47 protein-coding genes (2 of these 47 cut by a window edge) are annotated in these 57,671 nt (G+C 67.1%); 19 read left to right on the plus strand and 28 right to left on the minus strand.

Translation table 11 applies throughout. From position 1 onward, the window contains the following. Positions 1–918, plus strand: the 3' portion of a protein-coding gene (locus tag ABR323_RS13875) for an acyl-CoA dehydrogenase (RefSeq protein WP_439449725.1). The gene continues 1,560 nt to the left of window position 1, outside the view; only the last 918 of its 2,478 coding nucleotides appear in the window; its start codon lies off the left edge, out of view; its stop codon occupies positions 916–918. Between the two features lie 64 nt (positions 919–982). Next, positions 983–1,450, plus strand: coding sequence for a hotdog fold domain-containing protein (locus tag ABR323_RS13880; protein ID WP_439449726.1), 468 nt, complete (start codon positions 983–985; stop codon positions 1,448–1,450). 485 nt (positions 1,451–1,935) lie between these two features. Here ABR323_RS13880 and ABR323_RS13885 read toward each other — a convergent pair whose 3' ends face one another. Next, positions 1,936–2,286, minus strand: a complete 351-nt coding sequence (locus tag ABR323_RS13885; RefSeq protein ID WP_135274800.1) for a DUF1304 domain-containing protein — start codon at positions 2,284–2,286, stop codon at positions 1,936–1,938. Positions 2,287–2,362: 76 nt separating this feature from the next. Then, entirely contained in the window at positions 2,363–3,694 is a 1,332-nt protein-coding gene (locus tag ABR323_RS13890) for an NTP/NDP exchange transporter (RefSeq protein WP_439449727.1), read from the minus strand. Positions 3,695–3,980: 286 nt separating this feature from the next. Here ABR323_RS13890 and ABR323_RS13895 point away from each other — a divergent pair, with 286 nt between their 5' ends. After that, positions 3,981–5,381, plus strand: a complete 1,401-nt coding sequence (locus ABR323_RS13895) for a serine hydrolase domain-containing protein (RefSeq protein WP_439449728.1) — start codon at positions 3,981–3,983, stop codon at positions 5,379–5,381. A 126-nt stretch (positions 5,382–5,507) separates the two neighbouring features. Here ABR323_RS13895 and ABR323_RS13900 read toward each other — a convergent pair whose 3' ends face one another. Beyond that, complete coding sequence (locus ABR323_RS13900) at positions 5,508–6,266, minus strand: SDR family NAD(P)-dependent oxidoreductase (RefSeq protein WP_135274803.1); 759 nt, start codon at positions 6,264–6,266, stop codon at positions 5,508–5,510. Between the two features lie 112 nt (positions 6,267–6,378). Between ABR323_RS13900 and ABR323_RS13905 the strand changes: the two genes are divergently transcribed. After that, positions 6,379–7,272, plus strand: coding sequence for a LysR substrate-binding domain-containing protein (locus ABR323_RS13905; RefSeq protein ID WP_135274804.1), 894 nt, complete (start codon positions 6,379–6,381; stop codon positions 7,270–7,272). A gap of 120 nt (positions 7,273–7,392) precedes the next feature. Here the strand turns inward: ABR323_RS13905 and ABR323_RS13910 are convergent, their stop codons facing one another. Continuing rightward, positions 7,393–7,944 (minus strand): histone, encoded by a 552-nt coding sequence (locus ABR323_RS13910; RefSeq protein ID WP_135274805.1) that lies wholly within the window; start codon positions 7,942–7,944, stop codon positions 7,393–7,395. 183 nt (positions 7,945–8,127) lie between these two features. On the opposite strand from ABR323_RS13910, the gene ABR323_RS13915 reads away from it, so the two are divergent. Continuing rightward, positions 8,128–8,718 carry a hypothetical protein gene (locus ABR323_RS13915; protein WP_439449729.1) on the plus strand — a complete coding sequence of 197 codons (591 nt, stop codon included), beginning with the start codon at positions 8,128–8,130 and terminating at the stop codon, positions 8,716–8,718. A gap of 1 nt (position 8,719) precedes the next feature. On the opposite strand, the gene gcvH is transcribed toward ABR323_RS13915, so the two are convergent. The 9 genes from gcvH to nudE form a co-directional block, all read right to left on the minus strand. Then, positions 8,720–9,115, minus strand: a complete 396-nt coding sequence (gene gcvH, locus ABR323_RS13920; protein ID WP_012511867.1) for a glycine cleavage system protein GcvH — start codon at positions 9,113–9,115, stop codon at positions 8,720–8,722. Between the two features lie 93 nt (positions 9,116–9,208). Beyond that, positions 9,209–10,321 carry a glycine cleavage system aminomethyltransferase GcvT gene (gene gcvT / locus ABR323_RS13925; protein ID WP_135274807.1) on the minus strand — a complete coding sequence of 371 codons (1,113 nt, stop codon included), beginning with the start codon at positions 10,319–10,321 and terminating at the stop codon, positions 9,209–9,211. Positions 10,322–10,477: 156 nt separating this feature from the next. Continuing rightward, positions 10,478–10,912: an NfeD family protein gene (locus tag ABR323_RS13930; RefSeq protein ID WP_135274808.1), complete on the minus strand. Its 435-nt coding sequence runs from the start codon at positions 10,910–10,912 to the stop codon at positions 10,478–10,480. 1 nt (position 10,913) lies between these two features. Beyond that, a complete protein-coding gene (locus ABR323_RS13935; RefSeq protein ID WP_012511869.1) occupies positions 10,914–11,873 on the minus strand; it encodes an SPFH domain-containing protein in 960 nt (319 codons plus the stop codon). Between the two features lie 66 nt (positions 11,874–11,939). Beyond that, entirely contained in the window at positions 11,940–12,242 is a 303-nt protein-coding gene (locus ABR323_RS13940) for an Mpo1-like protein (protein ID WP_439449730.1), read from the minus strand. 233 nt (positions 12,243–12,475) lie between these two features. Next, on the minus strand, positions 12,476–12,802 hold the full coding sequence (locus tag ABR323_RS13945; RefSeq protein ID WP_135274811.1) for a YnfA family protein: 327 nt from the start codon (positions 12,800–12,802) through the stop codon (positions 12,476–12,478). Further along, positions 12,799–13,638, minus strand: a complete 840-nt coding sequence (mazG, locus tag ABR323_RS13950) for a nucleoside triphosphate pyrophosphohydrolase (protein ID WP_135274812.1) — start codon at positions 13,636–13,638, stop codon at positions 12,799–12,801. Before mazG ends, ABR323_RS13945 begins: the two co-directional genes overlap by 4 nt. Positions 13,639–13,651: 13 nt before the next feature. Continuing rightward, complete coding sequence (cysQ, locus tag ABR323_RS13955; protein ID WP_135274813.1) at positions 13,652–14,455, minus strand: 3'(2'),5'-bisphosphate nucleotidase CysQ; 804 nt, start codon at positions 14,453–14,455, stop codon at positions 13,652–13,654. Continuing rightward, complete coding sequence (nudE, locus tag ABR323_RS13960) at positions 14,452–15,015, minus strand: ADP compounds hydrolase NudE (RefSeq protein WP_439449731.1); 564 nt, start codon at positions 15,013–15,015, stop codon at positions 14,452–14,454. Before nudE ends, cysQ begins: the two co-directional genes overlap by 4 nt. Before the next feature lie 77 nt (positions 15,016–15,092). On the opposite strand from nudE, the gene bioA reads away from it, so the two are divergent. Further along, positions 15,093–16,484, plus strand: coding sequence for an adenosylmethionine--8-amino-7-oxononanoate transaminase (bioA, locus tag ABR323_RS13965; protein WP_439449732.1), 1,392 nt, complete (start codon positions 15,093–15,095; stop codon positions 16,482–16,484). Then, the gene (locus ABR323_RS13970) at positions 16,475–17,212 is read left to right on the plus strand and encodes a 16S rRNA (uracil(1498)-N(3))-methyltransferase (RefSeq protein ID WP_439449733.1); all 738 of its coding nucleotides are present in this window, start codon (positions 16,475–16,477) and stop codon (positions 17,210–17,212) included. The genes bioA and ABR323_RS13970 overlap by 10 nt, the downstream gene beginning before the upstream one ends. A 130-nt stretch (positions 17,213–17,342) precedes the next feature. Here the strand turns inward: ABR323_RS13970 and ABR323_RS13975 are convergent, their stop codons facing one another. The 7 genes from ABR323_RS13975 to pilG form a co-directional block, all read right to left on the minus strand. After that, a complete protein-coding gene (locus tag ABR323_RS13975; protein ID WP_439449734.1) occupies positions 17,343–17,807 on the minus strand; it encodes a chemotaxis protein CheW in 465 nt (154 codons plus the stop codon). Continuing rightward, entirely contained in the window at positions 17,804–19,141 is a 1,338-nt protein-coding gene (locus ABR323_RS13980) for a chemotaxis protein CheB (RefSeq protein WP_439449735.1), read from the minus strand. The genes ABR323_RS13975 and ABR323_RS13980 overlap by 4 nt, the downstream gene beginning before the upstream one ends. After that, on the minus strand, positions 19,128–25,793 hold the full coding sequence (locus ABR323_RS13985) for an Hpt domain-containing protein (protein ID WP_439449736.1): 6,666 nt from the start codon (positions 25,791–25,793) through the stop codon (positions 19,128–19,130). Before ABR323_RS13985 ends, ABR323_RS13980 begins: the two co-directional genes overlap by 14 nt. A gap of 100 nt (positions 25,794–25,893) precedes the next feature. Continuing rightward, complete coding sequence (locus ABR323_RS13990) at positions 25,894–27,930, minus strand: methyl-accepting chemotaxis protein (RefSeq protein WP_135274819.1); 2,037 nt, start codon at positions 27,928–27,930, stop codon at positions 25,894–25,896. 41 nt (positions 27,931–27,971) lie between these two features. Next, on the minus strand, positions 27,972–28,502 hold the full coding sequence (locus ABR323_RS13995) for a chemotaxis protein CheW (protein ID WP_439449737.1): 531 nt from the start codon (positions 28,500–28,502) through the stop codon (positions 27,972–27,974). Then, complete coding sequence (locus tag ABR323_RS14000) at positions 28,502–28,864, minus strand: response regulator (RefSeq protein WP_005410717.1); 363 nt, start codon at positions 28,862–28,864, stop codon at positions 28,502–28,504. The genes ABR323_RS13995 and ABR323_RS14000 overlap by 1 nt, the downstream gene beginning before the upstream one ends. Positions 28,865–28,883: 19 nt before the next feature. Continuing rightward, on the minus strand, positions 28,884–29,285 hold the full coding sequence (pilG, locus tag ABR323_RS14005; RefSeq protein ID WP_005418455.1) for a twitching motility response regulator PilG: 402 nt from the start codon (positions 29,283–29,285) through the stop codon (positions 28,884–28,886). Positions 29,286–29,522: 237 nt separating this feature from the next. Between pilG and gshB the strand changes: the two genes are divergently transcribed. Next, positions 29,523–30,470 (plus strand): glutathione synthase, encoded by a 948-nt coding sequence (gene gshB / locus ABR323_RS14010; RefSeq protein WP_012511876.1) that lies wholly within the window; start codon positions 29,523–29,525, stop codon positions 30,468–30,470. After that, positions 30,470–31,354 (plus strand): energy transducer TonB family protein, encoded by an 885-nt coding sequence (locus tag ABR323_RS14015; RefSeq protein ID WP_439449738.1) that lies wholly within the window; start codon positions 30,470–30,472, stop codon positions 31,352–31,354. The genes gshB and ABR323_RS14015 overlap by 1 nt, the downstream gene beginning before the upstream one ends. Positions 31,355–31,853: 499 nt before the next feature. Here ABR323_RS14015 and tsaB read toward each other — a convergent pair whose 3' ends face one another. The 4 genes from tsaB to mrcB all read right to left on the minus strand — a co-directional run bounded on the left by tsaB (position 31,854) and on the right by mrcB (position 38,156). After that, complete coding sequence (tsaB, locus tag ABR323_RS14020) at positions 31,854–32,567, minus strand: tRNA (adenosine(37)-N6)-threonylcarbamoyltransferase complex dimerization subunit type 1 TsaB (protein ID WP_439449739.1); 714 nt, start codon at positions 32,565–32,567, stop codon at positions 31,854–31,856. 9 nt (positions 32,568–32,576) lie between these two features. Beyond that, the gene (locus ABR323_RS14025) at positions 32,577–34,625 is read right to left on the minus strand and encodes an ATP-dependent DNA helicase (protein ID WP_439449740.1); all 2,049 of its coding nucleotides are present in this window, start codon (positions 34,623–34,625) and stop codon (positions 32,577–32,579) included. Positions 34,626–35,181: 556 nt separating this feature from the next. Continuing rightward, the gene (locus tag ABR323_RS14030) at positions 35,182–35,718 is read right to left on the minus strand and encodes a hypothetical protein (protein WP_439449741.1); all 537 of its coding nucleotides are present in this window, start codon (positions 35,716–35,718) and stop codon (positions 35,182–35,184) included. Next, positions 35,715–38,156, minus strand: coding sequence for a penicillin-binding protein 1B (gene mrcB, locus ABR323_RS14035; protein ID WP_439449742.1), 2,442 nt, complete (start codon positions 38,154–38,156; stop codon positions 35,715–35,717). Before mrcB ends, ABR323_RS14030 begins: the two co-directional genes overlap by 4 nt. 96 nt (positions 38,157–38,252) lie before the next feature. Here mrcB and ABR323_RS14040 point away from each other — a divergent pair, with 96 nt between their 5' ends. Further along, entirely contained in the window at positions 38,253–40,352 is a 2,100-nt protein-coding gene (locus ABR323_RS14040) for a glycosyltransferase (protein WP_439449743.1), read from the plus strand. Here the strand turns inward: ABR323_RS14040 and ABR323_RS14045 are convergent. Continuing rightward, the gene (locus ABR323_RS14045; RefSeq protein ID WP_439449744.1) at positions 40,349–41,914 is read right to left on the minus strand and encodes a hypothetical protein; all 1,566 of its coding nucleotides are present in this window, start codon (positions 41,912–41,914) and stop codon (positions 40,349–40,351) included. The two genes, ABR323_RS14040 and ABR323_RS14045, sit on opposite strands and share 4 nt — an antisense overlap. Positions 41,915–41,944: 30 nt before the next feature. After that, complete coding sequence (locus tag ABR323_RS14050) at positions 41,945–44,101, minus strand: RelA/SpoT family protein (protein ID WP_439449745.1); 2,157 nt, start codon at positions 44,099–44,101, stop codon at positions 41,945–41,947. 129 nt (positions 44,102–44,230) lie between these two features. Here ABR323_RS14050 and ABR323_RS14055 point away from each other — a divergent pair, with 129 nt between their 5' ends. After that, positions 44,231–44,764, plus strand: a complete 534-nt coding sequence (locus tag ABR323_RS14055; RefSeq protein ID WP_135274829.1) for a hypothetical protein — start codon at positions 44,231–44,233, stop codon at positions 44,762–44,764. A gap of 110 nt (positions 44,765–44,874) precedes the next feature. Here ABR323_RS14055 and hrpA read toward each other — a convergent pair whose 3' ends face one another. Then, the gene (gene hrpA / locus ABR323_RS14060) at positions 44,875–48,957 is read right to left on the minus strand and encodes an ATP-dependent RNA helicase HrpA (RefSeq protein WP_439449746.1); all 4,083 of its coding nucleotides are present in this window, start codon (positions 48,955–48,957) and stop codon (positions 44,875–44,877) included. 86 nt (positions 48,958–49,043) lie between these two features. Between hrpA and ABR323_RS14065 the strand changes: the two genes are divergently transcribed. From ABR323_RS14065 to ABR323_RS14090, 6 genes are all read left to right on the plus strand, one after another. Then, a complete protein-coding gene (locus ABR323_RS14065) occupies positions 49,044–49,592 on the plus strand; it encodes a Dps family protein (protein WP_025879374.1) in 549 nt (182 codons plus the stop codon). Positions 49,593–50,144: 552 nt separating this feature from the next. After that, positions 50,145–51,950 carry a DNA helicase RecQ gene (gene recQ, locus ABR323_RS14070; RefSeq protein ID WP_439449747.1) on the plus strand — a complete coding sequence of 602 codons (1,806 nt, stop codon included), beginning with the start codon at positions 50,145–50,147 and terminating at the stop codon, positions 51,948–51,950. A 145-nt stretch (positions 51,951–52,095) separates the two neighbouring features. Next, the gene (locus tag ABR323_RS14075) at positions 52,096–52,479 is read left to right on the plus strand and encodes a CopL family metal-binding regulatory protein (RefSeq protein ID WP_439449748.1); all 384 of its coding nucleotides are present in this window, start codon (positions 52,096–52,098) and stop codon (positions 52,477–52,479) included. A gap of 75 nt (positions 52,480–52,554) precedes the next feature. Further along, a complete protein-coding gene (locus ABR323_RS14080) occupies positions 52,555–54,366 on the plus strand; it encodes a copper resistance system multicopper oxidase (RefSeq protein ID WP_439449749.1) in 1,812 nt (603 codons plus the stop codon). After that, positions 54,363–55,397 (plus strand): copper resistance protein B, encoded by a 1,035-nt coding sequence (locus tag ABR323_RS14085; protein WP_439449750.1) that lies wholly within the window; start codon positions 54,363–54,365, stop codon positions 55,395–55,397. Before ABR323_RS14080 ends, ABR323_RS14085 begins: the two co-directional genes overlap by 4 nt. 81 nt (positions 55,398–55,478) lie before the next feature. After that, positions 55,479–55,991 (plus strand): GNAT family N-acetyltransferase, encoded by a 513-nt coding sequence (locus ABR323_RS14090; protein ID WP_439449751.1) that lies wholly within the window; start codon positions 55,479–55,481, stop codon positions 55,989–55,991. A gap of 75 nt (positions 55,992–56,066) precedes the next feature. Here the strand turns inward: ABR323_RS14090 and ABR323_RS14095 are convergent, their stop codons facing one another. Beyond that, positions 56,067–56,387, minus strand: coding sequence for a zf-TFIIB domain-containing protein (locus tag ABR323_RS14095; protein ID WP_135274837.1), 321 nt, complete (start codon positions 56,385–56,387; stop codon positions 56,067–56,069). Between the two features lie 150 nt (positions 56,388–56,537). Between ABR323_RS14095 and ABR323_RS14100 the strand changes: the two genes are divergently transcribed. Both ABR323_RS14100 and ABR323_RS14105 read left to right on the plus strand, forming a co-directional pair. Continuing rightward, entirely contained in the window at positions 56,538–57,305 is a 768-nt protein-coding gene (locus tag ABR323_RS14100; RefSeq protein ID WP_439449752.1) for a CPBP family glutamic-type intramembrane protease, read from the plus strand. Positions 57,306–57,397: 92 nt separating this feature from the next. Continuing rightward, positions 57,398–57,671, plus strand: partial view of a response regulator gene (locus ABR323_RS14105; protein WP_439449753.1) — the 5' portion only. 149 nt of this gene lie beyond the right edge of the window; only the first 274 of its 423 coding nucleotides appear in the window; its start codon is at positions 57,398–57,400; its stop codon lies off the right edge, out of view.

Consider the following 57,671-nt stretch of genomic DNA (forward strand, 5'->3'; position numbering starts at 1 on the left):
TGCCACCCGTGGGTGCTGAAGGAAATGAAGGCCGCGCAGGACCCGGACACCCGTGCCGGCCTGCAGGATTTCGACCGCAGCCTGTTCGGCCACATCCGCTACGGCATTTCGAATGCCGTGCGTTCGTTCTGGTTCGGCCTGACCGGTGCCCGCTTCGGTGCTGCCCCGGGTGACGCTTACACCCGCCGTTACTTCCGCAAGCTGGACCGTTACTCGGCCAACCTGGCGCTGATGGCCGACATCTCGATGATGACGCTCGGCGGCAAGCTGAAGTTCAAGGAATCGCTGTCCGGCCGCCTGGGCGACGTGCTGAGCCACGTCTACATGACCAGCGCCATGCTCAAGCGTTATCACGACGAGGGCGCACCGCAGGCCGACCAGCCGCTGCTGGCCTGGGCTTTCCACGACAGCGTGCACAAGATCGAGGAATCGCTGTCGGCCGCCCTGCGCAACTTCCCGATCCGTCCGATCGGCTGGCTGATGTGGGCGCTGATCTTCCCGCTGGGCCGTCGCGCAGAGGCCCCGGGTGACCGCCTGAGCCGCCGCGTGGCCGCCCTGCTGATGGCACCGAACGAAGCCCGCGACCGCCTCGCCAACGGCGTGTTCCTGACCCCGTGCGAGAACAACCCGGGTGGCCGCATCAACAGCTACCTGAGCAAGGCGATCATGGCCGAGCCGGTGGAGCGCAAGTTCATCAAGGCGCTCAAGACCAAGGGCATCGAGGCGCTGGACTTCGTCACCCAGCTGGACGAGGCCGTGGCCGAAGGCGTGATCACCCAGGACGAGCGTACCCTGCTCGAAGAGCTGCGCACGCTCACCCTGGAAACCATCACCGTGGACGACTTCGATCCGGAAGAGCTGCGCTCTGCGGGCTACTACAAGCGCGAGCAGAAGGGCGCGCAGTCGCAGGCCGCGTGATCGCAGCCACCCTGTAAACGACAACGGCGGACTTCGGTCCGCCGTTTCTTTAGGGAGACCCCCGATGTCCGCTCCACTGCTTACGCTTTACCACCGCCTGCAGCGCTGGCCCGCCGGCAACTGGTTGTTCTCGCGCGCGGTGTGCTTCAAGGCGCCCTACTTCGCCAGCATCGCCCCGCGTATCACGCGCCTGGAGAACGGCCGCTGCGAGGGCACGCTGGCCGACCGCCGCGCGGTGCGCAACCACATCGGCACGGTGCATGCGATCGCGATGTGCAACCTGGCCGAGCTGACCGCCGGTCTGATGGTCGACGCATCGCTGCCGAAGGGCATGCGTTGGATCCCGAAGGGCATGCAGGTGCAGTACCTGGCCAAGGCGCGGGGCACGCTGCACGCGGTGGCGCTGCCGGCGCAGCCCATTGTGGTCGCTGCCGAAGGCTACGCGTTGCCGGTAACGGTGAGCGTGCGCGACGGGGCGGGGACGGAAGTGTTCAGCGCGGTCATCGACATGTGGATGTCGCCGGCGAAGTGAGGTTCCCGCGAACGGCGCAGCCCCTCGTGGGTTGGTCGCTGGAAGCGGGTCATGGGTTGGGCCGGAGGGCTGGGGCCAGGCGGGGACGCCGCAAGTACGTCCCTGTAGGCTTAGCCGCGCCATCCATGGCGCGGATACCCCGCCTGGCCCCAGCCCTCCGGCCTCTGACAGTTCTCTGCGGCGTCCACCCACGGAAAAGAAAAAAGAAGAGCAAAAGCAAAAGCGGCCCAGCGGCCGCTTTTTGCTTTTCGGTGTTGCTGTTGCTGTTGCTCTTGATCTTCTTTTTCTTCTCCGTGGGCTGGCCGCGCACGGAAACTGTCAGGGGTGGGGCGGGTGGGCCGTGCAGGGGCGTTGGCGCCATGGATGGCGCCATCGAGCTTACAGGGACGTACTTGCAGCGTCCCCTGCACGGCCCACCCGCCCCGCCCAGCGCGGCTTTTGATCTAAGCGGCCAACCCACGAGGGGCTGCGCCGTTGGCCGGAAATCACACCACCGCGCGAAGAACCAACGCCAGGATCGCCGGCAGCGCCTGGATCATGAAAATACGCCGACTCACGCTGTAGGCGCCATAGCACCCCGCCACCACCACACAGGCCAGCGAGAACGTCACCAGCGCCGGCTGCGCCATCACCAGCCCCACCACGATGCCCGCCGCCAGGAAGCCGTTGTAGAGGCCCTGGTTGGCCGCCAGCACGCGCGTGGTCTCTGCCTTCTCCGGTGTATTACGGAACGTCTTCAGGCCCAGCGGGCGGGTCCACAGGAACATCTCCAGCACCAGGAAATAGACATGCAGCAGTGCGACCAGCAGGGTCAGGGCGAGTGCGATCCAATACATGGGCGGTTCCTTGGGCAGGGATGGAGAATGGCGTCAGATCCCTTTCCCTGCCGGAAAGAGATCTGACCCCGAAACATCAGCGATCGCGCGGCAGCTTCTTTTCTTCGCGCAGCACGCCGAACGCGGCGGCCGTCATGCACGCGGCAACCAGCACGCCGCCGATGAACACCACGTGCGAGCCGAACAGTGACAGCCCCTTGTGCACCCAGGTGAAGCTCAGGTCGGCACCACGGTAGACCACCGTGTCGATGGCCGCACCGGCCTTGTAGCGCCACTGGCGGTCCACGCGGGTGTAGATGGTTTCGCGTGCTGGCTTGAACAGCGAGAATTCACTGGCCCGGGTCAGCACCTGCACCACCGCCACCATCATCGGCAGCGGCGATGCGGCCAGCACCGAGAAGCCGATCAGAATGGCGAAGGCGGGAATCAACAGGGCCGGGGCTATGCCGTGGCGCGACAACAGCCAGCGGGTCAGGCTCAACTGCAGCAGCAGCGTCAGCGCGTTCACCGCCAAGTCGATGCGCGAGAAGAACGCGGTGCTGGCAGCCGGGTCGTTGAAGGCCGCGCGCACGATGCTGGCCTGCTGGTTGTACAACAGGGTACCCACGCCCACGCCGAACACCACCAGCACCGCCAGCCAGCGCAGCAGCGGCTCGCGCACGATCAGCTTCAGGCCATCCAGCACGCTGCCGCCCATCGGCTGCTCACCCGAGACCAGCTGCTGCTCGCGTTCACGCAACACCGCCCAGTGCCGCAACCGCCAGATGCAGAACAGGCAGACGACCAGGAAACCCGCAGATACCAGCATCAGGTTGGCGATGCCGACGCGCTGCGCCAGCACGCTGGTGATGAGCGGGCCAAGGAACGCGCCGACGGTGCCGGCCGCGCCTATATAGCCGTAATACGCCCGCGCCTGCGCGTTGGAGAACACGTCGGCCATGAAGCTCCAGAACACGGCCACAGCGAACAGGTTGAACACCATCACCCAGAGGAAGAAGGCCATGCCGCGCCCCGGCACGTTGCTGTCGAACAACGCGTAGAAGCCCAGCAGAGTGACGATGAAGAAGCCATACACCACCGGCAGGAACACCCGCCGCGGGAAGCGGCTGACCAGCCAGCCATACACTGGCTGCAGCACCAGCATGATCACGAACACGCAGGAAAACAGGAACTGCAGCACGAAGTCCTTCAGCGCGATGCCATGGCTGGCAAACCAGGCGATCAGTAGCGGCGGGAACACCGTTTCCAGGTCGGCCGAGGCGGCCATCGCCTCGCGCACCGGGCGCAGCACGTAGTAGCCGCTGAGCAGGCAGAAGAAATACAGGAACGACCACCATAAGGCCGGCGACTCGCGCAGCGCCGCGCTCAGGCCCCGCAGCGGCCCCCTCCTGCCCTGCACCGCACTCACGCGGTGTCCCTCGCCTGAAGACGGCGGTTGGACAGCGGCATGGCAGGCTCCGGGGGCGGTGAAGCGCGTACGTTAGCCAATGCACTGCAACATCGCCAGCAGCCGGCACGCTGAAGGCTGCAACGCAGTGTCACGGGCCCGCCCTGGCGACACGTTCGGATACACGCTTTCGGCGCGTCAAAATTCCAACTTTTTCAAAGAGATGCGCATTCATCTTCGCTTTGTTTGTGCACAAGGGAAAAGCGGCGCTAGAATCGCAATCAGCAGTCGCGCACGGGTCCAACCGATGAAAAAGAACAGCCTGCGTCGTCCGATCCGTTCGGCGGCCACCGGTTTGCTGGGCATGTTGATGCCCGTTGCCTTGTCCACCACCGCGCAGACCCCGCCACCATTGCCGCCGATGCCGACCAACATCGAGTCCGCTGCCGGCGCTGCCGTGGCCCACACCCAGCCGGCGGCCTACCGCACCGGTCTGGTACCGCAGGTGCAGCTGCCGGCGGCCGGCTTCAACGTCGCCAACATCGAATCGATGGCACAGCAGCTCACGTATGGCGAGCGCGTGCCCGGCATGGCGGTGGCCATCGTGCAGGGTGGCCGCGTGCTCAGCGCGCGCGGCTACGGCGTTACCGACGTCAACAACCCGCTGCCGGTCGACGCCCACACCGTGTTCCGCCTGGCGTCGCTGTCCAAGGCCTTCGCCGGCACCATGGCCGGCCTGCTGGTCAACGATGGCACGCTGCGCTGGGACAGCAAGGTCACCGACTATGTGCCGGGCTTCCGTCTGAACTCGCCGGAAGCGACCGATCGCCTGACCGTGGCCGACGTACTCAGCCATCGCGTCGGCTTGCCCTACAACGCCTACGACCGCGACATCGAAGGCAACGCCGAGTACTACTCGCTCACCCAGAAGCTGGCCAACACCAGCCTGAAGTGCCTGCCGGGCGACTGCTACGCCTACCAGAACGTGGCCTTCAGCCTGATCGGCGACGTCGTCTACGCCGCCTCGGGCAGCTTCTACGAGCAGTCGGTCGAGCGCCGCATCTTCAAGCCGCTGGGCATGAACGATGCCAGCCTCGGCCTGGCCGGCATCCAGGCAAGCTCGCGCTGGGCGCGTCCGCACGTGCGCAGCCGCAACGGCTGGGTGTCGCTGACGCCGAAGCCGACCTATTACCGCGTTGCGCCGGCTGCTGGCGTCAATGCCAGCGCCAGCGACATGGCGCAGTGGCTGCTGGCCCACACCGGCCACCGCCCGGACGTGCTGCCGGCGCCGCTGCTGGCCACCCTGCACTCCAGCCTGATCAACACGCCCGGCGAGATGCGTTCGGGATGGCGCCGCGAGCGCCTGCATTCGGCCGGTTATGCACTGGGCTGGCGCACCTTCGATTACGCCGGCCACGATGTGGTGTTCCATGCCGGCGCGGTGCAGGGCTATCGCGGCCTGGTCGCGCTGGTGCCGGAACGCGATCTCGGTATTGCCATCATGTGGAACGGCGAAAGCGGCCTGCCCAGCGGCCTGCTGCCGACCGTGCTCGACGCCGCCCTCGGCCTGCCGACGCAGCGTTGGCTGGACGTGGACACCGACTTCGGCAGCGACAACCTGATGGCTGAGGGCGCCAGCCCGGCGCAGCAGGACAAGCGCAAGGGCAAGGGCGCTTCGAGCAACCGTGCGGTGGCCTCGCCGCGCTGACCTGGCGGGCTCGACCATGAGTGGAAGGGCGGCCTGCGGGTCGCCCTTTTTTGTTGTTGTAGAGCAGAGCCCATGCTCGGCTGATTCAAGCAGCCGAGCATGGCTCGGCTCTACCGTTCCGCAGCGCTAGTGCGCGAAGTAGTGCATTCCTCCATCCACCGGAATCACCGCGCCGGTGATGTACCCCGCCAACGGGGAAGCCAGGAACGCGACCAGGTGTGCCACCTCCTCCGGCTCGCCGAAACGCCCCATCGGAATGTTGCGGGCGATGAACTCACGCCGGCTCTCTTCGGTGGGATGCAGCCGATCCAGGATCTGCGCACTGTTGATCCGCCCCGGAGCGATCGCGTTGATGGTGATGCCCTCGCCCGCCACGTCGCAGGACAGCCCCTTGCTCCACAGATGCAGCGCCGCTTTCGCCGGGCTCGCGGCATTCACAGCGCGCGGCTCCATCGACCCGCTGAGGTTGATCACACGCCCCCAGCCATTGGTCTGCATCGACGGCAGCACTGCCTGCGTCAGCCGTCGTGCCGCCGAGAAGTTCAGCGCCATCGCCTCGTCCCACACCTCATCTGCTGCGGCCACCCCGGCCAGCCGCGCGCCACCGGCCGCATTGACCAGGATATCCACGCGCTGCAGCGCCGCCAGCGACGCGCTGGCAATGCGCTGCACATCGTCGGCGTCGGTCAGATCGCCCAGCAGCACAACCGGTGATGGCCCACCCGCCGCCTCGATCGCGGCCGCCACCGATTGCAACGGCGCCTGCCGCCGCGCGGTGATCGCCACGCGCACACCCAGCGTTGCCAGCACCCGCGCGACACCTGCGCCGATGCCGCTGCCTGCGCCGGTGACCAGCGCGGTACGTCCTTCAAGATCCAGTTTCATGTGTTGCCCTGCCAGGTTCTGCCGGCCCATCTGGCCGTGCGGACATGCTCTTTGAGTACCCTCGATTGATAAACTCCGACGAGGTTTCAACATTCAGAACCCGGGGTGTCAGATGAACCTGCTGGAGAGCATGCAGGTCTACGTGTTGATCGTGGACAAGGGCAGCCTCAGCGCTGCGGCAGCGGCGATGGACATGTCCGCAACGATGGCCGGCAAGCACCTGCGTGCGCTCGAGGCCCGACTCGGTATGCAGCTGCTCAGCCGCACCACCCGGCGCCAGCACATGACGCCGTTCGGCGAGGACTACTACGCGCGCAGCAAGGAGATCCTGCGCCTGGTGGACGAGACCGATGCACAGGCCCAGCATCAGCAACTGGCACCTGCAGGCACACTGCGCATCAGCGCCCCGGTGATCTTCGGCACGCATGCGCTGGTGCCAGCGCTGGCCGAGTACATGGCCCGCTACCCGGATGTCCGGGTCGAGGTAACGCTGAGTGATCGCGTAGTCGACCTGGCCGAAGAAGGCTTCGAGGCAGCACTGCGCATCGGCACGCTGGCCGACAGCAGCGGGCTGGTGGCGCGACCACTATCGCCCTACCGGTTGATGATGTGCGCCTCGCCGGGGTATCTCGCCCGGCACGGTACGCCCCCTGATCTGACGGCGCTTGCCCGGCACCAGTGCCTGTCCTTCGAACCCAGCGCACTTGCGCAGTGGCTGCACGTCGACCATGGCGAGCTCGACCGTGTGCCCAACGGCAGGCTGCAGATCAACAATGGCGAAGCCCTGCGCTCGGCGGCACTGCAGGGTCTGGGCATCGTGCTGCAGTCGGCGCTGCTGCTGGCTGCGGATGTCGATGCCGGGCGCCTGGTGCAGTTGTTCCCGGAACATGGCCAGACCGGCCGGCCGATGCATGTGGTCTACGCGCACGACCGTTACCGCTCCACCCGCCTGCGCAGTTTCCTGGACTTTCTGGTCGAGCGCTTTCCACCAGCGCCGCACCGCTAGCGTCGTCCGCCAGAAAAGCAGTCGAGCATGGCTCGACTCTACAAACGGCCCCATAAAAAAACCCCCTCCCCGCTGGGCAGCCAGGGAAGGGGGTTTCAGGATGCGGCTATCGGGAAGTACTTAGATCAGCGGCGCCGGGGTTGCCGGAAGAGCGACCGGAGCGGCCTTCTTCTTGCGGGCGGCCGGCTTGCGCTTGGCAACCTTCTTCGCTGCCTTCTTCGGGGCAGCCTTCTTGGTGGCCTTCTTCGCGGTCTTCTTGACTGCCTTCTTGGCGGTCTTCTTTACCGCCTTCTTTGCAGTCTTCTTTACTGCCTTCTTGGCGACCTTCTTGGCCGGCTTGCGGGCAGTGGCCTTCTTCGCAGTCTTCTTGGTGGCCTTCTTGGCTACCTTCTTGACGGCCTTCTTCGCGGTCTTCTTGACGGCCTTCTTGGCAGTCTTCTTGACGGCCTTCTTGGCAGTGGACTTCTTGGCTACCTTCTTCGCCGCCTTCTTCACTGCCTTCTTCGCAGTGGTCTTCTTGGCGACCTTCTTCGCAGCCTTCTTCACTGCCTTCTTGGCGGTCGCCTTCTTCGCGACCTTCTTCACTGCCTTCTTGGCAGCGGCCTTCTTAGCGACCTTCTTCACCGCTTTCTTGGCGGCGGGCTTCTTCTTCGCAGCTTTCTTGGTTGCCATGGGATGGCTCCTCGTCAGTGATAGGGAGTTGAAACGCCCAGGTGGATCAAACCCGCGGATGCTGCGTGCGGGGACCGCCGGCGCGTCAGGCGCGCCGTTACGGATGCGGCAATGCCCGCCTCGATCGGCGGAGCGGGCATCGGAACAGGAGGTACCTTGCATTTCTCCGGGGGAAGCGGGGCCATGTCCACCGTCATCAGGGTCGCGGTGGTCTTGAAGGGGCTGCTTCGCATCGGACGATTGATTCTGCGCACTCGGTTGGGCAGGCAAGGTCTGCTGAGGCGAAACCTAATCACGGTTTTTTTTACTGTCAACAACCCCCGCGAAAAATTTTCACATCCGCACCGTCCGCGATGGCGCCTGCACGGTCGCCACACCACGCCTGCAACGACCGCCGAAGCGCCGCACGCGCACGTTTCGCGCAACAGCGGAAACGCAATCATTGAACAAAAAACACTTGAAATAAGCACTCTGCTTGAAAGCGTGCATGTTCGTCGCGATACCACGCAGGCATCGCCAGTGACCATCGCCACTGCCGCCAACGCCAGCACAACGGCGCCGCAACAGGGGATCAAAAGTTTTCACATCCGGGCGCGCCAACGCAGGGTGGAAACGCGGATTTGCGCAAAACTGCGCATGCCCTTCCATGCCGTTCGTCTGCCCGCTGATGCCGTGCCGAGGGTACGCAGCGAACCCGTCGTCATGAGTCCGGTGCGGCCGCCAAAACAAAAACGGCCACCCGAAGGTGGCCGTGTTCGAACCCGGAAACGATGACTCAGTGGTCTTCGTCTTCCAGTGCTTCGGCGTACGCGTCCGGATCCAGCAGCTCGTTGAGCTCTTCGGCGTTGGACAGTTCGACCACATACATCCAGCCGTCGCCGTAGGCATCTTCGTTGATGGTTTCCGGCTTGTCCGACAGCGCCGAGTTGACTTCGACGATGGTGCCGCTGACCGGGCTGTAGACGTCGGAGGCGGCCTTCACCGACTCGACGACCGCGATCTGCTCGTTGGCCTTGGCGGTCGCGCCGACTTCGGGCAGCTCGACGTAGACCAGGTCACCCAGCAGGCCCTGGGCGTGGTCGGAAATACCGACGGTAACGCGGCCATTGCCTTCGACACGGGCCCACTCATGGGACTTGAGGAACTTGAGGTCGCCGGGGATCTCGCTCATGGGACTGCTCCAGAGATATGCAGGGGTGGAAAAAACGGGGCTAGTGTAACCAACCGACCGCCACTGCTGTCAGTGACGACCGGCATGTTTGGATCAGGCGTCGCCAAGCACGCCGGGCTGGGCCTGGCCTTCGCGCACGAACGGGAACTTGACCACGCGCACCGGCACCTGCCGGCCACGGATGTCGACGGTGACCTGGCCCAGTTCACCGGCCGGGACGCGGGCAAAGGCAATGCCCTTGGCCAGGGTCGGCGAGAAGGTGCCGGACAGGATTTCTCCCTGGCCACCGGCGGTGGTCACCGCCTGGCCATGACGCAGCACGCCCTTCTCGTCCATCACCAGGCCGATCATCTGGCGTGCGTTGCCTGCGGCCTTCTGCGCTTCCAGCACGTCGCGGCCGATGAAGTCGCGACCTTCATCCAGCGATACGGTCCAGGCCAGCGCCGCTTCATAGGGACTGATCGCTTCGTCCATGTCCTGGCCATACAGGTTCATGCCGGCTTCCAGGCGCAGGGTGTCGCGCGCACCGAGTCCGGCCGGCTTCACGCCTGCGGCCAGCAGGCGGTTCCAGAACGCGACCACCGCATCCTGCGGCAGCAGGATCTCGAAACCATCTTCACCGGTGTAGCCGGTGCGTGCGACGAACAGCTCGACGCCGTCGTCGGACTGCGCCTGCAGGGCGGCGAAGCGGCCGAGCTTGGCCAGCGCTGCACGGTCGGCGTCACGGGCCAGGCCGATGACGATGTCGCGCGCCTGCGGACCCTGTACGGCCAGGATCGCCAGGTCCGGCCGCTGCTCGACGGACACATTGAACGGCGCCGCCTGCTCACGCAGCCAGGCCAGATCCTTTTCGCGGGTGGACGCGTTGACCACCATGCGGAAGAAGTCGTCGCCAAGGTAGTAGACGATCAGATCGTCGATGACGCCGCCCTGCGGATTGAGCATGCACGAGTACAGTGCTTTGCCGGTGACCTTGAGCTTGTCCACCGAATTGGCCAGCAGGCGGCGCAGGAACGGCTTGACCTGGTCACCGCGCAGGTCGACTACGGTCATGTGGCTGACGTCGAACACACCGGACTCGCGACGCACCAGGTGGTGTTCGTCCAGCTGCGAGCCGTAGTGGATGGGCATGTCCCAACCCCCGAAATCGACCATCTTGGCGCCAAGGGCGCGGTGGGTATCGTTGAGCAGCGTCTTCTGGGTCATGACCGGGTCCGGCAGCAGAGGAAACAAGAATCCCCATTATCCCAGATCGGTCGCCCGCAGGCGTGCCGCAGCGCAGCGGCAATGACACGCGCGTCCACTGCGTCGCCGGCCATGACGATTGCCGGATCCTGACCCGGCAACCGCACGCCCAGAGAACTAGGCGACGGCTTCGACCACCAGCACCGTGCCCTGCACGCTGAGCACCCTCACCCACGCGCCTGCAGGAAGCTCCGGACCACTCACCTGCCAGGACGCGTCGTCGATGCTGACCCGTCCATGGCCATCCACAATGCCCTGCTGCAGTGCCACGACCCGGCCGATCAGTTGTTCCGTGCGGCGGTTGAGCAGCGGGGCATCACTGGGGCGGGCGCGGGACCGCCCCCAGCGCCGGTAGCATTGGATCGAGACAAAGCTCAACAGCACGAAGGCAACCACCTGCCACAGCAGCGGAACATCGCTGAACACCGCCACCAGCACGAACACCGCCGCCGCGCCGATGCCGATCCACAGCATGAACGCACCCGGTGCCAGGGCCTCGGCCGCGAACAGCAGCAGTGCCAATGCGCCCCATCCCATGACTTCCCAGCGCATGTCAGCCTCCAATCGGTGGTGGCCGCTTGCTGGCGGCCTTGCTGTCCTGGTCGGCCAGCGCCTGCTTGGCCAACTCAGCGACACCGGCAATCGAACCGATCACCCCGCTGGCCTCCATCGGCATCAGCACCAGCTTCTGGTTCGGTGAACTGGCCAGTTCCTTGAATGCTTCCACGTACTTCTGGGCAACGAAGTAGTTGATCGCCTGCACGTCACCCTCGGCGATCGCCACCGACACCACCCTGGTCGCCATCGCTTCGGCTTCGGCCAGGCGCTCGCGGGCCTCGGCATCACGGAACGCGGCTTCACGGCGGCCTTCGGCCTCCAGTACCGTGGCCTGCTTTTCGCCTTCGGCGCGCAGGATCTCCGACTGCCTCGAACCCTCCGCCTCAAGGATCTGCGCACGCTTCTCGCGCTCGGCCTTCATCTGTCGCGCCATCGCATCCAGCAGATCACGTGGCGGCTGGATGTCGCGGATCTCGATGCGGTTGACCTTCACGCCCCAGGGGTTGGTGGCATGGTCGACCACGCTCAGCAGCTGGGCATTGATCACCTCGCGCTGGCTCAGCGATTCATCCAGGTCCATCGAACCGATCACGGTCCGGATGTTGGTCTGCACCAGGGCGATCATCGCTACTTCCAGGTTGGCCACTTCATAGGCGGCCTTGGCCGCATCCAGCACCTGGAAGAACACCACGCCATCCACGCGTACGGCGGCGTTGTCCTTGGTGATCACCTCCTGGCTGGGTACATCCAGCACCTGCTCCATCATGTTCACCTTGCGGCCCACCCCATAGACGATCGGGATCAGGAAGTGCAGGCCGGGCGTCATGGTGTGCGTGTAGCGCCCGAAGCGCTCGACGGTCCATTCATACCCCTGCGGCACCATCCGCACTGCCTTGAACAGGATCACCACGGCCACGAAGGCCAGTACCACGGTAAAGAACATGGTCGGGAACATCGCGCTTTCCTTATCCAGGGCGTCCAGGGGCCAGCATAACGCGTGAAGGCCGCCTGCACAGCGGAGCTACCAGGGCAGCCGCCCGCGCAGGATGTCGACGAACATCACCCAGTCGCCCATGAACGAGTACAGCGGATGCAGGAAGGTGGCCGGGCGGTTCTTCTCGAAGAACAAATGGCCGACCCAGGCGAATCCATAGCCACAGACCAGCGCGGCCAGCAGCAGCATCGGTTGGCCACGCAGCAGCGCGGCCGCCACAAGCAACAGCACGCCGCAGCTGCCGATGAAATGCAGGCGACGCGACACCCGGTGCCGGTGCTCGCTGAGATAGAACGGATAGAACTCGTGGAAGCTGGCGAAGCGGGACATACGCAGGCTCTGGGGGCCGTGGTCCCTGCCATCATGCGCCTTCGCGGCAAGGAAAGCGGCTTCGATGGCGGGGTCGATTTCGACGCGGCGCTGCGTGATCCGGCGCCGTTGCCTTTGTAGGGTCCAGGCATGCTCGACTGCTTTACGCGAACGGCAGCCGAGCATGGCTCGGCTCTACTGAAGATCGGGAGCAGCCGAGCAAGCTCGACTCTACCCGGCGAAGCCTTGGGCCATCACACCGGCTGGCGCGGACCGAACATGATCACGGCCATGCCGGCCAGGCACAGTGCGGCGCCGAGCAGGTCCCAGCGGCTGGGGCGGATGCCATCGACCAGCCACAGCCAGAACAGCGCGGTACCGATGTAGACACCACCATAGGCCGCATAGACCCGGCCGCTGGCGGTCGGGTGCAGGGTCAGCAACCACGCGAACAGGGCCAGGCTGGCCGCCGCCGGCAGCAGCAGCCAGACGCTGCCACCCTTGCGCAGCCACAACCACGGCAGGTAGCAGCCGATGATCTCGGCCAGCGCTGTCAGCAGGAACAGGCCGAGTGTCTTCACGCCTTCTCCGCCGCCTTGGCGTGCTGCCACAGTGCTTCCTGCGCATCCAGGTCCAGCGCGGACAGCGCGTCACCCTGCACTTCGGCCTGAGCCTCCATCGCGCGGAAGCGGCGTTCGAACTTGTGGTTCGCCCCGCGCAGCGCAGCGCCCAGGTCGATGTCGGCATGGCGGGCCAGGTTGGCGCAGACGAACAGCAGGTCGCCCAGTTCTTCCTGCAGGCGCGCCTTGTTACCGGCGATATCGCCGCGCTCGAATTCCTCGCGCAGCTCCTGCAGCTCCTCGGCCGCCTTGTCCAGCACCGGCAGCGGACCCGGCCAGTCGAAGCCGACCTTGGCCGCACGCGACTGCAGCTTCACTGCCCGCTGCCACTCCGGCAGGCCTCGCGAGATGCCGGCCAACGCGGAGGTATCCTGCTCGCCCTTGGCGGCACGCTCGGCACGCTTGATCGCGTCCCAGTTGCGCATCACGCCGTCGGCATCGTCGACGCTGACGTCGGCGAACACGTGCGGGTGGCGGCGCTGCATCTTGTCGCTGATCGCGCGCGCGACCTCGGCGAAGGCGAAGGCCCCCTGCTCCTCGGCCATGCGCGCATGGAACACCACCTGCAGCAGCAGGTCGCCGAGTTCGTCGCAGAGATCGTCAAGATCACCCCGATCGATCGCATCGGCAACCTCGTAGGCTTCCTCGATGGTGTACGGGGCGATGGTCGAGAAGTCCTGCTCCAGATCCCACGGGCAGCCGCCCTGCGGGTCGCGCAGGCGCGCCATGATCGCCAGCAGGCGTTCCAGTTCATGGCTGGCATCACTGCCGGCGATGGGGGTGTCGTGCGCGCTCATGCGGCCTCCAGGGTCAGTCGGACAACCAGTCGCGCCACGGCAGGCTGGTATCACCAAGGGCAATGAAATCGCCGTTCAACAGGGTCTCGCGGCGGTTGTAGCGGAACGGTTTGCCGGTCGCCGCCGACAGCACTGCACCACCGGCGGCATGCAGCACGCACTGGCCGGCGGCGGTGTCCCATTCGGAGGTCGGGCCCAGCCTCGGGTAGACATCCAGGCCGCCTTCGGCGATCCGGCAGAACTTCAATGACGATCCCTGCGCGATGGTTTCGATGCGGCCCATGCGCGCCAGCAGTGCTTCGGTTTCCGGCGAGCGGTGCGAGCGGCTGGCGGCGACCCGCAGCGGTGCGGTGGCCGGCGCGCGGGTACGCAGCACGGTGTCATGCAGGCCCTGGCGGCGGTACGCCAGCTCACCCCGCATGGCATGCCAGACAATACCGGTGACCGGGGCCAGCACCACGCCGAATGCCGGCGCGCCCTGGTAGATCAATGCGATGTTGACGCTGAACTCGCCGTTGCGCTTGATGAACTCGCGGGTACCGTCGAGCGGGTCGACCAGCCAATAGGCGCCCCAATGGCGGCGCTGCTCCCACGTGACCTGGGCCGACTCCTCGGACAGGATCGGCAGATCCGGGGTCAGCTGCTGCAGGCCCTGCTCGATGACCTGGTTTGCCGCCAGGTCGGCGGCGGTGACCGGACTGTTGTCGTCCTTGATCTGCACGTCGAAGCCATCGGCATACACCTGCATGATGGCCTGTCCGGCTTCCTGGGCGATGGCGATGGCGGTCTCGCGCAGGTCCGTGGTCAGTTTGATCATCGCGTTCCCTGCAGCCACTGCCGGGCGATGAACAGCGCCGCCAGCGAGCGTCCCTCGGAGAAGTCCTCGCGCAGCATCAGCTGATCCAGGTCGGCCAGCTTCCACGGCACCACTTCCAGTTCTTCCGGCTCATCGCCGGCCAGCTTTTCCGGGTACAGGTCGCGCGCCACCACCAGCCACGACTGATGGCTCATGTAGGTCGGGGCCAGAGTCATCGCGCGCAACACATCGACCCGGCGTGCGCCATAGCCGGCCTCTTCCTTCAGCTCGCGGTCGGCCGCCTGCTCGGGCGTTTCGCCAGCGTCGATCCGGCCCTTGACCAGGCCCAGCTCGTAGCGATGCATGCCGGCAGCGTATTCACGTACCAGCAGCACGGTGTCGTCATCGAGCATCGGCACCACCACCACCGCACCGTGGCCGCGGCTGACCAGGCGTTCGAAGCGGCGGCGTTCACCATTGGAGAACTCCAGGTCCAGGTGCTGGCGCTGGAAGGGACCGTTCTCTTCATCGGTGATCCGATGGATGATCGGCAAGCGACGGCCGGCTCGGTCATCGTTCATGCGGAATCTCCGCGGCAGCCGGCGCCTGCGCCGGGGCCGATAGAATGTGCAGGCAGCAACATGTTCATGAGCCCGAAATGCTAGCAGACCCAACCCCCTCCCCGCTGGTCGAGCACTGGCGGCAACGCGACCTGAAGGTGCTGTGGCACCCCTGCACGCAGATGCGCGAGCATCCGCACACCCTGCCATTGGTACCGATCGCGCGCGGCCAGGGTGCCTGGCTGTTCGACCACGACGGCAACCGCTACCTGGATGCGGTCAGCAGCTGGTGGACCAACCTGTTCGGCCATGCCGAGCCGCGCATCGGCGGTGCCATTGCCGCCCAGGCCGGGCAGCTGGAACAGGTGATGCTGGCGGGCTTCGGCCACGAGCCGGCGATCACCCTGGCTGAACGGCTGCTGGCGCTGGCACCGCGCCAACCCGGCCGCGAGCCGTTGGCCAAGGTGTTCTACGCCGACAACGGATCAGCCGGCGTGGAAGTGGCGCTGAAGATGGCGTTCCAGTATTTCCAGAATCGTGGAGAGCCGCGCCGCACGCGCTTCATCGCGCTGGAGAACGGCTACCACGGCGAGACCCTGGGCGCGCTGGCGTTGGGCGACATCCCGCTGTACCGCCGTGTCTATGCGCCGCTGCTGGCCGAAGGCCTGTTCGCGCCCTCGCCCGATGCCTATCTGGCCGAGCCGGGACAGAGCGCGGCCGACCGCGCGCGGCAGGCGGCCGATGGGCTGGCCACGCTGTTCGACCAGCACCCGGGCGAGATCTGCGCGGTGATCCTGGAGCCGCGCCTGCAATGTGCCGGTGGCATGCGCATGCACGACCCGGTGTACCTGCAGCGCGTGCGCGAACTGTGCGATGCGCACGGTGCGTTCATGATCGCCGACGAGATCGCAGCGGGCTTTGGCCGCACCGGCACGATGTTCGCCTGCGAGCAGGCTGGGGTGATGCCGGACCTGATGTGCCTGTCCAAGGGATTGACCGGCGGCTTCCTGCCGCTGGCCGCCGTGCTCGCCACGCAGGCGCTGTACGAGGCCTTCCTCGACGACTCGCGTGAGCGGGCGTTCCTGCATTCCCACAGTTACACCGGCAACCCGCTGGCCTGTGCGGCGGCGCTGGCGACGCTGGACATCTTCCGCGACGACGACGTGATCGCCCGCAACCGCGGCATTGCCTCGGTGATGGGTACGCTGGCCGCGCCCTTCAGCGATCATCCGCACGTGGCCGATGTGCGCCAGGCCGGCATGGTGGTGGCGTTCGAGCTGTCGCGCGGCGGCAACAGGCACACGCCGTTCGACCCTTCGCTGCGGCTGGGCCTGCACGCCTACAAGGCTGCGCTCAAGCGCGGCGTGGTGCTGCGCCCACTGGGCGACGTGCTCTATTGGATGCCACCCTACTGCGTGGACGACGAACAACTGGAGCTGCTGGCACATACCACGCTGGCAGCCATCGACGAGGCGATTGCATGCGCGTGACCCGCTGCCCCATCGACCTGGCGCTGCACAGCGGCCAGACCGTGACCCTGCCGGAAGAGACGGCCAACCACCTGGTACGGGTGATGCGCCTGCGCGAAGGCGACAGCTGCGTACTGTTCAACGGCGACGGCCACGACTACAGCGCGACGCTGACCGTGGCCGGCAAGCGCGAGGTGCAGGTGCGCATCGACGCGGTGCTGGCCATCGAGAACGAGTCGCCGCTGACGATCACCCTGCTGCAGGGCATCGCCCGCGGCGAGAAGATGGATCTGATCCTGCAGAAGGCCACTGAACTGGGGGTGGCGGCGATCATCCCGGTCAACGCCGAACGCACCGAGGTGAAGCTCGACGCGGCACGGGCAGAGAAGCGGGTGGCGCACTGGAACAACGTGGTGACCTCGGCCTGCGGCCAATCCGGGCGTGCGCGCATTCCGCAGGTGGGTTCGCCGCTGTCGCTGGCGCAGGCCACAGCGACGCTGCCAGCCGATACATTGCGGCTGACCCTTGACCCACTGGGTACGCATCGGCTGTCGACGCTGGACGCCGCGCCCGCCGGGGGCATCGTGATTGCGATTGGTCCGGAAGGTGGCTGGTCGCCACGCGACCGGGATCAGTTGGCGGCTGCAGGCTTCCAGGGACTGCAGCTTGGTCCGCGTATCCTGCGCACGGAAACCGCTGGCCTGGCCGCGATCGCGGCGCTGCAGGCGCGGTTGGGAGATCTGGGGTAGACCTCGCACAGTGGTAGTGCCGGCCGCTGGCCGGCATCCACGAGGTCATGAGGTTGCCGGCCAGCGGCCGGCACTACCGGGAATCCGGGTCACCTGTGGTAGCGCCGGGCCATGCCCGGCGGATTCCCCATCAGGCCGCCAGAGAATCCAGAGCCGCTTCCAGCGCATCCAGGTTCGGCAACAGCGCGCTCTGCTCACCCAGCAGCACGCGCATGTGCACGATCTGCGGCAGGGTTTCCTCGGAGGCGTCTGCCAGCAGGCCGTCGCGCGGGACCGAGATCAGCTGCGGGAAATTCTGCGTCAGCAACGCGTAGTACGGGCGCTGCGCGTTGCCGCTGAGGGCTTTGAGCACCACCACCTTGTTGTGGCCGCCCACGGTTTCCTCGCCCAGTCCCGAAAGACGCGCGAACGACACCAGCGGCACCTGCCAGCCATGCCAGGCGATTTCGCCGACCAGCCAGCGTGGCGCATCCGAGACCGGCTGCACCGGTACCCGCGACATCATTTCAGCCACGGTGGCATTGGGCAGCAGCACGCGTGCGTTGCCCGCCTGGATCAGGACGCCGCGGATCTCGTCATTGCTGGCGTAACTCATGGTGCCTCTCCGTTGTCGTCATCCACGCCCCAACGCGCGGCAATCGCCTGCGCCAGTTCCTGCGGCTCGCCAGCGACCATGCCCGCGGCCACCACGGCGGTGGCCGCCGCCGGGTCATAGCAGCCCTCACCCACCTGCCCGGCCACCCAGGCGCCAGCAGCAGCCAGGTCCAGCGCGGGCCCGACGTGGCCCAGATCGGCGCCACTGAGCAGCACCAGTGCGGTGTGTTCCGCCGGTAGCGCGGCAATGGAGATGCCCTGTGCGTCGCTGATGAAATGCAGGCCATCACTGGCCACCTGCACGCCGATGTCATCGGCCAGCACATGCACCTCGCCCGCTGCCGCATGCTGGCCGGCTTCGGCCAGCTGTACCGGCAACGGCGATACCCGTGCCATCTGCTTGACCAGGTTGCCGTAACGGCCGCCATCCAGGCGCATGTGCACCAGCACCGGCACGGCCAGCGACGCCGGCAGCGCACCAAGCAGGCGGCGCAGCGCATCCGGGCCACCGATGCCGGCCAGCACCAGCAGCGATCCTGCACGCGCACCCGCCGGCGCTGCGGCATCCAGATCGACCAGGCTGAGGTGATCGGTATCGAAGGAAGGCTGCGCCGCTTCGATCGCAGCGACGCCGGCAGCAGCAGGTGCTTCCACCACGTCGTCGACCAGCGACCACGCGGTGTGGTCGAAGGAAATCGGCGGTGCCGACGCTGCTGCGGGGGCGGTATCGGGCGGCGACGGTGGCGCCGTTGCCTGCAGCGATTCCGGCACAGCCGGCTGCAGCGCGGCCAGCGCCTGCTCCAGTGCGATCGGCTCGTGCAGATGTGCGGGGGGCGAATACAGGCTGTCGGCCGGAACCTCGTCGGCCCAGCTCAGCGCCTGCTCCAGGTGCGGCTGCAATGCTTCTTCGCGTGGCGCGGGCGGCGGTGCAGGGTGGCCCGGTTCCAGCTGCAGGCTGGGTTCTTCTTCGGCACCGGGCGGCAGCACCTGCTGGTGGCCGTGCAGCTTGGCGGACAGATGACGGCCCCAGCGCTGGGCTTCCCAGCCATCGCGGCGTGCGGCCAGTTCGGCCTCGTCGAAGACCAGGGTCAGGCCCGGTGCCGACAGCACGGCGTCCAGCCGCTCCAGCGCGTCCTCGATGGCCGCCTCCAGGGCGATCACCACGAACTGGGGGCGCGCCTCCTGCAGGACCTGCGGTTCCAGACTGTTGGGGTCGTCTTCCAGCACCAGCTGCACATCGGCGTGCGACAACGCCTCGCGCAGGCGCTCGCGCGCCGCGCCGGGGCGGGCCAGCAGGGCAACGGCCGGGGCCGCTTGGGTTTCACTCACGGACACGGGCGATCCCCAGCAGGTCGTACACGTTACGCATCAGGTCCAGTTCCTGGTACGGCTTGCCCAGGTAGCGCTGGACACCGATCTCGAAGGCGCGCTGGCGGTGCTTGTCACCACTGCGCGAGGTGATCATCACGATCGGCACGTCCTTGTAGCGCGGGTCGGCGCGCATTGCGGTGGCCAGCTCGTAGCCATCCATGCGCGGCATCTCGATATCCAGCAGCATCAGGTCGGGCACGCGTTCTTCCAGGCGCTCCAGTGCTTCCACGCCGTCGCGGGCGACACTGACCTCGAAATTGTGGCGTTCAAGGATGCGGCCGGTGACCTTGCGCATGGTCAGCGAATCGTCCACCACCATCACCAGCGGCACCTGGCGCTCCTGCCGCGGCGCGTTGGCCAGTACCGGCAGCGTCGGGTTGGCAAGGAAGCGGCGAACCAGCGGCGCCACGTCCAGGATCACCACCACACGGCCATCGCCGGTGATGGTGGCACCGTAGATACCCGGCACCGAAGCGATCTGCAGGCCGACCGGCTTGACCACGATTTCGCGGTTGCCCAGTACCTGGTCGATCGCCACGGCGGCACGCAGGTCGCCGGCGCGGACCAGCAGCAGCGGCACCTGGTCCTGGCCATCGGCACGGGCCGGGGCCTGGCCGACCAGGCTGCCGAGGTCGTACAGCGGATAGTCTTCGCCGCTGTAGCGATAGCTGCTGTCGGCCGCTTCGAAACGCTCGCGCGACAGGCGGCCGATACCGCTGACCGAAGCGACGGGCACTGCGAAGGTGGTTTCGCCGATCTGCACGAACACTGCCTGGGTGACCGCCAGCGTCTGCGGCAGGCGCAGGGTGAAGCGCACGCCCTGGCCCCGCACCGACTGGATGTCGACCGAGCCACCGAGCTGGCGCACTTCGTTGCGCACCACATCCATGCCCACGCCGCGGCCGGCCAGCTGGCTGACCTGGTCGGCGGTGGTGAAGCCGGATGCGAAGATCAGGTTGTCCAGTTCCTGCTCGCTCGGCTGCGCATCGGCAGCCAGCAGGCCACGGTCGAGGGCGCGGCGGCGGATCGCTTCGCGGTCCAGGCCAGCCCCGTCGTCGGCCACGTCCAGCACGATTTCCGAGCCTTCGCGATGCAGGCGGATGGCGATCTCGCCCTCCTCCGGCTTGCCGGCGGCACGGCGCTGTTCCGGCGCTTCCAGGCCATGGGCCACGGAGTTGCGCAGCATGTGTTCCAGCGGTGCGACCATGCGATCGAGCACGTTGCGGTCGAGTTCGCCGTGGGTGCCTTCCAGGGTCAGGTGGACCTGCTTGCCGGTATCCATGCCGGCCTGGCGCACCACGCGGCGCAGGCGCGGCACCAGGCCATCGAACGGCACCATGCGCGCGCGCATCAGGCCGTCCTGCAGTTCCGAACTGACGCGCGACTGCTGCTGCAGCAGCGAATCGTACTGGCGCGACAGATCGTCGAGCACGCCCTGCAGGCCGCCAAGGTCGGCCGCCGATTCGTTCAGCGCGCGGCTGAGCTGCTGCAGGGTGGAGAAACGATCCAGCTCCAGCGGATCGAATTTCTGATCGGCCTGGTCCTGCTCACGCTGGTAGCGGGCGACGATCTGCGCTTCGGTTTCCAGATCGAGGCGGCGCAGCTGATCGCGCAGACGCGCATTGGTACGTTCCAGCTCGCCCATGGCGCCACGGAAGGCACCCAGCTGCTGTTCCAGGCGCGAGCGGTAGATCGCCACTTCACCAGCATGGTTGACCAGGCGGTCGAGCAGGTCGGCGCGTACACGCACCTGCTCCTGCTGCGGACGCGCCAACGGGTCTTCATCGACCGCGCCCTCGGCCGGCAACGGCGCCGACAGCGGCGCATCGGCCAGCGCGACCACCGGGCCGATGACCGGTGCCGAGGTGGCGTCGAGCATGCTGGCGGCATTGGCTGCAGCGGAGGCGGCAGCTGCGGCGGCGATATCGGCGGTGGTGCGGACCTCGAAGGCCTCCACCAGATCCTGTGCCGGTTCCACCACGCGGTGGGCACCGGTGCGGGTAAGAAGCTGGTGCAGGCGGTCGAAGCCACGCTCCAGCAGCTGCACGTCGCGGCGCTCGATCTCGGTGCGGCCGGCGGCAACGGCTTCCAGCAGCGATTCGATGCTGTGGCCAAGGTCGCCGATGGCATTGATGCCGGCCATGCGTGCACCACCCTTCAGGGTGTGCAGGTCGCGCTGCAGGCCGGACAGCGCCTCGCGGTCCTGCGGTGCCTCGCGCAGTTCACTGATCAGGCCATCACAGTGGTCGAGCAGGTCCTTGCCTTCCTCGACGAAGATGTCGACCAGCTCACGGTCGTACACGCTGAAGTCGAGCGTATCGGCACTGTCCTCGGCTTCTTCCGGGGTGCCAGAGGCCTGCATCGCGTCGATGGCCGGGGAACCGTCTGCTGGCTTGGCGACATCGACCACGCCCTGGCCCGGCGCCTCTTCCAGTTCGAAGAAGCGCACCGGCTCGGGGGTGTCCTGGGGGACGTCTGCGGGGACCTCCTCAATCACCGTCGCCGGGGACGGCTGATCGGCGCTCTCTCCTTCACCGACCGCCGCCTCCCCGCCGACGTCCGCATCCTCGGCAAAGGCTTCCGCCTCGCCCGGCGCGAGTTCGCTGGCCTGCAGGCCGAGCACGGGCCATTGCCCATCGTCGGCCAAGATCTGCTCTTCGTCGATCACGTGCAGGCCGGCCTCGAGCGCGGCTGCCAGCGTGACCGGTTCTGCAAAACCCGGCGCAGCCATTTCATCCTGCAGGCTCGACAGCTCGCTGTCGAGTGGCAGTGCAGCAGGCATGTCGAGGAAGCCGTCTTCAACGATGTCGGCGTCATCGGACGACGTCGCATTCAGGTCGAATGCGTCAGCTTCGTCAAACACGGACGGCTCATCAGCATCGCGGTCGTCCACCGGCAATGCGCTGGCATCCAGGTAAGGCGACAGATCATCGGCCACGGTCAGATCGGCACCGTCGGCCAGCGACAATGCCGGTTCCGCTTCGGGTTCATCCACAACGGCGATGGGCGTGATCGCGTCCACCTGGACCGATTCAACTGCTTCCGAGGCAACGCCTGCGGGCTCGCCTTCGCCGGGCACCGACGGCCATCCCGCATCGAAGTAGCGCGAAAGATCGTCGCTGGCGGTCAGCTCGGCTACGTCCAGCCCACTATCGGGGGCGACAAGGGCCGCCGCCACGTCAACATCGGCCGGAACCGGTTCCAGCCCCTGCTTGGCCTCTGCTTCGAAAGCGGCCGGCACTGCGGCACCCTCTTCCGCATCCAGCACCACCTGCGCTGCCTCGACACCGGACTCCCGTTCGGCATCCAGCGCCAGATCGTCGTCGTCGTCGTCTTCGAGACCGGACATCGGCCAGCGTGCTTCCGGCAGCTCGCCGGCGAGGGCCTGCAAACGCTGCACCAGCGCGTCCTGCCGCACGATGCGTGGCTGTTCAGCCTGCAACGCTTCCATCGTCGCAGTGATCGCCTGCGCGGTCGCATCCAGTGCGGCCAGGCCTTCTTCACCCGGCACCACGTCAGCCGCCAATGCACGCTTGATGTAGGACTCGGCCCCCCCGGTAACGGCGGTGATCTCCGGTACTTCGGTCATCGCGAAGGCGCCGTTCATGGTATGCACCGCGCGCAGCAGTGCATCACTGACCGGCTGCGGTGCCTGCTGCGCAGAGCGCAGCCAGTCCTGCAGGGTCGCCTGGTGGACGTCCACTTCAGCTTCGAGGATCTCGCGCAGCACGCTGTCGATGTTGGCCGGCGTACCGGTCGCTTCGAGCGCCGCTTCAGGGTCCGCCTGCACCGATGCAACCGCTTCGGCCTCGAGGATGCGGTTGATTTCGTCTTCGTCTTCGGCCGCAGCCGTCGGTGCTGCCGGTGCGGCGGCGACCGGCAACGGCACGTAGAAGGTTTCCTCGCCAGCACCCACCCGGTCGGCGATGGCCTGCATCGCCTGCAGGTCGACGCTGATGCGCTGGCCACTACGCAGCGCGGCGTTCAACTGCGGCAGCGCAGCGTGGGCGTTGTCGACCATCGCCAGCACCGCCGGCGAGGCCACACGGCTGCCATCGAGCACGCGGTTGAGCATGCCCTCGATCTTCCACGCGAACTCACCCAGCGTGCGTGCACCGACCAGGCGGCCGCTGCCCTTGAGGGTGTGGAAGATGCGGCGGATCGGCCGCAGCCGGTCCATGTTGTCCAGCTGCATGCGCCATGCCGGCAGCAACGTACCAAGATTGGCCAGTTCGTCGTCGAACTCTTCCAGGAACACCTCGCGGATGTCCTCGTCGATGTTCTCCGCGTCATCATCGAAGCCGGCCTCGAAGCCAGCGTCGGCGTCGGCGTCGGCCGCGACCGTGGCCTGCTCAGTGGCCGGAGCAGCGGCTGCCGCCTGCGGATTGAAATCGGCGGCGGCGGCGCTCAATTCGGCGAAGAACTGCGCATCGGCCTCGCTGAAATCGATCGGCGCGATGGTATCGATGTCGATCATCGACACCGCCGGGGCGGGTGGCTCCATCGCAGCGACCACGTCGTCGGCACGCAGCGGCGGTACATCATCCGCAACGGCATCGCCTTCGGCGTCCACGGCGTCGTCAGCCGGCATCGGCGCGGCGGCGTCGGCTATCTCCAGCGACGGCAGCAGTCCGGCATCGTCGTCCAGCGACAGTGTCTCCATCGCGTGCAGCGACAGCACATCGTCGGCGTTGTCCAGCACGTCGGCATCGAAGCGGAACACCACATCGTCGTCCGGCACGGCGCCAGCCTCGTGCTCGGCTGCAACCGGGTCGAACACCGGCGCGGCATCGAAACCGGTTTCGATCGATACCGCGACACTGTCGGCGTCCTCAGCAGCCAGGGTCGTGGCATCTGCCAGGTTCTGTGACGGCGCCGCGGGCAACGTCCACTGCGAGGCAGCGAACTGCCCGGCATCGGCCTGTTCAAAGCCAACCGGATCGAAGCTGGCGAAGGTTGGACTGCGCTCGTCTGCGGCGCTCGCGGCCGGTTCGGCATCCACCTCGAACGGCGCGAGGTCCCATTGCGGGACGTCGGGCGCAGGCGCACTGGAGGCCGCGAAAACCAATGGTGCATCCGCATCGTCATGCAGTGCCAGCGGCACGGAAGGGGCACCGGCCACGGCGGTGCCCAGGGCACCGAACATCAGGCTGTTGTCGGCCACCACCGGCGCCGGCGTGATCGGCAGCGGATCAAAAGTGAAGTCAGGCAGCGGCACTGGCACGTTGCCCGCCGCAGGCGCGGCGGGCTGCACCGGAATCTCGATGCGCTCCGGCTGCAATGGCTCGGACGTGAGCGCAACCGGTTCGCGCTCGACCAGCAGCGATGCGAACACGACCGGCTCGGCTGCAACAGGGGCTACCGCATTGCGGTCGGGCAGTGGCCAATAGCGCAGCGCTTCCAGGCTGCTGCGGGTGATGTCGAGAATGTCCTCGCGGCCCGGGCGACGGTCGCGCAGGGCCTCCAGGTAATACTCGAGGCTGGCCATGGCATCGGCCAGGGTGTCCAGCTGGCGGCCACTGGGCACACGCTGGCGCCCGACCAGTTCGGCCTCGATGTACTGCTGCACGCCGCGCAGGTAGTCGGCGGCGGTGCCCAGGTCGAGCATGCGCAGCGCGCCGGAGACATCACCCAGCAGGCGCGGCACATCCTGCAGCTCGGCATGGTTCCAGCTGGTTTCAATGAAAGCGACGAAGTGCTCGCGTGCGGCGGCGAAGTTGGCGATGGCCTCATGGGCCAGCACTTCTACCGTGCGCCGGTTCTCCACCGCGCTCGGATCGTCCTCGCCGCTGCCGCCGGCGCCCAGATGGGCGACCTGGTCATCCAGCGAGGCATCCACGTAGAGCAGTGCACCGGCGATATCCAGCAGCAGGTTCTCGTCGATCTGCTGGCGCCCTTCGACCACGCCACGCAGTGCGTCACGCTGCTGCACGACCACGCCGCGGGCAACGCCCAGGCCCATCATGCCCAGCGTATCGGCCACCGCACCGAGCTCGTTGGCCTGGGTCTGCAGCTGCTCCGGCGCGCCGCCGGTACGCAGGTGCAGGTCCAACGCATCCTTGATGCGCAGCAGTTCTTCCTTCACCGCACTGCCCACGGTGTCGAGCAGCTCGCGGTTGCGCCCGCTCAGGCTGCCACGGGCATGGTCCAGCTCGGCCTCGGTGGCGGTGACGCTGTCCGGTGCGAATGCCAGCAGCACACTGTCATGCACGCCTTCTTCGCCACGCGCGGCACGGATCTCGTTGAGCAGCGGCATCAGCACGATCGGAATATCGCGATGACCGTTCTGCAGGCGTTCCAGGTAATCGGGCAGCAGCACGCTGCCGCGCATCAGGGTCGCACAGGCTTCGTCGCGGTCGGCCACGCGGCCGGCACCGATGGCATTGGCCAGCTGCTCCAGCTCTTCGGCCACCATCGCCGGGGCATACAGCTCGACCATGCGCAAGGTGCCCTGCACCTGGTGCAGGTAGCCGGCGCAGATGCGCATGCGGCTGGCATCGGCGGGATCTTCCGCGTAGTACTCGACCTCGTTGCGCACCTGGCGCAGGGTCTCGTCCAGCTCGGGCTTGACCCAGCCCAGCGCTGCGTGGCTCATCGCATCGCGCAGACTGCTCATGGACGCGCTCCGTTCGCCGCCGCGCGGAGGCCGCGCGAGTTCTGGCGTGGGGAATGGAAATGCTTCATCGACTGGTTCCTTGCTCGCCGCCCTGCCCGCGTCACGCCGGCAGCTTGAAGTCGGCGACCGAACGACGCAGATCGGCCGCCAGCTGCGCGAGATGGCCGATCGATTCGGCGGTCTGCCCGGCACCCTGCGAGGTCTGGCCAGTGATCTGCCGGATCACGCCCATGGTGCGGGTGATGTCCGAGGCCGCAGCCGACTGCTGCTGGGCGGCGATGGAGATGTTCTTGATGAGGTTGTTCAGTGCGTTGGACACGCGCTCGATCTCAGTCAGCGCGGTGCCGGCGTCCTCGGCCAAGCGTGCACCGGACACCACTTCGGCGGTGGTCTGTTCCATCGAGGTGACCGCTTCATTGGTATCGGCCTGGATCGCCTGGACCAGGTTCTCGATCCGTCGGGTCGCGCCCGAGGTACGTTCTGCCAGGCGCTGCACTTCGTCGGCCACGACCGCGAAACCGCGACCCGCTTCACCGGCGGAGGCTGCCTGCACGGCTGCATTCAACGCCAGGATGTTGGTCTGTTCGGAAATGTCGTTGATCAGTTCCACGATCGAACCGATTTCCTGCGACGACTCACCCAGGCGCTTGATGCGCTTGGAGGTTTCCTGGATCTGGTCACGGATCTGGTCCATGCCCTGGATGGTCTCGCGCACCACGCCGGCACCTTCGGCGGCGATCACCACCGAGCGCTGTGCCACGTCAGCCGACTCGGCCGAGTTGCGCGACACCTGTTCGATGCTCGCCGCGATTTCGCCGATGCGGTCCGAAGCCGAGGTGATCTGGTTGGCCTGGTGGCCCGCCGCCTCTGCCAGCTGCATGGCGGTCGCCTGGGTTTCCTGGGTGGACAGCGCGACCTTGGCCGAGGTGTCGTTGATGGTGGTGACCAGGTGGCGCAGCTCGTCGACGGCGTAGTTGATCGCGTCGGCGATGGCGCCGGTCATGTCCTCGGTTACCGAGGCCTTCACCGTCAGGTCGCCCTCACCGAGCGAGGAGATTTCGTCCAGCAGCCGCATGATCGCCTGCTGGTTGCGGCTGTTGAATTCCACCTGGGTCTGGTAGCGCAGTTCCTGCTCGCGCGAGCGGCTGCGTACGTTGGTGGAGACGAAGCCGATGATCGCGATCAGCGACAGCGCACCGGACACCACGCCGATCCAGAAGTTCGGGAACAGGCGCGTATCGGACACCGAGCCGAACGAGGAGAACGCGTCGAACAGCTTGCGGCTGTCGTCCAGCATGTGCGCCGAGCCCTGGCCCAGCGCAGTGGCTGCGGACTGCGCGGCGAACAGCTGGCGCGAGCTGGCCAGGATTGCGTCGGCGTCCTGCTTCATCGCTTCCCACTTCTGCTGCGACTGTTCCAGCGCGGCCACGGCGGCAGCACCGCGCACGGCGGTGATGCCCAGTTCCTCGTTGCCATTGCGCAGGCCATCGAGCACCTGCGAGAACACGGTGATGTCACGTGCCAGCGCATCGCCGGCCGTAGCCGCGCCACTGCCACCGGCACGCATTTCGGTCACGCGGCGGGCCATCGAGCCGGCCACCACCACCTGCTGCAGCGCGCTGTACACCTGCGCCGACGGTGCACCGGAGGCGGACATCGCACGCACCAGCTCGTTCAGCTGTGCCTGCAGGCCCGGGACTGCACCGCTGAAGTTGTTGGCGTTGCCAGCCAGGGCCAGCACTGCCGGCTCACTGGCGACCAGCTGGCCGGCCTGCTTGCCCAGCGGCGCCCAGGTTTCACCCAGCGTGGCGATCGCGCCGGAGACCCCGGGCTCCTTGCCGTAGCGCCCCTGCAGCGTCGACACATTCTGTTCGATCGCGTTGCGGGTTGCCTTGAAGGCGGTGAACGCCTGCGCGTTGCCGCCCACCGCGTCACGGCCCTGGTTGGCCAGCTGCTGCGACAGCACCTGCAGGTCGGCGGCCTTGGAACCGGCGTCGGCCAGGCGGCTGCCCTGCCAGGTGGCGACACCGGTGTTGACGCCGAACAGGATCATCGATGCCAGCAGCAGGAACAGCCAGAGGTTGCTGCCGCCCAGCCGCAGCTTGCCGGTCTTGGTGGCGTCCGAAGCAGTACTCATCGTTCAACCTCGTTCTTCAATGCAGGGGGCAACGCCCGGCCTCAGGCCGCGGCTTGCCGGAATTCAGGGGTGCGCGACAGCAGCGAGAGCGAGAACACGCCCCAGTCCTGGCCGTCGGCATGGAAGGCACGGTCGACGAAGTGGGCATAACGCCCATCGGACAGCGCACCAGCATCGATCTGCTGGGCCAGCTCGAAGCTGCGCTGGCCGAACAGTTCATCAATGGTCAGCGCGACGTCGCCTCCGGCCTGGCGCATGATCAGCACCCGCTGGCCTTCCTGCTGCACGGTGCGCGTGCCTTCCAGGAAGTACTTCAGGTCGACCACCGGGAACAGGTTGCCGCGCAGGTTGCCCACGCCGAGCAGCCACGGCTGCGCGCACGGCACCGGCGTCACGGGTGGCATCGGTACGATTTCCACCACTTCGCGGAAGTCGGACACCAGCCGGCGTTGGCCGACGCGATAGCCCACGCCACGCCACAGGTCCTGGGCGAACTGCCGTTCGGGCAGCTGCACCGCATGGGCCAGGCTGCGCCGTTCGTAGGCTTCAAGGATGTCGAAGGGCGAGCGCATCAGGCCACCAGTTCGTTGATCCGCGCGATCAGTTCATCCTCGCGCGGCGGCTTGACGATGTAATCGGCCGCGCCCTGGCGCAGGCCCCAGGCCTTGTCGGTCTCCATCGCCTTGGTGCTGACGATGATCACCGGGATGTGCTTGATCGCGGCGTCGCGGGCCATCGCCCGGGTCGCCTGGAAGCCGCTCATGCCAGGCAGCACCACGTCCATCAGCACCAGCTGCGGCACCTGGTCGCGGACCAGCTGCAGTCCATCCTCGGCGTTGTCCGCTTCCAGCACCTCGTGGCCGGCACGGCGCAGCCACTGGGTGAACACCGCGCGGTCGGTCGGTGAATCCTCGATCAGAACGATACGAGCCATTGTGCCTTTCCCCCCCTGGTCAGGCGTTGACGTATGTGCGGATGGCACCCAGCAGTTCTTCACGCGTAAATGGCTTGGTCAGGTATTGCTCCGAGCCGACGATGCGCCCCCGCGCCTTGTCGAACAGACCATCCTTGGACGAGAGCATGATGACCGGGGTCGCCTTGAACAGCTGGTTGCCCTTGATCAGCGCACAGGTCTGGTAGCCATCCAGGCGCGGCATCATGATGTCGACGAAGATGATCTGCGGTTGCTGGTCTGCGATCTTGGCAAGCGCTTCGAAGCCGTCGGTGGCGGTGACCACCTCGCAACCTTCGCGCTTGAGCAGCGTTTCCGCAGTCCTGCGGATGGTCTTCGAATCATCGATGACCATCACCCGGAGTCCTGCGAGCTCCCCGCCCGCAGTCGTGTTTTCAGTCATTGCCTATCCCCAAGCGCACGGCCCGATCTCTGGCGGGGGCCGCTACGAAAGCGTATCTATATCGCACTTCCCGCGCCCGCTTCAAGGCCAGCCCACCACGCGGGGCATGGCACCCTCCTGAACGTGACCGGTTTCGCAATGACTGCGCCGCCGGACGGACGCTGCGTTGCAGTACGGCGGGGAGGCGCACGACCGGCGTTGCCGCTACCATCAACGCCTTGCCAGACAGGTGCGCCCATGCCGTTGAACGTCATCGTGGTGATGGATCCCATCGCCCACATCAAGATCGCCAAGGACACCACCTTCGCCATGCTGCTGGAAGCCCAGCGCCGCGGCCATGCCCTGCACTACGTGCGGCCGGGCGGCCTGGCCCTGGAGGGCGGCGTGGCGGTGGCCCAGACCGCCCCGCTGCAGGTGCGCGACGATCCGGCTGGCTGGTACGAGCTGGGCGCGTTCAGCCGCACCGAGTTCGGCCCCGGCCAGATCGTGCTGATGCGCAAGGACCCGCCGGTCGATGCCGAGTACATCTACGACACCCAGGTACTGGACGTGGCGGCGGCTGCCGGCGCCTGCGTGGTCAACAACCCGCAGGGCCTGCGCGACTACAACGAGAAGCTGGCCGCCCTGCTGTTCCCGCAGTGCTGCCCGCCGACCCTGGTCAGCCGCGATGCCAAGGCGCTGAAGGCCTTCGCCCTGGAACACGGCCAGGCCGTGCTGAAGCCGCTGGACGGCATGGGCGGCCGCTCGATCTTCCGCAGCGGCCAGGGCGATCCGAACCTGAACGTGATTCTGGAAACGCTGACCGACGGCGGCCACAGGATGGCGCTGGCGCAGAAGTTCATTCCCGACATCACCGCCGGCGACAAGCGCATCCTGCTGGTCGATGGCGAACCGGTCGATTACTGCCTGGCACGCATTCCGCAGGGCGACGAGTTCCGCGGCAACCTGGCCGCCGGCGGTCGCGGCGAAGGCCGCCCGCTGAGCGAGCGCGACCGTTGGATCGCCGCCCAGGTGGGCCCGGAGATGAAGCGGCGTGGCATGCGCTTCGTCGGACTGGACGTGATCGGCGACTACCTGACCGAGGTCAACGTGACCAGCCCGACCTGCGTGCGCGAGCTCGACGCGCAGTACGGCCTGAACATTGCCGGCACCCTGTTCGACGCACTCGAGGCCGGCCTGCGCTGATGCCGTCCGCACCTGCCGTCCTGCCCCCGCCACCGCGCGAAGCGCAACGGCTGGGGGCAACCATCGCGCTGTCGGTCCTGGTCCACGCCCTGCTGATCCTGGGCGTGGGCTTTGCGGTGAAAGGCGATGCGCCGCTGGTGCCGACGCTGGAGGTGATCTTCAGCCAGACCCGCACCGCGCTGACGCCCAAGCAGGCCGATTTCCTTGCCGCTGCCAGCCAGGAAGGCGGCGGCGAGCACGACCGCGCACAGCGTCCGCGCGACAATCAGGCCGGCATCGTGCCACAGGCCCAGTCCGGGCTGAGCCCAGTGCCGCAGCAACAGCAATCGGCCGCGCCCGCGCCACCACCGCAGGCGCGGGTGGTCAGCAGCCGCAATGGCGAAGACACCGTGGTGCAGGCGCAATCGCGCCCCACCCCGCTGGAGCCGACACCGGATGCACCACTGACCGCGCGCGAGCAGCGTGATGCGGAAATGGCGCGCCTGGCAGCGGAAGTGCACTTGCGCTCTGCGCAGTACGCCAAGCGCCCGAACCGCAAATTCGTCTCCGCCAGTACGCACGAATATGCCTATGCCAATTACCTTCGCGCATGGGTCGACCGCGCCGAGCAGGTGGGCAACCTGAACTATCCGGATGAGGCGCGGCAGCGCCGGCTGGGCGGCCAGGTGGTGATCAGCGTGGGCGTGCGTCGCGATGGCAGCGTGGAAAGCAGCCGCATCCTGCGTTCAAGCGGAACGCCGTTGCTGGACGAAGCGGCGCTGCGGGTGGTGCAGTTGGCACAGCCGTTCCCGCCGCTGCCGAAGACCGAGGATGAGATCGACATCCTGCAGGTCACCCGGACGTGGGTGTTCCTGCCGGGCGGTGCCCTGCGCGACGATCGGTAGGGTTTAGTTGCCCGGGCCTGCGGCCCGGGACCCGCTGGAAGCAAAGTCAAAGTCAACGTCAACAGCAGCGGTCGGGATGTTGGGCTTGGCGGGGCGGTGTGGGCTTGCAGGACACGCCGTAAACCCGTCCCTGGGGGCTCGATGGCGCCATCCATGGCGCCAACGGTCCTGCAAGCCCACACCGCCCCACCTCTGACAGATCCCGGCGCATCGCGTCCCGCTCCGCTGTTGGTAGGTGTCGACCTTGGTCGACACGCATCCACGCTATGCGTGGATGCGAGCGAAGCGACCCGCTTTTGACTTTGATTTTCTTTTGATTTTCCGTGGCGGACGCACACGGAAACTGTCAGAGGTCGGGCGGGGTGGGTTCGCGGGGGTATCCGCGCCATGGATGGCGCGGCTAAGCCCCCAGGGACGGGTTCACGGCGTCCCCCGCGAACCCACCCCGCCCGGCCAAGCGCGGCTTTTGATCTACGCGACCAATCCCGCTACGAGGGGCTCAGCCGTTGGCCTTCGCCTTCGCCTCGCGTGCCGCCTGCTGCTCGACCAGGGTCAGTGCCACGTTGTCGCGCAGGTAGGCCGGCTCGACCCTCTCCGGTGCAATGGCTTCGCCGCGAGCGAACGCCGGCACCGCCAGTGCCAGTACGTCCGACGCGCGCGGCAATGCCGTGGCATCGAAACCATGCAGTCCTGTGCCCAACTGCGCCACCAGTGCGCCCTCGGCTGCGCCGAATCCGGTGCCGACACCGTAGGCTGACACCCCCTCCGGCAGCGCCACCGCAGCGGGTGCGCACACCCGCTCGGCATCACGCGCGACCGGCAGGCCGTCCACACGCTCGAAGCGCGCCACGTACAACTCCCCCATGCGCGCATCGATCGCAGACAGGATCTGGTCTTCTTCGGCCGGCGCGCGCAGCGCCAGTACCTGCAGCGTCGAGACCGGCAGCAGCGGGCGGTCCAGCGCCAGTGCGATGCCCTGCGCAATGGCGATCGCCAGGCGCACGCCGGTAAACGCCCCCGGGCCACGGCTGAGCGCGATGCCATCGAGCTGGCGGCGGCTGATGCCGGCCTCGGCCAGCAATGCTTCGGCCCACGGCAGGCTCAGTTCGGCATGCCGGCGCGGGGCGATCTCGAAACGTTCCAGCACCTGCCCATCGACATGCAGGGCAACGGAACAGGCTTCGGTGGCGGTTTCAAAGGCGAGCAGTTTCATCGGATCGGGTCAGAACAGGGGGAACGTGGCACCGGGCGCCGGCTCGGGGCCGGTCGCAACAGCGGCCGGGGCAGCCGCATCATCGGCCACGGGCGCCCATTGTGGCGTAAAGAAGGCCTGCACATCGGTCAGGCTGCGGGTACGGCGGAACGGCGGCAGTGAATCGAGGAAGACCCGACCATAGCCACGGTTGAGCAGGCGCGGGTCGCACAATACCAGCACGCCCCGGTCGCTCTCGCTGCGGATCAGGCGGCCGACGCCCTGTTTCAGCGCAATCACCGCCTGCGGCAGCTGCTCGTCGCGGAACGGGTTGCCGCCCTGGCTACGGATCGCTTCCAGCCGCGCTTCGTACACCGGGTCGTCCGGTGTCGCAAACGGCAGCTTGTCGATCATCACCACGCTCAACGCTTCACCGACCACGTCCACGCCCTCGCGGAAACTGGCCGAGCCGAGCAGCACGCCATTGCCCGATTCGCGGAAGCGCTGCAGCAACGTCGCGCGCGGCGCCTCGCCCTGCACGAACAACGGCCATGGCCCATTACGCAGCGCCTCTGCGGCCTCGCGCAGGGCGCGATGCGAAGCGAACAACAGGAACGCCCGGCCCTGCGACGCCTGCAGCACCGGCCGCAGGGCCTGGATCAGCGCGGTACCAAAACCGCGCGCGGCCGGATCGGGCAGGCCTTCAGGTAGATAGCACAGCGCCTGCTCAGGCCAGTTGAACGGGCTCGGCTGCACCAGCGTATGCGGATCATCCAGGCCCAGGCGGGTGGCGATGTGATCGAAACCACCGCCAACGGTCAGCGTCGCCGAAGTGAAGATCCACGCGGCACGGCTGCGTTCGCGATGCTCACGCAACGGGCCGGACACATCCATCGGCGTGCGCTGGCAGCGGAAACCACGCGGGGTGAGCTCGTACCAGAGCACATCAGCGGCGCTGGCCACTTCCGACGGATCGATGTCGAAATCGAGGGTGGGCTCGTCTTCGCCCAGCCAGCGACTGAGCCGCGAGACCGCCTCGCGCGCCCGTGCATGGCAGGCATCCAGGCCTGCAGCCGCTTCGCGCACTGGCTGCAGGGCCTGCTCCAGCATCACCAGGCCTGCCATTACCGTGTCGAAGCCGTCACGCACCTGCGGCATCGCCAATGCACGCCACTGCGTGCCACGCGGCGGCAGTCCTTCCATTGCCGATCGCAACGCCAGCAGTGCCTGCTGCAGCTGATCGACCGGATCCTGCAGGGCCGACTGCGCGCCCGCCACGCCACGCGCCTCCGCCAGACAGTCGCGACCCAGTTCCTGCCACGGACGCATACCGAAACCTTCGCCGAAGAACTGCGCGGCCAACTCGGGCAACTGATGCGCCTCGTCGATGACGAACGCCTGCGCCCCCGGCAACAACTCGCCAAAGCCCTCCTGCTTCAGTGCCAGGTCGGCCAGCAGCAGGTGATGGTTGACTACCACCACGTCAGCGGCCTGGGCGCGTTGCCGCGCACGGACCACGAAGCAGTCATCCCAGAACGGGCAGTCAGTACCCAGGCAGTTGTCGACCGTGGAGGTGACCATCGGCAGCAACGGTGAGTCATCGGCCAGGCCTTCCAGTTCGGCGATGTCACCGAACTCCGAACGACCGGACCAGGCCAGGATCCGCTGGAACTGCGCGGCCTGTTCGGGGCTGGAAAAACGCGGCTCGCCCCGCGCCTGCTGCAGGCGATAGCGGCACAGGTAGTTCGCGCGCCCCTTCAGCAGCGCGCTGCGCAGGCCGACGCCCAGTGCCTGGCGCACGCGAGGCAGGTCGCGGTGGTAGAGCTGGTCCTGCAGCGCGCGGGTACCGGTGGAGATGATGGTACGCAACCCGGACAACAGCACCGGTACCAGATAGGCGAAGGTCTTGCCGGTGCCGGTGCCGGCTTCGGCCAGCAACAGATCACGCTGCTGCAGCGCGTCGGCGATGGCTTCGGTCAGGCGCAGCTGGGCCGGACGCGGGACGAAGGCATCCAGGTGCGAGGCGAGCGCGCCGCCTTCGCTGAGGGCTTCGCGGCTGGCATGGACAAGGTCGGACATCAGAGGGAAAGGATACCCGGCCGGGCGCTGCCCGGCACCCGTTTCAAGCCGGAGCCAGAGCACCAGCAACGGCAACGGCGGTCATGGCTCTGGGTTGCACCGAGGGCTGGCAGGACTGTGGGTTTGCGGGGACGCCGTAAACCCGTCCTTGGGGGCTTGGCCGCGGCATCCATGCCGCGGACACCCCGCAAACCCACAGTCCCCTGCCTTCGACAGTTCCCCGGTGACGGAGGGACACGCTTCGCAAAGTCGAGCTTGCTCGACTGGCAGCTCAGAAGCGGTGGGGGGAACGGGGAAAGAAGATGGCTACCGCGAGCGCGCGCAGCGCGAGACCCGCTTTTGATTTTGATTTTGTTCTTGCCTGCGGCCCGCGCGATATGTGTCGGGCCGGGTGGGTGGGGCGTACAGGACCGTTGGCGCCATGGATGGCGCCATCGAGCCCCCAAGGATGGGTTTACGGCGTGTCCTGCACGCCCCACCCACCCGGCCCATCACCAGCACCCATCAGTGCGAGCGCGCGCCGCAGAGGGGGCAGCGCCCGATGGAGTGGAATACCTCAGTACCGCTTGATCCCCGGCACGGTGCAGCCTTCCAGCTGCGCATGCGCCGACACCGCATTTTCCTTCTCGCCCCGCGCCAGCCGAGACTGCTCGATCGTTGCCCAGTGCCGGCGGCACAGCGGCCCAGTCTTCGAACCCAGGTCGATCGCGTTGCGTGCGAAGGTCTCCGCCTGTGCCCACTGGCCCTGCAGCAGCGCCAGCTCGGCACGCTCCTGCAACACCGCGGGGTCAGCGGCCACGATCTCCAGTGCCTGGTCCAGGCTGCTTGACGCGCCGGCCAGGTCGTTGGCCTGGCGCTGGGCCTGAGCGGCCAGGCGCAGGTCTTCCACCTGCGAATCACGCAGCGGCTGCACCGACAACTCTTTGTCGTCAGGACCCGCGGCGGCGTCGACCGCCGCCAAGCGTTGCGCCGGTGTAGTGGTATCCACCGGCTTGACCACCGGCGGCGGGCTGCTCACGCAGGCGGTCAGGACCAGGCTGAGGCCGGTCAGGGCCAGGGGCTGCAGCAGGGATCGCATGTTCATCGGCATCATCGGCTCGGAGGAGGTGTAGCTGTGGCGGGTGCTGCTGCAGGTTCGGCAGGCGAATCCGGCTTGCGGTCCAGGCCGAACCAGCTGCGCCAGCCACCACCCTCACCTTCGGCCCCACCCTGCCCGTCCGGCGACACCGGCGGCGCACACGGTGCATAGGCCGGTGCATAGCCCACCACGAACGGGAAGCGACGCGCACCCGGGCAACCGTCGTCGGTGGTATTCATGCCGGTGGCTGCCACCGACTGCCAGTCCAGGCCCTTGTTGCTGACCTTCAGCGGCGCGCTGGGAAGGCGCTGGAAGATGCCCGACCACACCCGCATCGCGCCGGTGGCGCCGTACAGGCCGGCCTGCTCGTTCTGGTCGTTGCCCATCCAGATCACCGCCAGGTGGTCACCGGTGTAACCGGCGTACCAGCTGTCGCGGCCATCGTTGGTGGTGCCGGTCTTGCCGGCCGGCTGCAGGCGGCCAAGACCGTCGGCGTTGAGGCGTTGCGCAGTGCCGCTGGCGACCACCTGCTGCAGGCCGACGCTGATCAGGTTGGCGGCGATCGAGTCGCCCTCCTGCGCTGGTGCCGGAGTCTTGTCGTAACGCTTGAGCAGCTTGCCCTGCGGATCGAGCACGCCACGCACCGCGTGCAACGGCTGGATCTCGCCGCCTGATGCCAGGAACTGGTACAGCTGCGCCATCGCGTAGGGGCTCTGGTCGGTCGAGCCGAGGATCACCGCCGGATTCGGATCGGCCTTGATGCCGGCCAGTACGTGGATCAGCTGGGTCACGCGCTCCGGACCCACCTGCATGCCCACGCGCACGGTGGCCTGGTTGTAGGAATGGGCCAGCGCATCGATCAAGCGCACGGTGCCGTGGCTGCGGTTGTCCGCGTTGCCGGGATTCCAGTTGCGGCCACGGCCGAGCTGCACGGTCACCGGCGAATCGTCGACCCAGCTGGCCAGCGAGTAGCGATCCGGCTGTGCCAGCGCCAGCAGGTACACGAACGGCTTGAGCAGCGAACCGACCGGGCGCTGTGCCTCGATGGCACGGTTGAAGCCCACTTCGGAAACCTCACGGCTACCGATCACCGCCAGCACGTCGCCGTTGTGCACGTCGGTCAGCACCATGCCGGCCTGCAGCTCGGGGCGACGCTTGCTTTCCAGCGACTTGATGGTTCGGGTCACCGCACCTTCGGCATAGGCCTGTGCCGACGGCGACATGCCGCTCATCACGCTCAGGCCCGCGCCCTGCAGTGCCGATTCCGGATAGTCATGGCCAAGCTGGCGACGGACCAGATCGACGTAGGCCGGGAAGCGGTTGGCAGCGACCAGCCCCGGGGTCTTTGGCACGCCCAGCGGCGCCTTGAGGGCGCGCTGGTACTCGGTATCGTCGATCAGCGTCGCTTCGTGCAGCTTGCCCAGCACGAAGTTGCGGCGATCCAGCGCGCGTTCCGGATTGCGCCGCGGGTCATAGAAGGACGGGCCCTTGACCAGGCCGATCAGCAAGGCGATCTGCTCGGTTTCCAGCGACGACAGATCGCGACCGAACCAGAATTCGGCGCCGGAGGACATGCCGTGGATGGCCTGGCTGCCGCGCTGGCCCAGGTACACCTGGTTGAGGTAGGCCTCGAAGATGGTGCGCTTGTCGTAGCGCGCTTCCATAATCAACGCGTACAGCACTTCATTGAACTTGCGGGTGACCGTCTGTTCCTTGCCGATGCCGAGCAGGCCGCTGCGGGCCAGCTGCTGGGTCAGCGTCGAGGCACCCTGGCGGCTCTGGCCACCAGAGCGGATCGTCACCCACACCGCGCGCGCGATGCCGGACAGGTCGATGCCGTGATGGCGGTTGAAGTCCTTGTCCTCCACTGCCTGCAGGCCGGTCACCAGCAGGTCCGGTGCTTCGTCCATGCGGATCAGGCGGCGCTCTTCCTGCTTCTGCCCGTACAGAGTGGCGATACGCGCCGGGTCCAGCCGCGCGGCCTTCAATGCCTTGCGGCTGCCAGCATCCCGCAGCGAGGCGATACCTCCATCGGCCAGCGACAGCTCGACACGACGCGGGGCGACCACGCCATCCACGTCGTTGTAGCCACGGCTGGAGATGACAAAACGCCCACCGTTCACCGCATAGGTCGCCGGCTCCTTGCCCTGTCCGTCATCGCGGTAGGCGGAAGCGGCCAGTTCGGTCTTCAGGGTGGACGCATCCATCGCCTTGCCGGGCGTGAGCACCAGCGGGCGGGCGTACACCCGTGTCGGGATCTGCCAGCGCAGTTCGCCGAAGCGCTGGGTCACCTGCTGGTTCAGGTACAGCGTATAGGGAATCAGGAAACCCAATCCCAACGCGACCGCTGCCATGCTCCAGGTGATCAGGCGGCGCCGCCACAGCGGGCCGTTGTCCTGCTGGTCGTCGTCGTCGAAATCGTCGATGTCGTCGGAATCGTAGCGTCGGGGCACGGGAATGCGAGAATGTAAGGTCTGGCGAGTCTACCCCAGCCACCGTGGCTGGCGGATTCTCCCGGGTTCCCCTGCTTAAGCTGGAGTTGCAACCGGATGGCGATGTCCCTGGCCGAGATCCGATACCTGATCAACCGCCTGTCGGGGCTGGCCCGGCGCAGCCTGGCCAGCCTGCGCACCCGCGGCTGGAGGGCCACCTGGCAGCGGATCCGGGTCCACACCCAGCGTGCCGTCCCCGCCCCGCGTTCGCCCCTGTACCTGCCCCCCGCGGAGGCCTTCGCCCCGTTTGCGGTGCCGTACAGCCCTGTCCCCGAGGTGAGCATCATCATCCCGGTCTACAACCACGTCGAGCACACCCTGGCCTGCCTGCGCGCCCTCGCCGCGCATCCGCCGGCCACCGCCTGCGAGATCCTGGTGGTGGACGACGGCAGCAGCGATGCGACGGCAACGTGGATGCCACAGGTAGCCGGCCTGCGTTATGAGGTCCGGGAGCACAACGGCGGCTTCATCGAGGCCTGCAACGACGGCGTGTCGCGCGCGCGCGGCCGTTACGTGGTGTTGCTCAACAACGATACCGTGCCTCAGCCCGGCTGGCTGGATGCGCTGCTGGACACCTTCAACAGTGTGCCCGACGCCGGGCTGGTCGGCAGCCAGCTGCTGTACCCGGATGGTCGCCTGCAGGAGTCCGGCGGGGTGATCTTCGCCGACGGCAGTGGCTGGAGCTATGGCCGCTTCGAGGCAGCCGACGACCCGCGTTTCGCCAGCCTGCGCGACGTGGACTACTGTTCCGGCGCCGCGCTGATGCTCTCGCGCACCGTGTGGCAGCAGCTGGGTGGCTTCGACACGCGCTACAAGCCCGCGTACTACGAAGACACCGATCTGGCCTTCCGTGTACGTGAGCAGGGCCTGCGCGTGCTGGTGCAGCCGGCCAGCCGGGTGATCCACGACGAGGGCACCAGCAATGGCACCGACACCGGCAGCGGGGTCAAGGCCTACCAGGTGCGCAACCAGGCGATCTTTGCGGCGAAGTGGGCGGCCGAGCTGGCGCGCCACCCCGCCGTGGGCGCGGTGCCATCGCCGGCGCTGCTGCTGCGCGGTCGTCGCCAGGTGCTGATCCTCGACGAGGCGGTGCCGCAGCCGGATCGCGATTCCGCATCACTGCGCCAGGTCAACCTGATCCGCCTGCTGCTGCAGGGCGGCGCCCACGTGGTGTTCGTACCGACCCGGCGCGAGCATGGCGGCGCGGCCACCGAAGCGCTGCAGCGGATGGGCGTGGAGGTCTGGTATGCCCCCTTCCTGGAAGGTGTGGCCGGCTGGCTGCGCACGCAGGGTGCGCGCTTCGACGTGGCACTGCTGGTTCGCCACCATGTCGCCCATGAATGCCTGCCGCTGCTGAAGCGCTATGCACCGCGGGCACGCACCGTGTTCGACACGGTGGACCTGCATTACCTGCGCGAGCGCCGCGGTGCCGAAGTGGCTGGCGATGCCGGCCTGCTGCGTGCCGCCGAACGCACCCGCGCCAGCGAACTGGCGGTGATGGAGCAGTGCGATATCACCGTGCTGGTCAGTGCCGCCGAACGCGAGCAGCTGCAGGCCGACGCACCAGCGGTACGGGTCGAGTTGATTTCCAACCTGCACGATGTCGCCGGTGCCGGCAAACCGTTCGAACAGCGCCATGACCTGGTGTTTGTCGGTGGCTTCCGCCATCCGCCGAACCTGGATGCAATGGAGTGGTTCATCAGCGAAGTATTCACCGGCATCCGCGCCCGCCTGCCCGAGGTACAGCTGCACTGCATCGGTTCTGCAACACCGGAGTCGCTGCTGGCATTGGCCGCGCGCCAGCCCGGCGTACAGATGCATGGCTTCGTCGAGGACATCACGCCCTACATGGACGGTGCACGCATCTCCATCGCGCCGCTGCGCTTCGGTGCCGGCGTGAAGGGCAAGATCAATCTGAGCATGGCCCATGGCCAGCCGGTGGTCGGCACCACGTGTGCGGTGGAGGGCATGCACCTGCGCGCCGGCCAGGATGTGCTGGTGGCCGATGATGCGCGCAGCTTCGCCGATGCGGTGGTCCGTCTCTACCAGGATCCGCAGTTGTGGCAGCAGCTGTCCGATGCCGGCCTGGCCAACATCGCCGAGCACTTCTCGCTCGACGCCGCCCGCGCCACCGTGCAGCGGGTGTTCTTCGCCTAGTCCGCGCCGCCGCCGGCACGGCGCAGGCGGTCTTCGAAGGCCGGCAGTTCGGGCAGATCCGGTTGCAGCAGCCGTGCCTGCTCTGCGGCATGGGCGGCGAACGACAGATCACCATTGCCCAGCCGCTCGCTGCCGATCGCCAACCAGCGCTGGGCCAGTCGCAGGCGTGCTGCAGGCAGGCTCGCGGCGGTGGGTGACAGCGTCTGCCAGGCCTGAAGGCAGGCCCCTGCGGCCTGCACGCGGTTCTGCCGCAGGTTGTCATCAAAGCAACGACGGCTGGCCGGCAGCAGGCGAGACGCAGCCGCTTTCACCCGGGCATCGCGCGGTGACAGTGATTGCGCCTCACGCAACGCGTCGAATGCACTGTGGCCCGGTGGACTGATCCACTGACCAGCACGCTCGGCGCGCTCAATCCTGCGCAGATGGTCGCGAAGTTGCCGTTCTCGCTGTGCATTGCTGACGCTGGGCTGCTGCAACGCCTGCTGTGCCTGTTGCGCACGCTGCTGGCGCTGTGCCAGTTGCTGCTGTGCAGCCGGCGACGCGCCCAGTTCCTGCGCCAACGCCGCATCACGTTGCGCGGCGTCGAACTGGAAGTCGTCAGCCTGTTTCTGGCTGCGTGCCAGCGCCGCCTGCAGCGACTGCTCGCGGCCGCGCTGGGCGTTGGGATCCTCGGGTGCAACGGCCAGCACGGCCAGGAAGCCTTTCCCTGCAGCGTCCAACTGCTGCCGCTGCAATGCTCGCTGCGCCTGCCGCAAGCGATGATCCACCGCCTGTGCCAGCGCTTCCTGGCTGGCGGGCAGATCGGCGTGGCCTGCATCGAACTGGCGTGCACGCTGCAGAATCGCGGCCGCCTCGGCCAGCTCGCCGCGCCCGGCCAGGATGCGGGCCTGCTGCAGCAGATCGCTCAGTGCGTCCTCGCGACCTTCCAGTGCCGGCAGATTGTCCGGCTGCAATGCCAGGATGCGCTGGAACAGGGGCAGCGCGCTGCTGTCACCTTCGTCCAGCCGGCCCGCTGCAAAGGCGTTGCGCGCCTGCGCCAGCAGTGCACCGATGCCGGCGCCGGCGCTGCGCCGGGCCTGCAGCTGGCGCGCCACGGCATCGGCCTCAGCCTGCGGCACCTGCAGCTCGCGGGCCAACCCCAACGCCTGCAGGCTGCCGTCCAGGTCATTGGCCAGCAGTTTGTCGCGTGCCTGCTGCAGCGCCGCGGCGCCGGTACGGGCCAGACCCTGGCGCGCCTGTGGGCGGTCGCCATCCAGGGCCAGCACGGCCTGGTAGCGTTCGCGCGCACCACTGCCATCGTCCGCACTCAGACGACCGGCTGCCAATGCGCGATCACCTTCGGCCAGCAGCTGCTCGATCTGCGGCTCATCCCAGAACCAGTCGGCCAGCGGCTTGCGCAGCAGCACCAGCAGCACGAACACCGCCAGCGCGGCGACCAGTGCCCAGCGCCAGACCCGGCGTGCATGGCGTGCCTGCAGCCACCACCAGCGGCCTTCGCGGCGAACGCGGTCCAGCGCAGGATGATCAGCGCCATGCGGGCGATGCGGAGGCTCGCGTTCCATGCGTGCAGGGTAGCCGGGGCAGCGTGAAGCCTAGCCGAGGCGACGCGCCTCGCTCACGCCCGGCAGCGCGTCCAGCTTGCCCAGAAGGTTCGACAGCTGGCCGTAGTCGCTCACCTTCAGCCGCAACCGCAGATGGGCACGGCCACTGTTGCGCACGTTGTCACTGTGGATGTCGAGCACGTAGGCGTCTTCCTGGGCGATCAGATTGGTGATGTCCTTCAGCAGCCAGCGGCGGTCGACCGCATCGACCACCACGTCCACTTCATAACCGCCACCGGCCTGCCCCCATTCCACAGGCAGGATGCGCTGCGGGCTGGTGGCGGCCAGCCGGGCCAGCGCGACACAGTCTGCACGATGCACGGTGACACCGCGGCTACGGGTCAGGTAGCCGACAATCGGTTCGCCGGCCACCGGCTGGCAGCAGCGCGCCAGCTGCACCAGCAGGTTGCCCACGCCCTGCACGGTGAACTTGGATTTGCCCAGGTTTTCACGGCGCGCGGTTGGCCGCGGCAGCGTCGGCACGGGCGCCGGCTGGCTGGCCGCCCGCTCGGCCTCGAGCAGGGAACGGCTGACCTGGTTCGGGCCGGTGTCACCCAGCGCCACCTGGATGTACAGGTCATCGACGCTGTCGGCATGGAATTTCTTCGCCGCCACCGCCAGGTCCGAGTGCTGCAGGCCCAGCCGCTTCAGCTCGCGCTCCAGCAGCTCGCGCCCGGCCTGCACGTTGCGCGCCCGGTCGAGCTTGTGGAACCAGCTGCGCACCTTCTCGCGCGAACGGTTGCTGGCCAGGAAGCCCAGCGCCGGCATCAGCCAGTCACGCCGCGGATCGGCCTCCTTGCCGGTCAGGATCTCGACACGGTCGCCGCTGCGCAGGCGGTAGGTCAGCGGCACGATGCGGCCGTTGACCTTGGCGCCACGGCAACGGTGGCCGACCATGGTATGCACCTGATAGGCGAAATCGAGCGGCGTGGCGCCCTGCGGCAGGTCCAGCACCTCGTCCTTCGGGCTCAGCGCATAGACACGGTCTTCTGTCAGTTCGGCATCAAGCGCACCGGCCAGCTCATTGCCCTGCCCTTCCTGCGCCTGTTCCAGCAACTGGCGCATCCAGGTGATCTTGCGGTCGAACGACTTTTCCGCGCCCTTGCCGCCCTCTTTGTACTTCCAGTGCGCGGCCACGCCCAGCTCGGCCTGCGAGTGCATCTCATGCGTACGGATCTGCACTTCGATGGTGCGGCCTTCCGGCCCTACCACGGCGGTATGCAGCGAACGGTAGTCGTTGGCCTTGGGTCGGGCGATGTAATCGTCGAACTCGCTGGGCACCGGTGCCCACAGCGCATGCACCACGCCCAGCGCGGCATAGCAGGCAGCAACGTCGTCGACCATCACCCGCACTGCGCGGATGTCATACAGCTGGTCGAATGCCAGGCGCTTCTTCTGCATTTTCCGCCAGATGCTGTAGATGTGCTTCGGGCGGCCACTGACCTCGGCCTTGATGCCCTGCGCGACCAGCTCGCGCGACAGCACCTTCTTGACGTTCTCGACGTAGCGCTCACGCGCGATGCGGGTTTCATCCACCTCACGGGCAATGCGCCGGTAGGTGTCCGGTTCCAGATGGCGGAACGCCAGATCCTCCAGTTCCCACTTCAGCTGCCAGATGCCCAAGCGGTTGGCCAGCGGCGCGTGGATGTCGCGGGTCAGCTGGGCCAGCGCGCGGCGCTGTTCGTCGTCCAGCCTGTCGGCCGCGCGCATCCGCGCCAGCTGCCGGGCCAGCAGGATCGGCACCACCCGCAGGTCGCGGATGATCGCCAGCAGCAGCCGACGCAGGCCTTCGCTGTTGCGTCCGGCCTCGCGGCCTGCGTGCAGTGCCCACACCGGATCGGCCGCGTCCTGGCCATCAAGCAGGCCGATCACTGCCGCCTTGTGGTTGCCCAGCGGCAGCTGCTCCAGGCTGGCGCGCAGCCCCGGCAGGTCGAACAGCAGCGCTGCGACCACGGCGCCTTCGTCGGCAGAGAGCATCGCCAATGCGTCAAGGGTGTCACCCAGCACCGACCAGCCGGCGCGCATCTGGTGGTCGCACTCCGGTGCTTCCCAGTGCTCGCGCAGGGCCTGGCGCAGCGGAGCGGGCAGCACCGCTGCCGAGGGACGGTTCAACAAGGCATCCAGGCCGGGGACGGAAGCGCGGTTCACAGCATCGAGCAGGCAAGACGGAAGCCTCTACACTAGCGCCGCCGCCGTTCAGGGACAATCGCTGCGGCTGCATCACCGGGTATGAGCACATGCCGCTACACTCGCGGACACACCCAGGAGAGTCCCGCCATGCCCTCGATCCTCCCGCATTTCCGCCCACGGCTGCTGGTCTGCGCCGTACTGCTTTCCCTGTCGGCGCCTGCGTTGGCCCAGCGTGTGGTCGAGGGCGACCTGCAGCAGCAGATGTCCCCGGCCGAGTTCAAGGCCGCCGGTCTGGACAAGCTCAACGCCACTGAGCTGGCTGCACTCAACCGCTGGCTGCAGGGCAAGGTCGAAGCAGCCACCACCCAGGCGGTCGCCGCCGTGCGCGAGGAAGCGCGCGAAGAGGGCCGCCAGGAGGTGATCAAGAAGAATCGCGGCTTCTTCGATTTCGGCAGTGCCGAGCCGATCGAAAGCAACCTGCAGGGTGAATTCCGTGGATTCGGCCAGGGCCGCCACTATGTGCTGCAGAACGGCCAGGAGTGGGAGCAGGTCGATTCCACCCACTATGCCGGTGGACGCAAGGATGCGCCCAAGGTCAGCATGCGGCCTGGCGTGATGGGCGTGTGGTACATGAAAGTTGACGGCGTGAACGTACAGCCCAAGGTTCGTCGTACCAAATAAGGCCGTGGCCTTCCTGTAGCGCCAAGCCCACGCCTGGCTGCCCTTCCATGGACCACCATCGTCCATCGCCAGAAGCAGCCGAGCATCGGCCCGGCTCTACAGGACCGGATTCACGCCTGGCGCAGTGCGCTCACCCGCTGCGCCAGCTTCTTTGCCGAGATGCCGGTGCGTGCGCCCAGCTCCTGCGCGAACAGCGACACCCGCAACTCCTCCAGGTCCCAGCGCAGCGCCTGCCATTGCGGGCGCTCACGCAGGCCCTGCTGCTCGCCGGCCTTCAGCGCCTCCAGGAACGGATGCAGTTCCAGCATGCGTGCCTGGTCCCGCGGCGGGTCGCGCTTGGCACGCTCGGTGCGCAGGATCATCGCCTTCAGGTAGCGCGGGTACTGCGCCAGGGCGTCGGCCGGCGTATCGCGCAGGAAGCCGGGGTGGATCAGCCCGACCAGCTGCGCCTCCATGTCGTCCAGATTGCCGCGCGCCCACCCCATCAGCGGCGCTTCCAGCATCGGCTTCAGTTCGGCCACCAGCGCCAGGATGCTCTCGGCCAGCTTCAGCCGCTGCATGGCCTCGCCGAACAGTGCCTTGGCCGCATGCTCGCGACGCTGCTCGAACGCCTGCGCATCGCGGATCTCGCCCAGGCCATCGGCCAACACCGCGTTCAATGCGGCGTCGACCAGGTCACCACGCAGACGTTCCTGGGTTTCGATCGAGGCGTACAGCAGGCCGGTCTTGGCCGCCACCGGCAGCTGCTTGCGCGCCTGCTTGATCTTCTCGCCGAGGCCGATCTCAAGCAGCCGCCGCACGCCCAGCGGATGCGCCTCTTCGGCCTGCTGGCGGTCTGCGAAGATGCGCAGGGCAACGCTGTCGCCCTCGTCCAGCAGTGCCGGGTAAGCCGGAACACCGGCCTCGCCAGGCACCTGCAGCGGAATCGGCGTGGCCGGGAACGTGCGCAGGCCATCGGCGGCCATCTCCCGGCCCGCGCGTGCGGCGAAGGCATCGCCGGCACGGCCACCGAACGAGGCACGCAGCGCATCCAGGTCACGCGAGGTCGCCAGGACCTTGCCGTTCTCATCGCGCAGGCGCAGGTTCATGTGCAGGTGCGCTTCAATCGAACCCGGATCGAAATCGGTGGCCGCCACCTTGGCCCCCGTCGCGCGTGACAGGAAGCGCGCCAGCTCGCCGGTGATGGCGTCGGCACTGGGCTGCGGGAATGCCTCGAAGAATGCCCGCGCGAAGTCTGGCGCAGGCACGTAATTGCGGCGCATCGCCTTGGGCAGGCTGCGGATCAACGCGGCCGCCTTGTCGGCCACGAAACCCGGTGCCAGCCAGCCCAGCTGCACCGCGTCCAGCGCATTGAGCAGATGCAGCGGCACGTCCAGGGTTACACCGTCATCCTCTGCGCCCGGCTCGAAGCGGTAGTGCAGCGGCAAGCGCGCCTGGCCCAGCGCCAGGTACTTCGGATAGCGCTCCTGCTCGCTGCCTTCGCCCGGCAACAGGTCTACCAGAGCCCAATGCAGGGTCTTGCGCTGTTCCTGCGCCAACCCCTTCCACCAGGCATCCAGCCCCGCAGCCGAATGGATCTGCGGCGGTACGCGGTCCAGGTACCAGCGCGCCTGCCAGTCCTCGTCAGCCACGATGCCGGCGCGGCGCAGCTTGGCTTCTTCCTCGCGGGCAACCTCCAGCACCTTCTGGTTGTCGGCTACGAAGCTGGCGCGAGTGTTGATCTCGCCGGTCACCAACGCCTGCCGAACGAAGATATCGTGCGCTTCGCCCGGGTTGATGCGGCCATAGTGCACCGGCTTCTTCGGCGCCAGCACCAGACCGAACAGGCTGATCTGCTCGGAGGCCAGCACCTGGCCCTGCGCGCGCGACCAGTGCGGATCGAAGTGTTTGCGCAGCAGCAGGTGCGGCAGCTCGGCGATCACCCAGTCCGGCTCGATCGCGGCCAGGGTCATGCCCCACACCTTCTGCGTATCCAGCAGGTTGGCCACCAGCAGCCACGGCGGCGGCCGCTTGGACAGTGCCGAGCCCGGGAATGGCAGGAAACGGCGCTGGCGGGGCGCCTGGAAATCGCCCTTCTCGGTGCGGTGGCCGATCTGCGTCGGCAGGCCGGCCACCAGCGCCCGGTGCAGGGTCTGGTAAGCCGCGGCGCGCACGCGTTCGCTGAAACCACCGCCGGCCGGCGCCTGGTCCTTCTGCGCACGTACGGCCACCGGGGGCGGGGCTGCCTCGGCCTTGCCTTCGCGGGCCAACCGCGCGGCGCGGTGCAGCTGGCCACGGGTGGCCTTCACCGCCGCCGCATCATCACGCGCCGGGGCCGGCGCACTGCTGCCGGCCAGCAACGGCGCCATCGAAGCCTCGTTGGCTTCTTCCTTCCAACCCAGTTCCTCACACAGCAGGCGCAGCTGGCGATGCAGCTCACGCCACTCGCGCATGCGCAGGAAGCCGAGGAAATGGCGACCACACCAGTCGCGCAGCTTGGATTGAGTCAGGTCTTCATGGGACTGCCGATAGGCGTCCCACAAGCGCAGCACACCGACGAATTCGGAACGGCCATCGGCAAACTGCGCATGCGCGCTGTCGGCCGCGCCGCGCGCTTCGGGCGGGCGTTCGCGCGGGTCCTGGATACCCAGGAACGAGGCGATCACCAGCATCGGCCGCAGACAACCGGCCGCTTGCGCGGCCACCAGCATGCGTGCCAGTTTCACGTCTACCGGCAGCCGTGACATCTGCTTGCCGATCGCCGTCAGGTGGCGCTCACTGTCAATCGCGCCCAGTTCGGTCAGATGCTGCCAGCCGTCGGCCACCGCGCGCTCGTCGGGGGCCTCCAGGAACGGGAAATCCTCGATCCGGCCCAACCCCAGCTGCAACATGCGCAGGATCACCCCGGCCAGACTGGAGCGACGGATTTCCGGATCGGTGAATTCCGACCGTGCCAGGAAGTCGGCTTCGGCGTACAGGCGGTAACAGATGCCTTCGGCGACACGGCCGCAGCGACCCTTGCGCTGGTTGGCACTGGCCTGCGAGATCGGCTCGATGTGCAGGCGGTCAAGCTTGTTGCGTGGGCTGTAGCGCTTTACACGGGCAAAGCCGGGATCGACCACGTAGCGGATGCGCGGCACCGTCAGCGAAGTTTCGGCCACGTTGGTGGCCAGCACGATGCGCCGGTTCGCGCCTGGGTTGAATACGCGGTCCTGATCCTGGTTGGACAGCCGCGCATACAGCGGAAGCACCTCGGTATTGCGGTACTTGCGCCGTTCCAGCGACTGGTGCGCATCGCGGATCTCGCGTTCGCCCGGCAGGAAGATCAGCACGTCGCCACGGGAATCCAAGCGGGTGATCTCGTCAATGGCCGACACGATCGCATCGTTGACCGTGCGTTCGCCCTGGTCTTCGCCCTCGCCTTCCAGCGCGCGGTAGCGCACTTCCACCGGGTAGGTGCGGCCTTCGACGCTGATCACCGGCGCATTGTCGAAATGCTGCGCAAAGCGCTCGGTGTCGATGGTGGCCGAGGTGACAATCAGCTTCAGGTCCGGGCGCTTGCGCAGCAGCTGCTTCAGATAGCCCAGCAGGAAATCGATGTTGAGACTGCGCTCATGCGCTTCATCGACGATGATCGTGTCGTAGTTCGACAGCCAGCGATCGCTGGCAATCTCCGCCAGCAGGATGCCGTCGGTCATGAACTTGATGCGGGTGTCTTCGCCGACCTTGTCGTTGAAGCGCACCTGGTAACCCACCAGCTGGCCCAGCTCGCTCTGCAGCTCCTGCGCGACACGGCTGGCCACCGCACGCGCGGCGATCCGGCGCGGCTGGGTGCAGCCGATCATGCCCGCCTGGCCACGGCCAGCGGCCAGGCACAGTTTCGGCAGCTGGGTGGTCTTGCCCGAACCGGTTTCACCGGCGATCACCACCACCTGATGGTCGCGGATCAACTGGGTGATCGTCTCGGCTTCACGCGCAATCGGCAGCTGCGGGTCCAGAGTAATGGACGGCTGCTGTTGCGCCCGTGTCATCCGGCGCTGCACCGACGCCTGCAAGGCCTGCTCGAAGGTGGCGGCCAACGCCGCATCCTGTGGCTTGGCCTGGCAACGCGAGAGCATCCCCAGCAAACGGCCCCGGTCGCGGCTCATGGCGCCGTCGATGGCGACGCGCTGTTGGCGCAGGCGGGACTGCGGCATTTTGTCGATAGCATTCATCAATCGATTCGTTCAAAACTTTGAAAGAGACCAGTCATTACGACTGATCTATTGTTAAGGCCAACGATTCCACAAGGAGGAACCCCATGGCGAAGACCAAGAGCACGACCAAGCCCAAGACCGGCAAGCAGAAGCTTGCAGCATCCGCGCCGTCGGCCCCCAACATCGATATCGGGATCACCCAGGGCGATCGCAAGAAGATTGCCGATGGTCTGGCGCGGTTCCAGGCCGATGCATTCACGCTCTACCTGAAGACCCACAACTTCCACTGGAATGTCACCGGGTCGATGTTCAACTCGCTGCACACCATGTTCGAGACGCAGTACACCGAGCAGTGGGCAGCCCTGGACGATGTGGCCGAGCGCATCCGCGCACTGGGCTTCAATGCCCCGGGCTCCTACCGGGAATTCGCTGCGCTGACCTCGATTGTCGAGGAGCCGGGCCTGACTGACAGTGCGGACTGGCGTGAAATGGTACGCCAGTTGGTGGTCGCCAACGAAGCGGTCTGCCGTACGGCACGTGAAGTGCTGGATGTGGCCGACGACGCTGACGATGCCCCCACCGAGGATCTGATGACCCAGCGCCTACAGACCCACGAGAAGTATGCGTGGATGCTGCGCTCCCTTCTCCAGTAAGGGTTGAGGGGGTCGGCAGGGCTTGCAGCCCTGCACCTGCTTCAAGCCACGGCAACATCAACTTCAAAAGCTGGCTTTCCGTGGGTTGGCGGGGTGGGTCCGGTGGCAGGGGACGCCGTAAACCCATCCATGGGGGCTTGGTCGCCGCATCCATGCGGCTCACACCCCTGCCACCGGACCCACCCCGCCTTCGACAGTTTTCCGCGATCTGCCGGCAAAGCTTGGGGTCAGAGCCGTTTTCCGCAGGAAAACGGCTCTGACCCCATTTTGTTTGTCGATATCTGACAGATTTCATCCACGCATGGCGTGGATGGACCCACCGTCACCGGAAAACTGTCGGGGCGGGGCGGTGTGGGCTTGCAGGACCGTTGGCGCCATGGATGGCGCCATCGAGCCCCCCCATGGATGGGTTTACGGCGTGTCCTGCAAGCCCACACCGCCCCGCCCAACCAGCAGACACCCCAGAGCCGGCTGTTGCCTTTGACGTTGCTCTGGCTCGTAGCGGGTGCAGGGCGCAGCCCTGCCGCCGCCTCCGAGAGGTAAACTAGCCGGATGGCTTCCCGTCCCGCGCACGACCTGCTCCAACGCGTCTTTGGTTACGACGATTTCCGTGGTCCACAGCAGGACATCGTGGAGCATGTGGCTGCCGGTCACGATGCCCTGGTGCTGATGCCCACTGGCGGCGGCAAGTCGCTGTGCTACCAGGTCCCAGCCCTGCTGCGTGACGGATGTGGCATCGTCATCTCGCCGCTGATCGCCCTCATGCAGGACCAGGTTGAGGCACTGCGCCAGCTCGGCGTGCGTGCCGAGTACCTGAACTCGACCCTGGACGCCGAGACCGCTGGCCGCGTCGAGCGCGAACTGCTGGCCGGCGAACTGGACATGCTCTATGTCGCTCCCGAGCGCCTGCTGACCGGCCGTTTCCTGTCGCTGCTCTCACGAAGCCACATCAGCCTGTTCGCCATCGACGAGGCGCACTGCGTATCGCAGTGGGGCCACGACTTCCGTCCCGAGTACCGCCAGCTGACCGTCCTGCACGAGCGCTGGCCAGACATTCCACGGGTCGCACTGACCGCCACCGCCGATCCGCCGACCCAGCGCGAGATCGCCGAGCGCCTGGACCTGCAGGAAGCACGCCACTTCGTCAGCTCCTTCGACCGCCCCAACATCCGCTACACCGTGGTGCAGAAGGACAATGCCCGCAAGCAGCTGACCGACTTCCTGCGCGGTCATCGTGGCGAGGCGGGCATCGTCTACTGCATGTCGCGGCGCAAGGTCGAGGAGACCGCCGAATTCCTCTGCGGCCAGGGCTTCAACGCCCTGCCCTACCACGCAGGCCTGCCAGCAGAAGTGCGCGCGAGCAACCAGCGCCGCTTCCTGCGCGAGGACGGCATCGTGATGTGCGCGACCATCGCCTTCGGCATGGGCATCGACAAGCCGGACGTGCGCTTCGTGGCGCATACCGACCTGCCGAAGTCGATGGAAGGCTACTACCAGGAAACCGGACGTGCCGGCCGTGATGGCGAAGCCGCCGAAGCCTGGCTGTGCTACGGCCTGGGCGACGTGGTGCTGCTGAAGCAGATGATCGAGCAGTCCGAGGCCGGCGAAGAACGCAAGCAGCTGGAACGGGGCAAGCTCGACCACCTGCTGGGCTACTGCGAATCCATGCAGTGCCGCCGCCAGGTGCTGCTGGCCGGATTCGGCGAAACCTACCCCAAGCCCTGCGGCAACTGCGACAACTGCCTGACGCCGCCGGCATCGTGGGACGCGACCATTCCGGCGCAGAAGGCACTGAGCTGTGTCTACCGCAGCGGCCAGCGTTTTGGCGTGGGCCACCTGATCGACGTTCTGCGCGGCAGCGAGAACGAGAAAGTGAGGCAGCAGGGCCACGACAAGCTCAGCACCTACGCGATCGGCCGCGACCTGGATGCGCGCACCTGGCGCAGCGTGTTCCGCCAGCTGGTCGCGGCCAGCCTGCTGGAAGTGGACAGCGAGGGCCACGGTGGCCTGCGCCTGACCGATGCCAGCCGCGATGTGCTGACCGGCCGGCGCCAGATCAGCATGCGCCGCGACCCGGCCAGCAGCACCAGCGGGCGCGAGCGCAGCGCCCAGCGCACCGGCCTGTCGGTGCTACCGCAGGACCTGGCCCTGTTCAACGCGCTGCGCGGCCTGCGTGCCGAACTGGCGCGCGAACAGAACGTGCCGGCGTTCGTGATCTTCCACGACAGCACCCTGCGCAACATCGCCGAGCAGCGCCCGACCAGCCTGGATGAGCTGGCCCGGGTCGGCGGTATCGGCGGCACCAAGCTGAGCCGCTACGGCCCGCGTCTGGTCGAGATCGTGCGTGAGGAAGGGTAGCGCCGGGCCATGTCCGGCGGCCCGCTGATTGGCCGCGCTGCGCGCTCGCCGGGAATGGCCCCGCCCCACCCTTGCCTGGCTCCAATCTTGAACCGGCCATTCAGCCGGAAGTGCATCCCACGCCGCTTACGGCTAGATTAGCGCCATGTCCCTCGCCTCGACCCTGCTCCGTGTCGTGCTGATGCTCAGCCTGTTGCTCAACGGGCTGAACGCGGCCATGGCCAGTGGTCACGAGGAAATGGGCCGGATGGCTCACGCCGCGGCAGCCGCTGTTGGTGGCGGTGATCCCGACTGCCACCACCACGCCGGCATGCAGGCCGACGAAGCCCCGCAGGCCAAGGCCCCCGCCCACGACGCCCACTGCCAGATCAAGGACTGCCTGCGCAGCTGCGCCCAGCACCCGCTGCTGGTGGTGCAGCCGTTGCCGTTCATGGCCGGCCCGGCATTGTCGCTGGCCCCGCAACCGATGCCGGCCACTGGCCGTCCGGCGCCGCCGCTGCCGCCGATCTCGCGTCCTCCCATCGGCTGATTCCACACGCACCGTGCGCCCTGCGCACCGTAGCCGGCCGCCTGCCGGCGTCTTTACGTGTCTGGAGTCACCACCATGAATACCCGCATTCCCCCCGGTCCGGGCGCTGTGCCCATGCCGTCGCGCCGCCTGTTCGTGCAGGGCCTGGCCGCCGGTGGCGTAGTCGCTGGCATCGCCGCTGTCGGCGTGCCGCAGCGCGCGCTTGCCGCCGCCACTGCCGCCCCACGCCTAGCCGGCGCCCCCGCCGTGCTCAGCGACACCCGCATCGAACTGGCCATCGGCGAATCGCTGGCCAATTTCACCGGCCGCACCCGCCCGGCGATCACCGTCAACGGCTCACTGCCGGCCCCGATCCTGCGCTGGCGCGAAGGCCAGACCGTGGACCTGTTCGTGCGCAACACGCTGCAACGCCACCCGACCTCGATCCACTGGCACGGCATCCTGCTGCCGGCCAACATGGACGGCGTGCCCGGCCTGAGCTTCAACGGCATCGGCCCCGGCGAGACCTACCACTACCACTTCGAGCTGAAGCAGTCGGGTACCTACTGGTACCACAGCCACTCCATGTTCCAGGAGCAGGCCGGCCTGTACGGCGCGCTGATCATCGACCCGGCCGAGCCGGCGCCGTACCAGCACGACCGCGAGCACGTGATCATGCTGTCCGACTGGACCGACATGGACCCCGGCGCGCTGTTCCGGCGCATGAAGAAGCTCGCCGAGCACGACAACTACTACAAGCGCACCCTGCCCGACTTCCTGCGCGACGCCAAACGCGACGGCTGGTCGGCGGCGCTGTCCGATCGTGGCATGTGGGGCCGGATGCGGATGACGCCCAGCGATATCTCCGACATCAACGCGCATACCTACACCTACCTGATGAACGGCACCGCCCCGGCCGGTAACTGGACCGGGCTGTTCCGCAGTGGCGAAAAGGTGCTGCTGCGCTTCATCAATGGCGGATCGATGACCTACTTCGACGTGCGCATCCCCGGTTTGAAGATGACCGTGGTCGCCGCTGATGGCCAGTACATCCATCCGGTCAGCATCGACGAATTCCGCATTGCTCCCGCCGAAACCTACGACGTGCTGGTCGAACCCACCGGCCAGGATGCGTTCACCATTTTCTGCCAGGACATGGGCCGCACCGGCTATGCCGCCGGCACGCTGGCGGTACGCCACGGGCTGCAGGCACCGATTCCCGCGCGCGACCCGCGCCCGTTGCTGACGATGAGCGACATGGGCCACGACATGGGCGGTGGTGGCCACGGCGGTCACGACATGGCCGCGATGAAGGGCATGGAAGGCGGCTGTGGCGCCAGCATGGGCCACGGTGCGCCCGCCGGCGGTGATACCGCCAGCAAGGCGCCGAAGCACCCGGCCAGCGAGCGCAACAACCCGCTGGTGGACATGCAGAGCTCGGCCACCGAACCGAAACTGGACGACCCCGGCATCGGCCTGCGCGACAACGGCCGCCAGGTGCTGACCTACGGTGCGATGCGCAGCCTGTTCGAGGACCCGGATGGCCGCGAGCCGAGCCGCGAGATCGAGCTGCACCTGACCGGTCACATGGAGAAATTCTCCTGGTCGTTCGATGGCATTCCGTTTGCCAGCGCCGAACCACTGCGGCTGAACTACGGCGAGCGCATGCGCATCGTGCTGGTCAACGACACCATGATGCAGCACCCGATCCACCTGCACGGCGTGTGGAGCGATCTGGAAAACGCGCAGGGCGAATTCCACCTGCGCAAGCACACCATCGACATGCCACCCGGCACGCGCCGCAGCTATCGCGTGCGCGCCGATGCGCTCGGCCGCTGGGCCTACCACTGCCATCTGCTGTACCACATGGAAGCGGGCATGATGCGCGAAGTGAGGATCGAAGAATGAGCCGCTCACTGCTTTCCCCCAGCCTGCTGGCCCTGGGCCTGGCTGCCGCAATGCCGGTGTTCGCGCAGTCGCACGCCGGTCATGACATGGCCCCGATGGAACCGCCCGCGAAGACCGCGAAGTCTGCCAAGGCGCCGGTCGAACAGGTCGATCATTCGAAGCTGGATCATTCGAAGATGGATTCCGGCGCCATGGATCACGCCGGCATGGACCACTCGAAGATGGACCATGGCGCAATGCAACCGGCGGCGATGGACAACGCCACGATGGACCCTTCCAGGATGGATCATGCGGCGATGGGTCACGGCACGCCCGCTCCCACCGAACCGCGTGAGCCGATTCCGGTCCCCACCGATGCCGACCGTGCCGCCGCATTCCCGCCCATCGCCCACGGTGCAATGGAGCATGCACCGGAGATCAACAGCTTGCTGCTGATTGACCGGCTTGAACACTGGGATGGCAAGAGCAGCAACGGCCAGGCCTGGGAGGCCACGGGCTGGATCGGCGGCAACATCAACCGCCTGTGGTTGCGCACCGATGGCGAACGCAGCCGTGGCCGCACCGAGTCATCGTCGCTGGAAGCGCTGTATGGCCGCAGTGTGTCGCCGTGGTGGGACGTGCTGGTCGGCGTGCGCCAGGATTTCCGCCCAGCCGACTCGCGCACGTGGGCGGCCATCGGCATCCAGGGCCTGGCGCCGTACAAGTTCGAAAGCTCGGCCACGCTGTACATGGGCTCCGGCGGCCAGGTGCTGGCCAAGGCCGAGGTGGAGTACGACGTGCTGCTGACCAACCGTTTGATCCTGCAGCCGCTGCTGGAAGCCACCGTTGCGGCCAAGGACGAGCAGGAGTACGGCATCGGCCGTGGCCTGAACAAGGTGGAGGCCGGTCTGCGCCTGCGCTACGAGTTCAGCCGCCGCTTCGCGCCGTACATCGGCATCAGTCACGAACGCAGTTTTGGCGACACCGCCGACTATGCCGGTGACCACGCGCGCGACACGCGTTGGGTCGCTGGCGTGCGCATGTGGTTCTGAGCAGCGTTACGTGAGCAGTGGCCAGCCCCGGCAGCCGCCGGGGCCGGCTACACTGCGCCACGTTCCAATGCAGGCACCGCCATGTCGTTGCAGATCCGCCGCGCCACCCTTGCCGATGTCGACGCGCTGTCGGCCATCGCGATTGCCACCTACAACGAAACCTGGGGCGATTCCTATCCGCCGCAGGAGCTGCACGATTTCCTGCAGGATCACTACAGCAGCGAACCGCAGCGCATCGAACTGTCCGACCCACGCAGTGCCATCTGGTTGCTGATGGACGGTGACGCCGTGGTTGGTTATCTGGCCGCCGGCGCCAACACCCTGCCGTATGCGGATGCACGCGAGGGCGACATCGAACTGAAGCGGTTCTACATCCTGGCCGCACACCAGAACGGCGGCCACGGCGCGCGCCTGATGGACGCGTTCATGGCCTGGCTGGACCAGCCGCAGCGCCGCACCCTGTGGGTGGGTGTGTGGGAAGAAAACTTCGGTGCGCAGCGCTTCTACGCGCGCTATGGCTGCAGCAAGGTCGGCGAGTACGACTTCGTCGTGGGCGACACCCACGACCGCGAGTTCATCCTGCGGCGGCCGTGATCGCGTCTCTGTAGAGTCGAGCCATGCTCGACTATGGCCTGCAACATCCAGTCGAGCATGGCTCGACGCTACTAATTAGAAATCGAACAACTCGGAGAGGAAGCTCTCCTTCTTCTTTTTCTTGTAACCGTGGCCATGCTGCTGGCCCCGGTTGTCCTCGTAGCGCTGGCCAAGATGGCGGGTGTCACGGTGCATCACCGGTGGCGGTGCTGCCTGTGGCACGGCCTGCACCGGTGGCGGCACGGCTGCCCCTGCCCCGGCACCCGCTCTCTCGATGATCTTGTCCAGCTCACCACGGTCCAGCCACACACCACGGCAGCCGGGGCAATAGTCGATCTCGATGCCATGGCGTTCTGCCATCTGCAGGGTCTGGGTCTTGCACACGGGGCACAGCATCGGCATTACTCCTGTCGGTCTGACAATGACTGTACCTGCCCTGTGATGACTGTGCGGCAACGCATGACCGATGACACAGGGACTTCCGGCGCGTGCCGGTGCAGCGGCAGTACCCCCACACTGCACCCCTGTTCCGCAGGGAATGCGTACATGACCTTGCTGTCCCGCCTGCCCACGACCGCGCGTCTGTTGCTGGTCCTGCTGGGCGTCGGCCTCGGCCTGAACCTGCGCGATATCGCCGCAGCCATCGGCGTACCGATTCCCGCACTGCCCATCCCCTATGGCGGCAGCCTGCTCGACAACGCGCTGGCGGTGCTGACCGCGCTGTTGCTGGCTGCGCTGTTGCGCCCCCGTGGTATCGGCCTGCTGGCCAGCCTCGGCCTGAGCGGAAACGGCTGGCGCGGGCCGATGTGGGTACTGCTGGCCAGCCTGCCGTGCTGGCTGGGCCTGGCACTACTCGGCACACCAAACAAGGCAGTGACCGCATTGGATGCCACGATGCTCGCAGTGCTGTTCCCGCTGGCCGAGGAAGTGCTGTTCCGTGGCCTCGGTTTCGTGCTCCTGGTGAAGATCGTACGCGGGCCATGGCTCCTGCTTGCCCTGCCTCAGGCACTGCTGTTCGGCTGGGTCCACTGGCTGGGCTTCGGCGGTTTCGAGGGAGGTGGCATCGCCCTGTTCGTCGGTGCGGTGATTGCACTCGGTGGCTTCATCTTCGCCTGGCTGGACCATCTGGACGGCGACACGCTCTGGTGCGGCCTGGTCCTGCACGTGTCGATGAACCTCGCCTGGAATGTGTTCAGCCTGGACGACGCCGTCGCCTTGGGCTGGCAGGCCACCGGCCTGCGCATCGGCACAGCCGTGCTCGCGGTCGCCGTCCTGGCCTGGCACGTGCGGCGTCGGCGCCAGAGGCGCCTGTAACGCCCACTTAGCTTGCCGTGCACGCCGGGATCACTACCGGCTTGCGCATACTTGCGCGCCTTTTCACCGTAGCTGTCCGGAGTTGTCGCGTCATGTTGCTGTCCAAGCGCCACGTTGAACCCCGTGTCCTGCTGATCGAGGACGCGGAGGAAACCCGCGAACTGAGCCGGCTGGCGCTGGAAAGCCAGGCCTGCCACGTGGTGGGCGTGAGCTCTGCCGAAGCGGCGCTGGGCCTGCTGGCAGCCGGTGAGCGTTTCGATCTGCTGTTCACCGACGTCAATCTGGGCCTGATCAGCGGCATTGAAGCCGCCAACCGGGTTCGCAGCCTGTATCCCCAGCTGCCGATCCTGGTGACCTCGGGCATGG

The sequence above is a fragment of the Stenotrophomonas sp. ATs4 genome, assembly GCF_051861585.1.
Lineage (GTDB): Bacteria > Pseudomonadota > Gammaproteobacteria > Xanthomonadales > Xanthomonadaceae > Stenotrophomonas > Stenotrophomonas maltophilia_AS.

Excerpts from the sequence above, each read along its gene's own strand:
- ABR323_RS13880 (WP_439449726.1), top strand. The coding sequence starts at position 983 with ATGTCCGCTCCACTGCTTACGCTTTACCACCGCCTGCAGCGCTGGCCC.
- ABR323_RS13885 (WP_135274800.1), bottom strand. The coding sequence starts at position 2,286 with ATGTATTGGATCGCACTCGCCCTGACCCTGCTGGTCGCACTGCTGCAT.
- ABR323_RS13895 (WP_439449728.1), top strand. The coding sequence starts at position 3,981 with ATGAAAAAGAACAGCCTGCGTCGTCCGATCCGTTCGGCGGCCACCGGT.
- ABR323_RS13900 (WP_135274803.1), bottom strand. The coding sequence starts at position 6,266 with ATGAAACTGGATCTTGAAGGACGTACCGCGCTGGTCACCGGCGCAGGC.
- ABR323_RS13905 (WP_135274804.1), top strand. The coding sequence starts at position 6,379 with ATGAACCTGCTGGAGAGCATGCAGGTCTACGTGTTGATCGTGGACAAG.
- ABR323_RS13910 (WP_135274805.1), bottom strand. The coding sequence starts at position 7,944 with ATGGCAACCAAGAAAGCTGCGAAGAAGAAGCCCGCCGCCAAGAAAGCG.
- ABR323_RS13915 (WP_439449729.1), top strand. The coding sequence starts at position 8,128 with ATGTCCACCGTCATCAGGGTCGCGGTGGTCTTGAAGGGGCTGCTTCGC.
- gcvH (WP_012511867.1), bottom strand. The coding sequence starts at position 9,115 with ATGAGCGAGATCCCCGGCGACCTCAAGTTCCTCAAGTCCCATGAGTGG.
- gcvT (WP_135274807.1), bottom strand. The coding sequence starts at position 10,321 with ATGACCCAGAAGACGCTGCTCAACGATACCCACCGCGCCCTTGGCGCC.
- ABR323_RS13930 (WP_135274808.1), bottom strand. The coding sequence starts at position 10,912 with ATGCGCTGGGAAGTCATGGGATGGGGCGCATTGGCACTGCTGCTGTTC.
- ABR323_RS13935 (WP_012511869.1), bottom strand. The coding sequence starts at position 11,873 with ATGTTCCCGACCATGTTCTTTACCGTGGTACTGGCCTTCGTGGCCGTG.
- ABR323_RS13940 (WP_439449730.1), bottom strand. The coding sequence starts at position 12,242 with ATGTCCCGCTTCGCCAGCTTCCACGAGTTCTATCCGTTCTATCTCAGC.
- mazG (WP_135274812.1), bottom strand. The coding sequence starts at position 13,638 with ATGAGCGCGCACGACACCCCCATCGCCGGCAGTGATGCCAGCCATGAA.
- cysQ (WP_135274813.1), bottom strand. The coding sequence starts at position 14,455 with ATGATCAAACTGACCACGGACCTGCGCGAGACCGCCATCGCCATCGCC.
- nudE (WP_439449731.1), bottom strand. The coding sequence starts at position 15,015 with ATGAACGATGACCGAGCCGGCCGTCGCTTGCCGATCATCCATCGGATC.
- bioA (WP_439449732.1), top strand. The coding sequence starts at position 15,093 with ATGCTAGCAGACCCAACCCCCTCCCCGCTGGTCGAGCACTGGCGGCAA.
- ABR323_RS13970 (WP_439449733.1), top strand. The coding sequence starts at position 16,475 with ATGCGCGTGACCCGCTGCCCCATCGACCTGGCGCTGCACAGCGGCCAG.
- ABR323_RS13975 (WP_439449734.1), bottom strand. The coding sequence starts at position 17,807 with ATGAGTTACGCCAGCAATGACGAGATCCGCGGCGTCCTGATCCAGGCG.
- ABR323_RS13985 (WP_439449736.1), bottom strand. The coding sequence starts at position 25,793 with ATGAGCAGTCTGCGCGATGCGATGAGCCACGCAGCGCTGGGCTGGGTC.
- ABR323_RS13990 (WP_135274819.1), bottom strand. The coding sequence starts at position 27,930 with ATGAGTACTGCTTCGGACGCCACCAAGACCGGCAAGCTGCGGCTGGGC.
- ABR323_RS13995 (WP_439449737.1), bottom strand. The coding sequence starts at position 28,502 with ATGCGCTCGCCCTTCGACATCCTTGAAGCCTACGAACGGCGCAGCCTG.
- ABR323_RS14000 (WP_005410717.1), bottom strand. The coding sequence starts at position 28,864 with ATGGCTCGTATCGTTCTGATCGAGGATTCACCGACCGACCGCGCGGTG.
- pilG (WP_005418455.1), bottom strand. The coding sequence starts at position 29,285 with ATGACTGAAAACACGACTGCGGGCGGGGAGCTCGCAGGACTCCGGGTG.
- gshB (WP_012511876.1), top strand. The coding sequence starts at position 29,523 with ATGCCGTTGAACGTCATCGTGGTGATGGATCCCATCGCCCACATCAAG.
- ABR323_RS14015 (WP_439449738.1), top strand. The coding sequence starts at position 30,470 with ATGCCGTCCGCACCTGCCGTCCTGCCCCCGCCACCGCGCGAAGCGCAA.
- tsaB (WP_439449739.1), bottom strand. The coding sequence starts at position 32,567 with ATGAAACTGCTCGCCTTTGAAACCGCCACCGAAGCCTGTTCCGTTGCC.
- ABR323_RS14025 (WP_439449740.1), bottom strand. The coding sequence starts at position 34,625 with ATGTCCGACCTTGTCCATGCCAGCCGCGAAGCCCTCAGCGAAGGCGGC.
- ABR323_RS14030 (WP_439449741.1), bottom strand. The coding sequence starts at position 35,718 with ATGATGCCGATGAACATGCGATCCCTGCTGCAGCCCCTGGCCCTGACC.
- ABR323_RS14040 (WP_439449743.1), top strand. The coding sequence starts at position 38,253 with ATGGCGATGTCCCTGGCCGAGATCCGATACCTGATCAACCGCCTGTCG.
- ABR323_RS14045 (WP_439449744.1), bottom strand. The coding sequence starts at position 41,914 with ATGGAACGCGAGCCTCCGCATCGCCCGCATGGCGCTGATCATCCTGCG.
- ABR323_RS14055 (WP_135274829.1), top strand. The coding sequence starts at position 44,231 with ATGCCCTCGATCCTCCCGCATTTCCGCCCACGGCTGCTGGTCTGCGCC.
- hrpA (WP_439449746.1), bottom strand. The coding sequence starts at position 48,957 with ATGAATGCTATCGACAAAATGCCGCAGTCCCGCCTGCGCCAACAGCGC.
- ABR323_RS14065 (WP_025879374.1), top strand. The coding sequence starts at position 49,044 with ATGGCGAAGACCAAGAGCACGACCAAGCCCAAGACCGGCAAGCAGAAG.
- recQ (WP_439449747.1), top strand. The coding sequence starts at position 50,145 with ATGGCTTCCCGTCCCGCGCACGACCTGCTCCAACGCGTCTTTGGTTAC.
- ABR323_RS14075 (WP_439449748.1), top strand. The coding sequence starts at position 52,096 with ATGTCCCTCGCCTCGACCCTGCTCCGTGTCGTGCTGATGCTCAGCCTG.
- ABR323_RS14080 (WP_439449749.1), top strand. The coding sequence starts at position 52,555 with ATGAATACCCGCATTCCCCCCGGTCCGGGCGCTGTGCCCATGCCGTCG.
- ABR323_RS14085 (WP_439449750.1), top strand. The coding sequence starts at position 54,363 with ATGAGCCGCTCACTGCTTTCCCCCAGCCTGCTGGCCCTGGGCCTGGCT.
- ABR323_RS14090 (WP_439449751.1), top strand. The coding sequence starts at position 55,479 with ATGTCGTTGCAGATCCGCCGCGCCACCCTTGCCGATGTCGACGCGCTG.
- ABR323_RS14095 (WP_135274837.1), bottom strand. The coding sequence starts at position 56,387 with ATGCTGTGCCCCGTGTGCAAGACCCAGACCCTGCAGATGGCAGAACGC.
- ABR323_RS14100 (WP_439449752.1), top strand. The coding sequence starts at position 56,538 with ATGACCTTGCTGTCCCGCCTGCCCACGACCGCGCGTCTGTTGCTGGTC.